Raw genomic sequence first — 57671 nt, forward strand, 5'->3', positions numbered from 1 at the left:
TAATAGCCTGTAACGCTGCGATGCCGATCAGCGAATCACCCAGCGTCACGCCCATGCCGTTAATAATACAGAGCCGCTGGATTTGACTAAAGTCGAGAGAAAAGGGCTGCAGGGCGTAGTTATAAATCCCCGGCTGATGCAGCGCCTTAAGCCGCAGAACGCTTCTCTGCGCCGGCGACAGGGACTCAAGATCGTAAGAGGCGACGAGCGTTTTATCATCCTGAAGCAGGCTACCAACAAAAGTTTGAAGCGTTGAGTTCATGGTTTTCCTGAAGCCGCGTAGGCGGTGGCGGGCCTGACTACCCGGCGACGATGACATTGACGTTTTTGGGGAACGTCAGTTGCTTTAGCTTGTGGTCTGGGTCGGTGGTAATGAGCCATGCGATCTCTTTCCAGTCGGCAACAACCGCAGTGGCACGGTTATTCACCTTGTGACCATCTGCCAAAACAACGGCCTTGTGACTGTGTTTAATCATCTGCCGGGCAATGGCGGCTTCGTCCAGGTTTTGATCCATAACGCCCGCGTCGGGGCTTACCGCACCCGCGCCGATAAAGGCGTAGTCAGCATAAAAAGCGCTTATGGATTGCAGAGCAATGGCCCCGACGCATTCCATTCTGGAGGCGCCAAACTGGCCACCGATCAAAATAAGTTCGATGGAGCCGTTGTCATGAAACAGGTTGGCGATAACCGGCGAGTTGGTTATCACCGTGAGGTCATTGATTTCGCTAAGCTTGCGGGCAAGCTCCATGGTCGTGGTGCCAAAATCAATAAACAGCGAATCGCCGGGTTTGACGAGTTCTGCCGCACGGGCCGCGATAGATTTTTTCTCATCTTCCGCAAGCCTGGCTCGCGCGTTAAATTCAAGCTCAAAGCCGAACTGTGCGCTGACGGCGCCACCGTGAACTTTCTTAATAAACCTCAGTTCTTCGAGTTTATTAAAATCACGACGAATGGTTTCCTGAGAAACATTAAAGTATTCAGCAAGATCGTTAACAAAAACCTGGCCCGTTTCCCTCAGTTTTTCAAGGATAACGTTCCTTCTTTCAGCGCCGTTAGAGTGGTCCATATTACGTTCCGGTTGCCATAGCATTGAACGCTATAGTACGCATTCGCCAAAAACCGGACAAGGGATATCCACATCGCGATTTAAACCGTGAGCAAGCGCACTTTAGTCGGTAAATTGATTTTATCTTCATGAAATAATTAACTTAACCACGAACCTCTGTTAACCCTCTTCGATCTGTTTTTATGGACGGCCCTCCTAAAACAACACCAAACCCACACAGACATAACAACAAAGTATGAGATACATCACGTTTACACGCTATGATGTGTCATTGGTGTTGCTTTTGTGTGTTTATTTAATGCCAAATAAACAAAAGACACCAATTAACAACATAAAAGTAACAACAGCATCGAGGGTCATATGCTAAACCAACGCTATGCAGCTATTGATCAGGGAACGACTGGAACACGTGTGGTGGTGTTCAGCGAGGATGGAAAACACTTTTCACCTGCGGCTGTTGCCCACAAGCAACTTACGCCCAATCCGGGCTGGGTTGAGCACGACGCAATGGAGATTTTGCGTAATATCCGTAATTGTCTGAACCACTGCGGCGTGGTTGATGCTATCGGCCTGGCACACCAGGGGGAAAGCATTGTTGCCTGGGATGCGCAAACGGGCCTGCCGCTGTGCAATGCCATTATCTGGCAGGATCAGCGTACCGAATCGGTGATTCAACAACTGCGAGCGGAGGGCGTAGAGGAGTTTGTCAGGGCCAGGGCAGGCTTGCCATTAGACACCTATTTCTCGGCCAGCAAGATGGGTTGGGTGATGAATAACGTGGCGGGCGCACGTGAGCTGTTGCGCAGGGGCTCATTGCGCCTCGGTACCATGGATGCATTTTTCATGTTCCATCTGTGTGGCATTCACGCGACAGATTTTAACTCTGCATCCCGGACTTCATTATTCAACATTCACACGCTGCAGTGGGATGAGGAGCTGTGTCGAATTTTTGGTGTGCCCATTGAAGCGCTTCCGGAAGTGCGTCACAACACCGGTCACTTCGGGGATGTGCGCTCGGAAGGCAATACCACCACAACCCCGCTCACGGCCTGTATTGTCGATCAGTTTGCCGGAACCTATGGCCACGGTTGCATTGAGCCAGGGCAGATGAAAATCACCTTCGGTACCGGCGCATTTTTACAGTCCATTGCCGGAACGGATGTCCCGGAGGCGCACGGCTCCGGGCTGCTGCCCACGCTTTGCTGGAAGCTTCCCGGTGAAAAACCGGTTTATGGTCTTGATGGCGGAGTATACAACGCGGCCTCGGCGGTCAACTGGGCCGGAAAAATTGGTTTGTTTACCGAGCTGGAAGAGTTTTCTGACTTTCCGCATGAACCCGCTATTGCCCGCGGACTGGCTTTTGTGCCGGCACTTTCCGGCCTGGGTTGCCCGCACTGGGATCGCTCTGCGGCAGGGCTCTGGGCTGGCTTATCGCTCGAAACGGAGCGTAAAGACATGCTGCAGTCGATCCTCGAAGGGATTGCGGTGCGTTCGGCCGAAGTGATCAATGCCATGGACAAGGTTCGCCCTATAGGCGACACCATTTCAGTGGACGGCGGCCTTTCATCTAACCGCTACTTCACGCAGTTCCTGTCCACGCTTATCCAAAAGCAAATTGTCTCGCCTTCCAATCGTGAAATCACCGCTCAGGGCGTAGCCATGCTGGCCCGTAAGGGATTGGGCAACGAGCATCCGCTAAAGGTGAGAAATCAGCACTCGGTGACTGAGCCAGAAAACCGTGACTTTTCGTCTTATTTCGAGCGGTACCGGGAGATCATTTCCCGTTCACGCAACCTGCGCTGTGAAAAATAATAAGAGGCCGTTATGTCTGAGATTGGCAATATCATCATCTATATCATCATGGCGGGCACGCTGCTTGGTGCCATGGCGTCCGTCGTCAAGCCGGAAAGCGGCCTTGGCAAAGAGTTTGTAAACGGTATTCACGCGATCGGGCCGGTATTCCTTGCCCAGGCCGGCATCATGGCGGCGATCCCAATAATTTCATACGCCATTACGCACACCATAGGACCGCTGTTTGAGTCGATGGGATCTGACGTGTCGATTGCCGCGCTGTCGGTGATTGCCGTGGATATGGGCGGGTACCAGCTGGCAGATGTGATTGCTGCGAATCGTGACCAGTGGATAACCGCCATGCTCATTGGGTATACCTCCGGCGCGAGTATTGTTTATCTCATTCCCGTCGGCCTGGTCATGCTGCAAAAGAAAGACCACAAGTATCTGGCGCTTGGGGCAATGGCCGGGCTTATCAGCATTCCTTTCGGCGTACTGATATCGCTGATGTTGATTACGCTGAACAACATTCCGGTGCGCGAGATAATTTCTACCTCATCGGCGGCGAATCACTATCTGACCATCGACTTCGCCAACGCGTTGCATCTGCTGTCGCCGCTGTTTGCATTTTGTTTTCTGCTCGCGCTTGGGCTGAAGTATCGAACGGATTGGATGGTGAATGCTTTCCTGCTGTTTGGGAAAGTTATGGATGCGTTTATCAAGCTGGTGCTGGCGGCCTGCATTATTCAACACTTCACCGGGCTGTTTACCACATTGTTTGGGCACTGGATCTTTGACCCGCTGTTTGCCGATGAAAAAGAACTTTACCGCGCTATCGAGATTGCCGGGTATATCGGCATTATGCTGGCCGGTACGTTTCCGATTTGCTACCTGTTCCAGAAGTATTGCCAGCGCCCGATGAAGTTTATTGGCCGTCGATTAAAGCTGAGCGATACGGGCGCCTTAGGCATGGTGATGGTACTGGCGAATATTATTGCCGTATTCCATCTGTTTGCCTCGATGCGCGCCCGCGACAAGGTGCTGTGCGTGGCGTTTGGTATTTGCGCGCAGGCAACGCTTGGCGACCATCTTGCCTTTACCGCCAATTTCCAGCCAACGCTTGTCCTGCCAATCATGGCAGGGAAGTTTCTCGCGGGCGCGATTGCGGTCGCTATTGCCATCTTTATCTCCGTGCCGGAAGCCCAACGAATGGAGCAAAAAGACGCACAAAATGCGGGCGACGCCACTCCTGAAAGCGGCATGACGCCCCAACGAACCCAGTAATTCTTCCCCCGGCGCGGCGCAATTTGTCGCGCTTTTTTATGACCTGGAGGTCACCATGCGTAAAATTTTTCTCGCCTGTCCCTATAGCCATCCCGATGAAAGCGTGGTTCAACAGCGCTATCTGGCCTGCAATACCGTTGCCGCAAAAATTGTTGAGTCAGGGCAGGCTGTTTTTAGCCAGGTCACTATGTCGCACCCGATAAATCAAATGCTGAAAAAGACCGAGAAAGCCAATATTGGGAAAATGTGGGCCCCGGTAGACGCCGTGTTTCTGGATATGATGGAAGAGCTGATTATTCTTGATCTTGAGGGGTGGGATAAAAGTGCGGGAATCAAACGTGAAATTGAATTCTACCGGGACAGAGGCCAGCGGGTAAGTCTCTGGTCGGAGATTGAACAGGAGTTTGAATAACAAACAAAGGCGCGTAAAGCGCCTTTTTACGTAAACCAACGAGACAAAAAAGGGGCCGGAGCCCCTGGGTTTTACGTATTGCGACGTTTAGCTCGCTTTTACCGTCAGACGGCTGGACGGGCTCAGACCTGAAACCTCAATATTCTTCAGCAAGATCCTGCGTTCAGGCAGGCAGCGATGTTTTTTACGATAAAGCTCACGTTGGCCGTCGCTGACCACAATATCCCCGGTATGCGCGGTATTGACGCGAACGTTTAGCGTCACACGGCCGGTATTGCCGCTGCTGCAGGTAATGATATTAGGTGCTGCAATATGGAAGGTATCGTCCAACAGAACGGGAACGCTGAAGCTTTGTGGCGTTTCTACCTGCAGCGAACGTGCAACGGAATGGCCCACGAGCTGGCCTTCCTGATAGCACAGGTCGCCCATATCCGCCGGATGAGTCATGTTTCCGACCGCGTAAAAACATGGATCGGAGCAGCGGCCAAACTGATCGAATATCGGGCGTCCGCTTTCCGGCTGGTGGGCGAGATGGCTGCTGCGGATCAGTGTATATTCGCCGGTAAAACGCCCGGTAAAAATAATGCTATCGCAGGCCAGGCTGTGTGGCTGACCCTTAGCGTCGGTGAACGCTATTCCTTCAACGCGCTCACTGCCGTTGATGTTGGTGATATGGGCGCCCAGATGCAGCTTAACGCCTAGTAAATAAGCGAAGAGTACGCTGGGCCTGAAGGCCAGAGGACGTCTGTTCTCGTCAAGCAGCGCCAGGGCTTTGATTCCCGCGTTGCGCAGCGTCCAGATAGCAGAAAAGCTAACCAGCTCCGAACCGACAATCACCGGGCGATGGCCGGGCTTCAGCTTACGCAGGTAGATAAACTGCTGCAGGGCACCTGCCGTGAGAATACCTTGTGGCCTTAAGCCGCTGACGAGACGAGGATGACGAGGCGTTTCCCTCACGCCTGTAGCAATGATAACGCGGCTGGCGCGCAGCGTTTCAAGGCCACGGTCTGAGGTGACGATAACTTCGCCGCCGGGCTTTATGCTGACAACGGTGGTGCTGGTGCGAATTTCGTATTTACCGGCAATCATCCGGTGAATTTTCTCCGCCCAGCGGTGGCCACTCATCGGGCGGTGGAAAGTCTGCAGGCCGAAAGTAGGGTGCCGACAATGTCTGGGCACACCTCCGGCCTCATGCTCTCTTTCGAGCAGTAAGACATTTTTGATCCCTTTCTCTAATAAAGCGCGAGCGGCACCCAACCCGGAAGGACCGGCCCCAATAATAATGACATCATAAGGCGTACTCATTTGACCTTCCCGACGACCAAAGAATTGTTCAGACGTTCGCCGACGATTTCAGCGACATGATTACTGCAGAAGAAGCCATTGCAGCGCCCCATCATGACTCGGGTACGACGGCGTAATCCCCCGATGCACTCCGGCGGTACCGCCGAATCAAAGGCGGCTTCAAGTTCTCGTCGGGTAACCAGTTCACAATGGCAGACAATGCCGCCGTTACCGGCACAGCTGTAATCCCGTGACTCATACTCAGAAAGCATCGGCATGGTGGGCCATCTTAATTCTGCCGTGGGGATCAACGGGAACAGGGCAGGAAAATGTTCCCGGTACAACCTTTCAACCCATGATGCGATACCCAGCGCGGCGGTCAGGCCGGTGGAGCGGATCCCGCCCACGGTTATCCAGCGATGTTCCGGATAGTGAAGAATGCGGTACTCTTTTTTCTCTGTTGCGGGGCGTAAGCCTGCATAGGTCGCCGTCACGGAGTAATTTGTTAGCTCAGGCAGCATCTGGCGGCCTTTTTCTATCAAACCTTTCATTACGGCTTCATCGACCTCGGCCCGGTTTCGATCCTGTTGTTCTTCTGCGGTTGGGCCAAGGATCATGTTGCCAAATATAGTCCGGCACAGCAGTACGCCTTTTGTGGTTGCCGTTGGCACCGGCAGAATGATGGCATTAATGCGCGGTGCGGCGGCTTTATCGAACACCAAAAATTGCCCTTTGCGCGGATGGATCTCAAATTCTGGGGTGCGCCACAGGCCGTCAATCAGATCGCCGTGATTTCCTGCACAATTAATCACCAACTGGCTTCTCACTCGCCCTTTGCTGGTGTCCAGCAGCCAGCCTTCATGCGCCTGAACAACGTTTTGTACTTCACAATCAAAATGGTATTTACCACCGTGCATCACGGCCTGGGTGACGTAGGCGAGCGGGGCGCTCCAGGGATCGATGACGTACTCCCCGGGAACATAAACGCCGCCAAGTGCACCGGAGGCCAGATTCGGCTCGCGGCGGTAAATCTCCCTGGCGGAAATTTGCTCTACGTCTTTGACGCCGTTTTGATGAGCCTTCTGCACAATGCCAGGTAATGCCTCAAGCTGTTCCTGTGTCCAGGCCACCACGATCGCCGTCGTTTTCAGCAGAGGAAGATTCATTTTTTTATGAATCTCCAGGTATTCCGCGTAGCCATCCTGCATGCACTTTAGCTCCACGCTTTCACCGGGAGCATCAAAGCCCGTGTGTAAGATTGCGCTATTAGCCTTGCTGGCGCCGGAGAGAATATCTTCCCCTTTTTCGAGCAAAAGCGTGCGGGCGCCCATTAACGTGAAGCGGCGGAAGACGGCACAGCCGACGACCCCCCCGCCGATGACAACCACATCAACATCTTCAAGTAACTCTGTCATTTATAGGTTCCTGTTTTCAGGTTATGACAACATATAATCACAAAAACCACATCATAACAACGTCACCTTCACTCGTTTATCACATCGAAAAATCACAAAGGGATCATTTAATCATGCATAAATATCTTTATATAATATTAAGATATTAATCATTGGTCGATTTCATAAGTCGCTTTTTACGCCATGCTGCTTATGTGGCTTTTGATGTGGTTATGTCACTAAAGAACGGAGAAACGCCAAACATGAGTGGCGTCACGCTTTGGTTAATAAATGTTAATTTTGTGTTTTGTTTTGTGGTTTTTAGATCAAATATCATCAATAAACCCACATATGATGAGAGGCAGAGAAGTATGCGCAGTTACGCAATTATTGAAGCACCGTCCGTCCTCGGACATATCCCTACGCATCTCGGCGTCGCAAAAATGCCGGATTCATTCCGGCAAAATGGTTTTACGGATTTGATCGGCGCGAAGAAGGTCACGCGCGTAGAGAGCCCGCGCTGGCGTGCGGAACGAGATGCTGAAACCCAAATGATGAACCCTACGGAAATTAACCAGTACTCAGTCCAGCTAGCCGATGCCGTCGGCCTGGCTATCGATGCGGGAGATTTTCCCGTAGTGATAGGCGGTGATTGTTCCATTATTCTTGGCAATTTACTGGCACTCCGCCGCCGCGGTCGTTACGGGATTTTTTACGTTGACGGGCATACCGATTTTTATCGCCCGGACCTTAATCCTATTCTTGGTGCAGCATCCGCCAGCGATCTCTACTTTATTACCGGGCGCGGGCCGGACATCGTGTCCAATATAGAAGGGCTGAGACCCCTGGTTCGGGATGAGGACGTTGCGGTCTTTGGCTATCGCGATGGCGCAACACAGGTGCATAACCGTTGCGAAGTTCTGCCTGAAAGTATGCTGGCGCTGAACCGCAATCAGGTGAGGATATTGGGAACAGAAACTGCCGCAGAAGATGCCGTGACCTTTTTAACCCGAGAGGATGGACCCGAAGGATACTGGATCCACATCGATGCCGATTGCCTCGACCAGAGCATTATGTGGGCGTGCGATGCTCCACAGCCGGATGGTTTTATGTGGGATGACCTTGCCACCATTCTTCGGGTAGCGATGAGTTCCCCTAAAGCGATTGGGCTACAGCTGACCATTTATAATCCAGAGATGGATCCGGATGGGCTGGCAGGCCGTGGGTTTGCCAGAACGGTAGGCAAAGCACTTGCCGCAGCCAGGGCGAGCAGAGATTAACCACCTGGTAGTTGATGAAACAGGCCAATAAGCGTCTATTCCCGGTGGTTAGTGCGTCCAGGCTAAGCACCGGGAAGGGCATTACCAGGGAATCAATCCCATTTCATGTAATGCGCCGAGAATCAGGGCGATAGACATGCAGGCATCAAATGGATTAGGCATCGTGTTTCACCTTTACGCGTGGTATTGCTGACTAAATTATAGTCTATTTTGTTCGGGGCAGCTCAAATCTCACATTCGTTAGCTCAGCAACCCGGCGCCCACGTTAACGGATAATCCCAGGATCGCCAGGTTGAAGAGAAACGAGATAACCGACTGCAAAAGCGTAATTTTTCGCATCCCGGTGGTTCCCGTCGCCACGTCGGCAGTCTGTGACGCAACGGCGATGGTGAAAGAAAAATAAAGAAAATCCCAATATCCCGGATCCTTTGGTTTTTCAGGGAAGATCATCGGTGTTACGTCTTTGCTGCGGTGCAAATAGTGGTGATGGGCGTAATGCATGGCGAACGAACTGGGCAGCAAGGTCCAGGACGCCAGCAGCGTCATGGCGGTCAGAACAATGTGCAACCCAAGTGGAGTGCCAGAAAGTGAACGTAGCGACGGCAGTTCGCTCAGGATAGCCACAATACTGGCCATACAGGCAAAGATAACCATGCTTAAAACCAGCGCTGCGCTTTGGTCCTGTATTCTGGCAATGCGCTGGATCTCGTTCACATCAGTGCGCAGCATGCGAAACCAGATAAACGTCAGATAGAGCCAGGCCAGGACATTCCAGCTAATTAACAGCCGCTGAAGTGTACCGAACTGAGCCGGCAGAACGTAATAACAAACGATCCCGGCAGCAACCGAAATTAATAACCGCAGGCGGGCGAACAGGTGGGTTTTTAGCGAAAAGCTCATGGCATGTTTCATTTAACGGTAGGCGGATAAGTTAACTGTAGACGAGGGGAAAGCGATGGGCTTGCTTCACGCAGATAATCCATTCGCCATGCGGGTAAGCACGTTAATCCGCGTATTATTATTTTGATAATTCGTAATTATTACTTTGAGAAATTCCACCGCATAAGGCTTAAAAGTCATTCTCTTTCCTCCTCAAAACAACCGCTCTCGCTCCCTGAGCGTTTTTTTTCGTACGTCTAATCACAGAAATTCACATCGACCATCACCTCATTGATTTTTGGCACAAATCTTGGATTTGTTAGCGCGATGAGTTTCTCCCGTGAGTGACTTACTGATTTGATAATAAGGGGAACGTTATGTGTGCTTTGCGTTCAGCGTCGCCAGGACGCGTGGATGGATTGGCAAAGGTCAAAGGAACGGCCATCTACGGCGATGATATTACTTTGCCGGGTATGTTATACGGCGTTTGTCGTTATGCTGATATTCCGGCAGGGAAAATAGATCAGCTCGACTTAAGCGAAGCGCTGGCGGTTGAGGGCGTGGTCAAAATTGCCACCTGGCAGGACATCCCCGGCACGCCGGTTGTTGGCGTTATCGTCAAAGATTACCTGCCAATTATTAAGGATGAGGTGGTTTTTCACGGCGACGTCATTGCCGTGGTTGCCGCCACAACTTATGAAGCAGCCTGCGCAGCGGCCGACAAAATCCACGTACGCTATACGCCATACGCACCATTGACCGATGTTGAAGCTGCGCTTGCGCCAGACGCACGCTGCATTCACCCGGAGCGCAGCGACAATATTGCCGCGCATCACCACACCCTCAAAGGAGACGTTGAAAAAGGCTTCGCGCAGTCGCGTCATATACTCGAACGCGAATATGAAGTGGGCTTTCAGGAACACGCTTATATTGAGCCCGAAGTGGTGCTGACCTGGCTTGATCCGACCGACGGCTGCCTGATTATTTCGGGTTCGGTGCAGAACCCGCACCGCGTTCGCGGTTTTGTCGCTAAGTTTATGGGCTGCCCGCAAAGCCTGATCAACGTAAAACGTGCCGTTATGGGAGGCTCGTTCGGCGGCAAAGATGATGTTATTGATCATCTGGCTTGCCGTTCAGCCCTGCTGACGCATCTGACCGGGAAACCGGTGAAATTTGCCTACACGCGCGAGCAGTCAATTATCGAAAGCTGCAAACGCCACCCGTATAAAATGAAATATAAGGTCGGGCTGGACGACAGCGGCCGTATCCACGCCATCAAGATTGATATCCTGGCAGATAGCGGCGGCTATGCCGCGTCGTCGCCGTTTGTCACCTGGCGTTCCTCGGTGCAGGCCGCTGGGCCATACGCCATCCCGAACGTGCATATTGACGTCACGGCGGTGTACACCAACAACAGCTACACCTCCGCGATGCGCGGCTTCGGTTCTCCACAGGTGGTTTACGCTCACGAATCATTAATGGATGAAATTGCCGAGTATCTGAAGATGTCGCCCGTCACGGTGCGCGAAGTTAACGCTTTACGCCAGGGTGATGCGTCGATTACCGGGCAGGTGTTTGACCAACATACGGTTTCCGCGCATGAAGTGCTGGAAAAGGCCACCGCATCGTCTGAGTTTATGGCGAAGCGAAAACATTATCAGGCGTTAAACGAAAAGGGCGGCGTCTATCGTTACGGTATTGGCCTGGCGTTGAGCTATCGCGGTTGCTCGATTGGTGCAGAAGGGGTCGATACCTCAACGGCGCTGATTCAGGTCAACGAGGACGGCAGCGTCAACCTTTCGACGTCGGTGTCGGAAAACGGGCAAGGCCTGCAAACCACGATGACGTTGATCGCTGCCGAAGCGTTTGGCATTGAGATGAGCGAGTTTCATTTTATGGAGCCACCAACCTCGGTCATCGGCGACGGTGGCTCCACGGCGGCGACGCGCGGAACAATGGTCGGCGGCGGAGCGATTATTGATGCTGCGCAGAAAATAAAACAACGCATTCTCAGCGTTGTCGGTGAGAGCATCGGTGCAACTCATCTTGAGGATACGCTGTGGCAGGGCGGATTTATTATCAACAAACGTGATGACAGCCAGCGTATCGACTTCAAATCGGCGGTCAATAAAACGAAATGGGCCAGCGTGAGCCTGACAGAATATGGCTGGTTTGTGCCGCCGCCCATTCACTGGGATGAAGAAAAAGGCTGCGGTAGCCCTTACTTTACCTGGGTTTACGGCTGTCAGGTGGCGGAGGTGCGCGTGAACATCAGCACCGGTAAAACTGATTTGCTGCATGTTACTGCCGCGCACGATGTCGGCCAGGTTCTTAATCCGGTTGGGTTTGAGGGGCAGGTCTGTGGCGGCGTGGCACAGGGCTTTGGCTATGCGCTGTTAGAGGATTTTAACATTGAGCACGGGCAGGTGAAGTCCGAGAACTTTGACAGCTACCTGCTGCCGACTATCAAAGATATTCCCCCGATTACCGTTATTGGCGTCGAGAATCCTGACAAAGCCGGCCCTCTGGGTGCGAAAGGCATTGGCGAGCCTGCCACGGAGTTAGTCGCGGCGGCCATCAACAACGCGGTGAGCTTTGCGTTGGGGACTCGTTTCAACAAGCTGCCGTTAACCCTGGAGCAGGTGATTCTGGGTTACAACCTGAAAAAACCGGCTCGTCAGAGTGAATTGATGATCGAGCCTGAGAATAAAAAACAGGTTTTACGCCTGACGGATATCACCGTGACGCGGCCTAAAACGCTCATTGAGGCGCTGGAACTGTTAAAAAGTGACGGTGTCACGGCTATTGCCGGCGGCACGGACGTGATTGTGCAAGGACGGATGCAAACCCGAGCGATGAAGCTGGTGGATATTTCTCGCCTCAGCGAGCTGACGCAGGTGACCGAAGATGCACAAACGCACGCGATTTCAATTGGTGCGGCAGTAACGTTCAACCGCATTACAGAAAATCCCCTGCTTCGTGAACGCTATCCGTTGTTGGTTCAGGCTTGCCACACGGTGGGATCGCATCAGATTCGTAACCGGGCGACTATTGGCGGCAATATCGTCAACGCCGCGCCATGTGGTGACTCAATACCTCCAGCCATTCTTTACGACGCGAGCATTGAGCTGCAGTCTCATCGCGGCGTGCGCCGTATGTCTCTGGGCGAGTTTCTTATCTCGGGTTACAAAACTCAACGTGAAGCGGATGAATTATTAACCCGAGTTATCCTCCCACCACCGGCAAAACCGGGCGCTAAAGGCTTTTACCATCAACTGGGCCGTCGAAACGCGCTGAACATCACTCGTCAAAGCCTGACTGCGCTGCTGGAGTTTGCCGACGACGGCACGGTTAGCTACTGCCGGCTGGTTGATGGTGCACTATTCAGCAAGCCCCAGCGTTTGCTGGATGTTGAACGTTGTTTGCTGGGCCAGCGGCTGAACCAGGCCTCTATCGACAGCGCCTGTGAGGTACTCGACAAGCTGATTTATGCCGCTATCGGCAAACGCTGGTCTGCGGCCTATAAGCAGCCGGTATTTATCAGCATGTTCCGCGACATGATGGCGCAAGCGTCAGAAAAATAACCAGAAGGACGGGGCGCGAACGTGCCCTGCATAGGATAGAGCGATGAGCACAATCAAAGTAAAGGTCAACGGCAAACTGGTAGAAGCCAAAGTGGAAGGCAATATGCGCCTGCTGGATCTGGTGCGTAACACTTTGCGCCTGAGTGCCACAAAAGAGGGGTGTTCCATTGGGGAATGCGGAGCTTGCACAGTCATCATGGATGGTAATGCGGTCTGCTCTTGCCTGGTGCTGGCAGAGCAGTGCGATGAGGCGGAAATCACCACCCTTGAAGGACTGAACGATAATCCTGTTACGCAAAAATTACAGGCTGCATTCATTGAAAAAGGCGGTGTGCAGTGCGGTTTTTGCACGCCAGGTGTGCTGGTCAGTACGACCGCGCTGTTGGAAAAAGATCCGCAGCCGAGCGACGAACAGCTTAAAGATGTGCTGGAAGGAAATATCTGTCGCTGTACCGGCTATCAGCCTATTCTTGACTCCATTCACCACGCGTTAAAATCCTGAACTGAATAAAAAAGCCGGGCGTTTTCACATCGCCCGGCCCATTCAAACGCTACAAGAAACTCCTTGAAACTTAACCCATCGCACTTTCCCGCAGCTTTGCCTTCAATTTGCGATACTCATCCACCACGTACTGCTCGGCGGCCTGTTGGTCAGCAATCGGCTCAACGCGAACCGCGCAATACTTATATTCCGGCGTTTTCGTTATCGGGCTAAGGTTCTCGGTTACCAGCTCATTACAGGCGCCAATCCACCATTGGTATGTCATGTAAATTGCACCTTTATTGGGCCGTTCACTGACCTTCGCACGAGTGATAATTCGCCCCTTACGAGAGTTCACCCACACTAGCGCTTCATCAACAATACCCAGCCGTGCGGCATCAACGGTGTTGATTTGCGCATAGCCTGGCTCGTCGGCCAGGGTCGACAGTGCAGAACAGTTGCCGGTCATCGAACGGCAAGAGTAGTGGCCAACTTCACGCACCGTTGAAAGCACCATCGGAAACTCGTCGCTGAGTTTATCGATGGGCGCAACCCAGTCACAGGTAAAGAATTGCGCCAGGCCGTTCGGCGTTGAGAATGTCTCTTTAAACAGATATGACGTGCCTTGATCCTCATCCGATACATCACGGCATGGCCACTGCAGGTAGCCAAGTTCGCCCATTTTCTCGTAGGTTGCACCGTAGAAATCCGGGCATAGATGCCGCAACTCGTCCCAGATTTCCTGGGTATTGTTGTACTGCATCGGGTAGCCCATCCGGGTAGCAATTTCACTGATAATCTGCCAGTCGGTTTTGAGATCCCACTGTGGCTCCACTGCTTTGAAGAAGCGTTGAAAGCCTCTGTCCGCTGCAGTGTAGACACCTTCATGCTCGCCCCAGGAGGTGGAGGGCAGGATAACATCGGCCGCCGCTGCCGTTTTGGTCATGAAAATATCCTGCACGATGACCAGCTCAAGCGTCTCAAACGCCTTACGAACCGCCGAAAGTTCGGCGTCGGTTTGCAGCGGATCTTCCCCCATAATGTAAGCCGCGCGTACTTCGCCGTGTTCAGCACGGTGCGGCAGCTCACTGATGCGATAGCCCGTATGGGCAGGTAAACTCTCGACTCCCCATGCCCGGGCAAACTTTTCTCTGTTTTCCGAAATCTTAACAAACTGATAGCCAGGAAAAGTATCTGGTAACGCGCCCATATCGCAGGCACCCTGAACGTTATTCTGTCCACGTACGGGGTTAACGCCCACGCTCGGTTTACCGAGATTGCCGGTTAAAATAGCCAAACTTGTTAACGATCTTACTGTTTCAACACCCTGATAAAACTGGGTCACCCCCATTCCCCATAAAATGGTGGCGGACTTAGCCGTGGCGTATAGTCGAGCGCAGGTGCGAATATCTTGCGCGCTGACTCCGGTAATAGCCTCAACAGATTCCGGCGTATAGCCCGCCACGATTTTACGATATTCATCAAAACCTTCAGAACGCTGGGCAACAAACGCGTTGTCGTAGAGACCCTCGGTAATAATGACGTGGCCAAGCGCATTAAGCAGCGCAATGTTCGAGCCGTTTTTCAGCGCCAGGTGCATGTCAGCAATACGGGCAGTTTCAATTCGCCGTGGATCGAATAATCTTAGCGCCGTTGCGTTTAGCATTCAGGACGTGATTTGCCACGATAGGGTGTGAATCTGCCGGGTTATAGCCGAAGATAAACACTAAATCGCTATTATCAATCTCAGTGATGGCATTGCTCATTGCGCCGTTACCGACCGACTGGTGCAGACCTGCAACCGAAGGGCCGTGTCAGACGCGCGCGCAGCAATCAACGTTATTGGTGCCAATCACCGCCCGGGCGAACTTTTGCATCACGTAATTGGTTTCATTGCCCGTACCGCGAGAAGAACCGGTGGTCTGGATAGCATCCGGACCATATTTTTCTTTAATCTCGGTGAGGCGAGTAGCAACATAATTAAGCGCTTCATCCCAGGATACGGACTCAAGCTTGCCGCCACGGCGGCGGCGGATCATTGGGGTTTGCAGGCGCGGCGTCAAAATGCGGGTATCGTGGACAAAATCCCAGCCGTAATAGCCTTTCAGGCACAGCGTACCCTGATTATTTTTGCCCATCGCCGCCTCAGCGCGCACGATCCTCCCATCCTCTACCAGCAGCCGTAGCTTGCAGCCGGCGGCACAGTATGGGCAAACGGTGGTCACTTTTTTCATCATGGCCCTCCAGTTAACGATGAATCTAAAACAGCAGTCCAAAGCTAAAACGGCTGCTGACACCAAAGGCGATAGCCTGCTGAACGGCGGGGATTGTCATCAATGCCAGCGTCAGCAGGGCGAGTAAAATTTTGTCTTCCATTATTTCCCCGCGCTTTGCTGCAGCTGTTGCTCCTTCTGCACCTTACGCAGCAGCAACCACATGCGCACGGTACGTACGGCCATATTGCGCGCTGCGGCGCTTGGCGGTACCGGGTCTGGCTCCAGAGCATCATGAGAAACTCGAAGAGGCACGCTGCCGTTGAGCGTCAGGTTGGCAACAATGGCGGTCAAGGTGCCGATAGTTATCCCGCTGTGTAAAAACAGCTGCATCATGGGGGGGAACTGGGTAAACAGGTTAGGCACCAGCACTGGCATCATGCCGAGGCCAAGCGTTAATGCCACCACCATCCCGTTGTTGTTATTTCGATAGTTGACCTGACCGAGGGTACGAATGCCGGATACTGCGACCATGCCAAACATCACGATCCCTGCGCCCCCAAGCACTGGCTTCGGGATCAGCACCACCAGCGCGGCCAGTTTGGAAAATACACCCATTAAGATGAGAATCGCTCCCGAGACCGACACTACAAAGCGACTGCGTACGCCGGTTAAGCCGATGAGCCCGACGTTCTGGGCAAAAGCTGCGTAAGGAAAGAGATTGAAGAAACCGCAGATCGTGGTGGCTAAGCCACAGGTATTAAGGCCGTTTCGCAGCATGCCGGAGTCCACTTTTTTACCGACGATATCGCCGGTTGCCATAATGGAAGACATGGTTTCAACCATGACCACCACCATAACCATCGACAGCAGGGCAACCGGCACAATATGGAATTCCGGGCGCGCGAACTGCATCAGCTGTGGAAAGTGAATCCACGGGGTGGCGTTAACCAGGTGGAAGTCGAGCGGCTTAAAGAAGCTCCACAAGATGGTGCCGATGACCAGCCCAACGAGCACTGCGGTATTTTTTACAACGCCGGTTGCGAAGGTATAGAGGTTAAGAATGATGACCAATGTAATAGCGGCCATCAGCAGTGAAAACAGATCGCCAAACCCGTCCATTTCACTGCTGCCGCCGCCAATCCAGCCGCCCGCCACGGGCATTATCGACAGGCCAATCAGGGTAACAATGCCGCCCATGACGACTTTGGGGAAGAAGCGTATAAGACGGCTTATCCACGGGGCGCAAAATAAAATAAAGATCCCGGAGACAATAACCGAGCCTGAAATAGTGCCGATACCGTACTCTTTGCCGATCAACACCATCGGGATTAACGCGGCAAAGGTGCAGCCCTGGATTAACGGCAACCGGCAGCCCAGCCAGGGACGAATCCCCAGAGATTGCACAATAGTAGCCGCACCGCAGATAAACAGATCCGCGCTTATCAGCAAGATAATATGTTCAGCGGGTAAACCGACGGCGTTACCGACCACTAACGGCACAGCTACGGCACCAGCGTACATCACCAACACGTGCTGCAGGCCGTAGAGAATCATTTGCGTAATAGGCAGAACCTCATCGACCGGCGCGGTTGATGCCGTAGCGTTTGAGGCAGGAATGGCAGAGTCTTTCATGAAGTAATTATCTCCTGTACGACTTCAACTCTCGTTCGTAGGGTCGGAGCGGAAGTTACGATTCGAAGGCAGATGCCTCCCTGAGCTGATGTCGCCACCAGCAAGTTGCGCACACGGCGTTATCTATGCGTAAGCTGTGCCAAAAATGCATGGTTTGGCCGCAGATGAATATATTTGTGAATTAAATCACGGCTGATGAGCTATGAAAGCTGTGCGGGTGATAAGGAGTAAATAGAGGCGCTGCGCGAGGTATCACATTGAGATAATTTATCTCTCATATTGGTAGCAAGCGAATATCGTGGCGATAATCTAAAGAGGCTATGCCGATCTCAATATACTGATTTCAATGTTGTTAAGCATTTTCTTGACGTATATCCCAAAAATAAATCTGTTCATCTTAAAAACAACAAATGCGTCTGATAATTGCATCGCATCCCTTGAAGCATTGATTGAATAATAAAAGGGAAGCAAATGAACAGATTTATTGTTGCCGATGCCACGAGCTGTATTGGCTGCCATGCCTGCGAGGTTGCCTGCGTTACTGCTCATCACCAGGACAGCTGGCCGCTGAAGCGGACGGATTTTCAGCCGCGGATCCACGTTGTTTTCCACCGTAAAGAGAGTAATGCGGCGACCTGCCACCACTGTAACGATGCGCCATGTGTCGCATCCTGCCCAACCGATGCGCTTTATTTTGCTAATAACAGCATTCAATTAAAGCAAGAGAAATGCATTGGCTGTAAGAGTTGCGCGATCGCCTGTCCCTTTGGCGCCATCGAGATGGTGTCTGCCGATGACAGCGCCCCACAGTTAGCGCAAAAATGCGACCTGTGCAGCGAGCATCCTACAGGAAAACCTGCCTGCGTCAGCGTTTGCCCAACACAAGCGCTGCGCCTGATGGACGATGCCGGATTAGAAAACCTACGCAGTCAGCGGCAAATCCGAAGCGTACAAGGGCAGACGGTGCAAACTCGCCATCCCAGCCGCCGGGAAGCATTTCTCAGCAAACCACCTCGCGTGGGGGCAAAAAAGGTAGAAGCCGACATCCGCAAAACGCATTTCGAAGAGATCTATTACGGGCTTGGCAGTCGTGATGCTGAGTATGAAAGCGAGCGCTGCCTGCACTGCGCACAAAAAGCCTGGTGTAACTGGACATGCCCGCTGCATAACCATATTCCCGATTTCATCCGCCTTGTGAATGAAGGGAAGATTATCGAAGCCGCTGAATTGTGCCATCAAAGCAGCTCGTTACCGGAAATCTGTGGTCGAGTTTGCCCGCAGGATCGCCTGTGCGAAGGCGCTTGTACGCTAAAAAATGAGGGTGGCTCGGTGGCTATTGGCAACCTGGAACGCTATATCACCGACACCGCGCTGGCGTCGGGATGGCGACCGCAGACAGGCGATATTGTGCCACGTAAAGAACGTGTTGCGATTGTTGGTGCGGGTCCGGCCGGGCTGGGATGTGCTGATATTTTAGCTCGAGCAGGGGTTCAGGTTGATGTCTTTGATAAGCATCCGGAAATTGGTGGATTGCTCACATTCGGTATTCCTCCGTTCAAACTGAATAAAAGTATCCTGAGCGCCAGGCGAAGCATTTTCAGTGAAATGGGCATCCGTTTTCACCTTAATCATGAAGTGGGGAGAGATGTACAGTTTAACGACCTGATGGCGAACTATGACGCGGTATTCCTGGGCGTAGGGACCTACGGCCTTATGGCGGCGGGACTGGAAGGTGAAGACGCTCCCGGCGTAATCCAGGCGCTGCCATTCCTCATTGCCAGCACTCGCGAAGTGATGGGGCTGGAGCAGAGCGCGGAATACCCGATGATCGACATTAAAGATAAACACGTTGTGGTACTTGGCGGCGGTGATACGGCAATGGACTGCCTGCGTACCGCAATACGGCGCGGGGCCGCGAGCGTTACCTGTGCCTACCGTCGCGATGAGCTGAGCATGCCGGGCTCGAAAAAAGAGGTGGTTAACGCCAGGGAAGAAGGCGTCGAGTTCCAGTTTAACGTGCAGCCACAGTACATCCAGCGCGATCGTAAAGGCAAGGTAACGGCGATCGGCCTGATCCGTACCGAGATGGGCGAGCCGGGACCTGATGGCCGCCGTCGTCCACGACCTGTGGCGGGCTCTGACTTTACGCTGCCGGTTGACGTTCTCATTATGGCATTCGGTTTTCAGGCGCATGATATGCCGTGGCTGCGAGGTTACGGCGTGCAGCTCGACCGTTGGGGGCAAATTTGCACCGGTGGGCAAGGGCGAGGCACAACGCAAACCAGCAATGACAAAATCTATGCTGGTGGCGACGCGGTTCACGGGGCGGATCTGGTGGTCACGGCGATGGTTGCCGGCAGGCAGGCGGCCAGTGAAATGCTGGAGATGTTTAAGTGTAAGGAGGGAGCATGACCAGCTTTATTCTGGCAGATTCAGCATCCTGCATTGGCTGCCGTACTTGTGAGATCGCCTGCGCTATGGAGCACGTTACCGAGGACGCGACGTTTCGGCCGCGGCTGAAAGTGCTGCGGCTTGACACCCTGAGTGTGCCGGTGATGTGCCATCAATGTGAAAATGCGCCCTGTGTAAGCGCCTGCCCGGTGATGGCGTTAACGATGGGAAGTGAACGCGTCGAGGCCGACGATTCGCGATGTATTGGCTGCCAAAGCTGTGTTGTGGCGTGTCCGTTCGGGGTAATCAGCGTGGACGTTAATCCCGAGCAAAAGACGACAGCTATACTCAAGTGCGATTTGTGTAACGGCCGCGAGCGTGGTCCGGCATGCATTGATGTTTGCCCGACGGCGGCATTAAGTAAGATAAGTGAGCAACAACTGAGGGAAATGCAAAAGCAGCGTGAGCGTGCTACGGCGAGTCTGTTTCTTCGGTAGTGAGCTATGCCCGGAACAATATCCGTTCCGGGCGTATGACCCGGTGCCTTAGGCACCGGGTAAATAACGCTTAATCAAGGCAGGGAGTCCATCCGCTGCCACATTTTCGCCGCCACTTTTTGTGCTTCAGCAAAAACAGGTGCGCAGTCAAACATGAACTGTCGGTCTTCATACACCATCTCACCGTTAATCATCACGCTGTGGACATGGTTTGAGCCCATGCCAAAGGCAATATGCCCGGCGATGTTTTCTGCGATGAGCGGCGTTGGTGGCAGGTAATCGATAATCGTCAGATCTGCCTTGTAGCCGGCCTCAATGCGGCCAAATTTTGCGTTAAAGTTGCGGCTGAGCAGGGCGTTACCGTTGCTGAGGGCGCGGGCAAAGCTGTCTGGCCAAAGAGGGCCGCCGGCATCACGGTGTTTGAAGAAGGCAAATTTCATCTCCTCAAACATATCTGAACCAATACCATCCGTACCCAATGCCAGATTGCGGAAGGCGTTGAGTTTATGGTTATAGCCCACATGATTGTTCATGTTAGAACGGGCGTTATGCACCAGGAATCCATCATAGTCATTGAGTAGCGTGATATCGGCATCGGAAAGATAGAGGCCATGCGCGACCAGCGTTTTGCTGTTAAGCAGGCTATATTCGGCCAAACGCACCAGCAAATCTTTGCCGTAATGATGGTGGCTGTGGGAAACGTCATAGCGGTCTTCCGCCGCATGGATGTGAAGCCCACGGCCTGTTGCTTTTATTGCTTCACCCAGCATAGACAGTCCGTCATTACCGAGGGTGAACGGCGCATGTGCGCCGATATGCGCTTCGACCAAATAGGGCTCACGCCCTGATTCACGCGCCTTATCAATCTCGCGTGCAAAACGGATATTCTCTTCCACGCCTGCCCGCAGCTCTTGCGAGCCTCCGTTACGGTCAGTGGTTTCAAAGCAGGTCATGCCGCGCAAACCAACCTTCATAAAGGCATTGCGCAATTGGCTGAGCGACCCGGCAATATAGCCAGGCGATGCATGGTGATCTATCACCGCCGTGCAGCCGCTGCGAATTGCTTCCAGAGAGCAAATCAGCCCACTGTAATACAACGATTCTTCATCTAAGGCGCGATCCAGCCGCCACCACAGGTTTTTTAGCGTCGAGATAAAGTCCGGGCTGGGGGCAATATTCGCCTGAATACCCCGTGACAATCCTGAATAAAAGTGGTTGTGGGAACAGACCATCCCGGGCATGACTAAGCGGCCCTGCATGTCTTTAATATTGGCCAGTGGAAATGTACTCCTGAGATTGCTCCCTACAGCGATAATCTCAGCATTTTCAATGGCGATGTCGACATTTTCACGCACCATTGCCGGGTAAATCTGCGCGGCCGTGGCGTTTTTCAGAATTAAGATACTCATGCTTCAACAACTCCCAGCAGGTAATGATGGTGACGGTGGATATGACTGACGATGCGGCACATATCCTGCAGCTCCGGCGGTATCTGGCTAAACTGCCCCCGTTCATCAAGCGTTAACAGCCAGGTCCGCTCTTCCAGGCGAATGTGCACGCGATTGCCTTCAACAAGCAACCCCGGATTGCTGCTGTTGCTGAAGTCCTGAAGCAGGCTAAAGACGGTGATTTTGTCTTTGTATGGCTTGCCTTGCCATGGGCAGAACTGGGCGCAGTTGCCACATTCGTTGCAATAAGCATCGAGGTGCAGGGTCTGATATCGGTTCTGGAAGCCGGGTACGGCTATAGAAACGTTGGCGCGGTTCGGGCAAACGTCGACGCATTTGCTGCATACATAGTTACACTCCAGGCAGCGTGAAGCCTCCTGTGCGACAAAGGCATCGCGGTCGTCTTTATCCACCTGCGTGACGACAATCGTGCCTTTGCGGCGGTAAACTTCTGAAGGATCAACGTTATTCCAGCGTTTTTCATCGTGATGGCTGCGAATATTTTCCCGAGCCAGGATGGTGTCGGTAGCACGACGAGCATTGCCGATAGCGGAAACGATGGAGGAAGGGCCCCGCTGAACGTCGCCAATCAGGAATATGCCGGAATGACGCGTTTCACCGTCGGCGTTAACTTCTGGCCAGCCTTGTTCATCCAGCGGAATGCCCATCGCCGCCAGCGCTTCACAGTCCTGCTGTTCGCCGATGGCGGTAATCAGCGTGTCAACCTGCAGGGTACAGGTTTCTTCGGTTTCTATCGGACGACGACGACCTTTATCGTCGATTTCCCCCAAGACCATTACACGCACGGTCAGCGTGCCGTTGGCGTCGAACTGTTCAGGGTTATTAAGGAACCGGAACTCTACGCCATCATCTACCGCTTCTTCGTACTCTTCGCGCCACGCGGGCATCTCTTGCTGAGAGCGGCGGTAAATCACGGTCGCTTTTTCTACGCCAGGTACGCGCAGCGCAGCGCGAGCACAGTCCATCGCGGTATTCCCGGCACCCACGACAGCAACATGTTTGCCGAGCTGCAGGTTATCTCCGCGGTTAAATTCGCGCAGGAACTGAAGTGATTTATGCACGTTCTGGTTATCGCCGCGCAGCTTCACGCCGCTGTTTTTATCGGTTCCGGTGCCAATCAGCACGTAACGGAACCCCTGCTGTTGAAGCTTTTCGACGGTCAGATGTGGATCGCATCCGTAAACGATATTAACGCCGTGGTTCACAACAAAATCGATATCCTGCTGAATAAGTTCGCCGGGAATACGAAATTGCGGAATGATATTACTCACCACGCCCCCGGCATTGGCTTCTCGCTCAAATAACGTGACACTGTAACCTGAGCGGGCGAGGAAATACCCCGCAGCCAGCCCGGCCGGGCCTGCACCAATCACCGCCACCGGGTGCCGCGCCCCTGAGCCAGCAGGTTTATGCCAGCGCTGTCGGTATTCATCCCAACCTTTTTCGAGGGCGATTTTTTTCAGTTCACGGATGTTCAGCGCGCTGTCGTAATCCAGGCGGGTACAGTTGTACTGACACTGGTGATCGCAAATATGGCCGGTGATCGCCGGCAGCGCGTTACGTTGGTAGATAAGCTCGAGGGCATCGGCATAGCGCTGTTCACCCATCAGCCGAATGTATTCCGGAATGTCCTGTTTGATGGCGCAGGCCGTAACGCAGGGGGCGACATAACAGTCGGTCATCGGCAGTTTTTCACCGACGTCTATGCGGTCTTCAGGTTTCCACTGCTTCTGGGTATAGGCCATGCTAACGGCTTTCTCCGCCAGTGTATTCAGTCGAGCAACATCAACCTGAGTCATCGTCCAGCCATCGGATTGCTCCAGCTCGCGCATACACTCACTCAGGCGTAGATAGCCACCCGGTTTAAGCAGATCCGTTGCCATGGTGATCGGGCGAATACCTGTCTCGAAAATTTCGCGGATATTAAGCTGGCTCGCCCCGCCGGAATAGGAAATAGGCAGTTTGCCGTCAAATTCGCGGGACAGCAGGGCGGCGACGTTGATTGATAGCGGGAACAGCGCGCGACCGGACATATACATTTCATCGCCGGGCAATGCGCCTTTATTGTTAACCGTGCCCAGCGTGTTGGTTAGCTTCACACCGAAGCCAAGGTTCTTCGTTTTCGCCAGCTGCATCAGGCGCTGCAGCATCTCAAGCGCCTGACCAATTTTCAGGTCATGTTCAAATGATTCTTCATTAAGGCCAATGTAATCAAAGCCACAGGTATCGAGAATTTCACGCACGCGAGGATAGCCCAGCAGCGTTGGGTTGAGCTTCACAAAGGTATTAAGTCGTTTTTCTTCCAGCATATAGCGGCAAATCGCTTCGATTTCGTCCGGCGGGCAACCGTGCATTGTCGATAGCGTAACGCCGTGAACCATATCGGCCGGGATACACTGGCTTAACGTCTCCAGTTCAGAATTTGGGTAGCGGGCGAGGAAGCTGGCATCGTGCAGCCAGCGGTTAAGCGTTTCACGGTATTGCTCAAATTTTGGATGGCCGGCGGCATTCATCATGTTATCGATAAACTGCTGCATCGGAGGCTGTTTAATTCCGTCCAGGTTGTAGCCGACGCTCATATTGAAAATAAACGATTTACCATCTTTCACCGGCGTTAGCGGCAGCACTTTCTCCAGCAGATGAAGGACAAACCAGGCTTTCAGATATTCATCCCACGCCTTCAGCAGCGTGAATTCCGTCGACCATTCGGTGTTAAAGCATTCATCTTCCGCATCGATACAGGGCTTTTCCAGTTCCAGCCGGTCGAGGATTTGCACCGTTTTCAGCTCAATAAACCGCCCACCGGTCAGCCAGGCGGTAATGATGTTTTGCGCCAGCTGAGTGTGCGGTCCGGCAGCAGGGCCTACGGGCGTTACGCACGGCTCGCCAAAAACGTTCAGGTGCCGCTGGGCGACAGGGGAGTAAAACTGCTGCTCTGGAATACCGAAGATAGACCGGTGATTGTGGTATTCATCAAAAATGCGCGTCAATAATTCCTCAAACGGAACGGGTCGCATGATATCGCCCATAATCCTCTCCTTAGACTAACCTGTTAAATCGAATGAGCCGGAGAACCGGCGGTTAGAGAGGAATAGCAACAATCGCACCAGGTGTTTTTAATAGGGCCGGGACGGCGAAATATTGTGAGTAAGGTCTAAAGTTACCCCTGGTTTGTGAGCCATGACAGGATATCCAAATGCGAATTGAAATCACTCAGTGATAGCGATTTTCTTTATTTCTCAAAAACAGTCGTAATGTATCAATATGAGAATATCACTGAGTCATCATTCTATTTTGATAATTCTGCAGGCGTTTGAAATCTTCTGGCGTATCGACATCAAAAATAATTTCAGGGTAATCCAGCGCAATAATTTTATGCTTAAAGGCAAGCAGCGAGCGACGAACTGACTGCCCGCGCGGGTGTTGTAAGCATTGCTGTAAAACGTCGCGCTTCGCCAGAATAGGGTGGCCCGGCGTTTCCTGGTAGTGAGGTAGCAATGCGCCATTAATCCGTTGTATCCACAGTGATTCGAACACATCCTGATGCAGGCAGGGCAAATCTCCGTGGCTGATAAAACAATAATCTGCCGCGGCCGCATTTACGCCCACAGATACCGATGATAATAGCCCTTGTTGATAGTCTGGATTATGAATAAGGGTAATACCGGGCTCTCGAAAATATCGAGCATTGAGTTCTTCATAGCGATGGCCAGTCACCAGAATGATATGCGAGCAAAATTGCTGAGCATTTTTAATGCTTGCGTCAAGTATTGTGCCATTGCGCCAGGGTAACATCATTTTCCATTGACCCATACGCGATGAAAGACCTGCGGCGGGAATAATGCAGTCGACTTGTTTCATATAACCTTCAACATTATGGAGTCGTCAAAACATAATGGAAAATATACCTCAGCTGGACACACTGTTTTGTGATTTAAACGTCACCGCAAACCCGTTGCTAATTTCTGCCGTTGGGGCTGGAGGGAAAACCAGCACTTTATTATGGCTGGCGAGGGCATTTCAGCAGGCCGGGCGGCGGGTTCTGCTGACTACCACCACGCATATGTACCTGCCGCAGCACCTGCCTGTTACCTTCTGTCGCGATCCTTTAGCTTTACCCTCTGAGGTATGGCAAAGCCCTCTACAGGCTTGTTTCTCGGCCTGGTTGCCCGAGGTAGGTAAGGCCAAAGGCTTCACTCCCGCACAGCTTGATGACCTGCTGACCGCAAGAAATGTCGATGTTGTGCTGGTAGAAGCTGACGGCGCTCACGGTTTTGCCATAAAAGCGCCAACCAAGCACGAACCTTGCATCCCTTTATCCTGTTGTTGCGTAGTTGCTGTAACGGGCGCTGACATGCTCGGAAAAGCCCTTGGGCCAGCGACAGTCCATCGCTGGCCACTTTTTTCTCGCATAACCGGTGCCGACACGGGTGACAAGCTCAATTGGTCCATGCTGCACCGCCTGATTCAGCATTCAGAAGGGGCGTTTAAAGGAACACCGCCGGGATGTCGACGGATCTGGCTGCTTAACCAGCTTTCTCAAAATGAGAATTTACAGCAAGGTGAGCTGTTGATAAGTGAAGCGGTAGACGCTATCTGGGCCGGTTCGGTACAGGATAGCCCGGCAATTACGCGCAGACGAGTGAGGAAGTGACTCCATACCGGGGTAATGAAAGGATATCCATTTGAGGTTGTTATGAATATTTTCTCAGAAGCTGCAAGACTGGAAGAACAAAACCGCCCCTTTGCTTTGGCTCAGATTGTCGACAGCAGAGGGTCCACGCCACGGCATTCAGCCCAAATGTTGATCCGCGATGATGGCAGCATCCTGGGAACTATTGGTGGCGGCATGGTAGAGCGCCGGGTCATTGATGAGGCGTTGGAAGCATTAAATGAAAAAGCCTCGAGAATGTTTCATGGCCGCATGGCGCGTAGCGGCAACGACGCGGTAGGCTCTGACTGCGGCGGTGCAATGTCAGTATATATCAGCGTTCACGGCCTTCGCCCGCGATTAGTACTGATTGGCGCAGGGCACGTGAACCGTGCAGTCGCCCATAGTGCCGCGCTTCTGGGATTTGAAATCTCGGTGGCAGATATCTATCCGGAAAGTCTTAACCCCGCATTTTTTCCACCTTTAACGCAGCTACTGCATGCGGGTACCTTCAGTGTTGCGGTAGAGAAACTTGCGATTCGGCAGGATAATTTTGTGCTGATTGCTACCAATAATAAAGACCGTGAAGCATTAGATCGGTTGATTGAACTGCCAGCCGCCTGGCTGGGGCTGTTGGCCAGCCGTCGTAAAGTGCAGGTTTTTCTACGCCAGCTGCGAGATAACGGCGTGGAGGAAGAAAAGATTGCCCGCTTACATGCCCCGGTGGGCTATGACATTGGCGCAGAAACGCCGAATGAGATTGCTATTAGCGTGATGGCCGAGATCCTACAGGTTAAAAATCAGGCTCCCGGCGGGTTGATGATGGGCACGGACACGCCGTCACGGCCGCTGAGAGTGGTGATTCGTGGAGCGGGAGATATCGCCACCGGCGTGGCGCTGCGGCTATGGCACGCGGGCTTTAAGGTCATCATGCTGGAAGTTGAAAAACCTACGGTTATCCGCCGTACCGTGGCGTTTGCTCAGGCGGTATTTGACGGTGAAACGACGGTTGAAGGGGTAAGTGCGAAACGTGTCGCTACGGTGCAGGAAGCGCTGCGTATTGCTGAGAATGGTGCGATTCCGGTTCTGATCGACCCGCTGTGCGAATGTCTTCATGAGCTGCAGCCGGGCTGTGTGGTAGATGCCATTCTGGCGAAAGAAAATTTGGGTACGCACCCGGGGCTAGCTCCGGCAGTTATTGCGCTTGGCCCTGGATTTAACGCCGGGCAGGACTGCCACGCGGTGATTGAAACCAACCGTGGTCATTGGCTTGGGCAGGTCATTTATGAGGGCCGGGCGCAGGAAAATACCGGCGTTCCGGGCAATATCATGGGCCACACCTCACGGCGGGTAATTCGCGCGCCGGGCGCTGGCGTAATGCGTAACCGGGTGCGGCTGGGTGATGTTGTCAGTGAAGGTGATGTGATTGCGCTCGTCGGCGAGGTAGAGATCCGCGCTCCCCTGAGCGGTATGGTTCGCGGACTATTGAACGATGGGCTGGTGGTGGATACCGGCTTCAAGATTGGTGATATCGACCCACGTGGTGAGAAGGCGGATTACACCAGCGTGTCGGATAAAGCCCGAGCGATTGGCGGCGGTGTACTTGAGGCGTTAATGACCTTAATGAATCAGAGCGTGAAGGAGAAAAAAATGCTGCTGACGGTTGCCTGATGTGGCTTTGCTTATCCGGTCAACGCGATGATACGTAACGCGTTGACCAGATAAGTTAACTTATCCCTGAATGACGGTTCCGGTTTTACCTTCAATTCCTTCTTTTGCTTTGCTCAATACGGTAATCAACGCCTTACGACCGGGACGTGAACGGGCAAACGATGCTGCGGCCTCCACCTTCGGCAGCATTGAACCTTTCGCGAAATGCCCTTCGGCAATAAACTGTTCGGCATCGCTCAGCGACAGATTATCCAGCCACTGTTCGTTCGGCTTGCCAAAATTGATAGCCACTTTTTCCACCGCTGTAAGAATAATCAGCATATCGGCATCAATCATTGCCGCCAGCCTGGCACTGGCCCAGTCTTTATCGATAACCGCACTTGCTCCTCGCAGATGGTTACCTTCGCGGATAACCGGGATCCCACCGCCGCCGGCGGTAATCACTACGTGGCAGGCATCCATCATGGCTTTAACCGTTTCTTTTTCAATGATATCAATCGGTTTTGGAGAGGCGACCACTCGACGATAGCCGCGACCGGCATCTTCTTTCAGCACATAACCCTTTAGGGCAAGCTGGTCGGCCTCTTCCTTGTTGAAAAACGAACCGATAGGTTTGGTTGGGTTGCTGAACGCCGGATCGTTGGCATCCACTTCAACCTGGGTAATCAGCGTTGCCACGGGAATATGCATATTGCGCGACAGCAGTTCTTCACGCAGCGCATTTTGGAGATCGTAGCCAATGTAGCCCTGACTTAGAGCCACGCAGACCGACATTGGCAGCATCGGCGTATGTGCATCCGTTTTGGCGGCAGCTTCGAAGGCCAGGTTGATCATTCCTACCTGCGGCCCATTCCCGTGCGTGACGACCACCTGGTGCCCTTGAGCAATCAGATCGACGATGGCCTGGGATGTTTGTTTCACGGCCTGCATTTGCCCGGCCAGATCCTCGCCTAAGGCATTGCCGCCGAGGGCGAGCACAATTCTTTTACTCATGGATTCCTCACTTTAGGATGCATTGCTGCGCATTGATAAATGCGCGGCAGAAAAGGGGGCCCGGCGCAGGAAACGCCCCTGACCTGCGATGCCGGTGAAACTGCCGTTGTTGAAAATTACCCGGCCGTGAGACAAGGTCTGACGAATGTAGCCCTGGCAGACAAAGCCTTCCCACGGTGAATAGTCCGCGTTGTCATGCAACATTTCATGGCGGATAGTCGTGCTCCGACGTGGATCGATAATCACCACATCGCCATCTGCCCCAGGCGCCAGACGCCCTTTTTGTGGCCACAGGCCAAAAAGTTTTGCAGGGTTGGCGCTGGTGAGCGCGACAAAATGCTCCGGCGTTATTCGCCCGGTCATTACGCCGTGCGAGAACAGCAGCAACAGGCGGTTTTCTACACCCGGCAGGCCGTTCGGACAGCGGCTAAAATCACCGCCGGAAAGATGCAGCCGCTGCGCCATAGAAAACGCACAGTGGTCGGTAGCCAGCACGTCAATTTGCCCCCCGGCAATACCGCACCACAGCGCGTCGTTATTGCTGGCATTACGCAAAGGTGGGCTGAGCAGATACTTCAGCGCATCCTCACGTTCATAGCAACGGTCATCCAGCAGAAGGTACTGCGGGCAGGTTTCTACCCACACCGGCTGGTGGCGCGAACGGGCAAGACGCAAGTATTCCAACCCCAGGCCATTAGAGAGATGCACGATATACAGCGGCGCATTACCCGCTAGCTGGGCGAGATTGATCATGCGAGCGATGGCTTCCGCTTCACATTCTAACGGGCGGCTAAGCGCGTGATAGCGGGGGGCGGTGTTACCGGCTGCCAAAAATTCGGCGCGTTTGCGGGCTATCGCAGCGTCATTTTCAGGGTGAACGGTGGCCAGTGCCCCGGCGCGATGCAGATGACGCAGCGCCTGAAGCACTTCATCATCGTTGAGTTTGTATTGATAGGTGAGATAGAGCTTGAAGCTGCTGATTCCTGCTTCAACCATCATTGGAATTTCATCGAGGATGGCGTGGTTAATATGCTGAATCACGCCGTGAAAGCTGTAATCGATAACCGCTTTGTAGGCGGCGTAGCCATGGTAGGTTTCAAGCTGATGGCGCAACCGGCAGCCCACCGGACCAAAGCCCATATGATCAACAATAGTGGTTGTGCCGCCGCAGGCCGCCGCGCGAGTGCCGGTAAAAAAGTCGTCGCAGCTGCGGGCCAGCCCGGTATCAATATTAAAGTGAGTGTGAACATCCACGCCGCCAGGCATCACATAACATCCGCTGGCATCGATAATTTCGCAGGGCTGCTCCACGGTGATTTCGTCGATATTATCGGCAAGCTGGCTAACCAGGCCATTCTCAATGAGTAAGTCCTGTTTTGCCTGGCCGTCAGCGTTGACCACAATGCCGTTTTTAATCAATACGCGCATAAAGAACTCCAGACTCCCGCCGCGAACGACGGGAGGAATAACGAGGCAGAATTACTCGGTTGCCAGCCAGCTCAGTGGAATGGAGGCATACATCGCAGCACAGGTCACCAGATGTGATTTCCAGGTTTTTTCATTAGGCGCGTGGGCTTCTGGCTCTTTGCCAGGGCCAAAGCCAATGACCGGAATGCCGTGGCGACCCATGATAGACACACCGTTGGTAGAAAACGTCCACTTATCGACTACCGGCGCTTTGCCGAACAGCCCCTCGTAGGCATTGCTTAACGCCCGGACGGTAAAGTGGTTTTCTTCGACTTTCCAGGTTGGGAAGTAGCATTCGGTTGGGTATACCAGGCCAGTCCATGATGGGCGATCGTAGTGATACATTGACACGGCTGCGCCCGAGTTTTGTACTGCCGGCAGGGCACGTATTTCTTCCAGCGCACCCTCCCATGTTTCACCCCAAGTCAGACGACGGTCGATAGACACCGCACAGCTGTCAGCAACCGCGCAGCGGCTAGGGGAGGTGAAGAAAATTTCAGAAACGGTCAGCGTGCCTTTGCCGAGGAACTCATCATTACCCAGATTGTGTGAAAGCAGCTGTAATTCATTAAGGATTGGACCCATTTTGAAAATGGCATTATCACCGCGCTCTGGCGCAGAGCCGTGGCAGCTGACGCCTTGCACATCGACACGAATCTCCATACGCCCACGATGGCCGCGATAAATTTGGCAGTCGGTTGGCTCGGTACTGACGACAAATTCAGGGCGGATGCCGGACTGTTCAATGATGTACTGCCAGCACAGGCCATCGCAGTCTTCTTCCTGCACAGTGCCGGTAACCAGCAGGGTATATTCGTCTTCCAGACCGAGATCTTTGATGATTTTCCCGGCATAAACCATCGATGCCATACCGCCTTCCTGGTCGGACGCGCCGCGACCGCCAATCAGCTCATCGGTTTCCATCCCCTGATACGGATCAAAGCTCCAGTTTTTGACGTTGCCGATACCCACGGTATCAATATGCGCATCCATTGCCACCAGGCGCGGACCGTGGCCGATATAGCCCAGCACGTTGCCCATTGGGTCAATTTCTACCTTGTCGAAGCCGACTTTCTCCATCTCTTCTTTTATGCGGTGAACGACGCGTTTTTCGTCGCTGCTTTCGCTCGGGATGGCAATCATATCGCGCAGGAAACGAGTCATGTCCTGCTGGTAGTGGTTTGCTTTTTCAAGAATCAATTTAAACGGAATATGCTTAGCCATGCCTATGTTCTCCAGTTCTGAATTTGTTGTGCATTACAGTGCGGCCGGGTGCTTACCCGCCCAGACGACTTCCCGATAGTGCTTCACGTCGGTGTCGCCTTCGGTGCTGATAACCAGCACGATGGAGTCGCTGTCCAGTTGCAGCTTGTTCATTAGCGCTTCGCGCTGAGGGTGGTAGTGAATGGCGGCCAGTGCACCCAGGCCGACAGCACCGGATTCACCGGAAATAACGCGCGGGTCGTGGCCGAGCGGGTTACCCAGGACGCGCATTCCAAGCGCGGCGACAGCGTCCTGGCAGGAGATAAACTGCGTAGAACAATTGCGCAGCAGCTCCCAGCCGAGCGGATTTGGTTCACCGCAGGCCAGACCGGCCATAATGGTGGCCATATCACCGCCGACGTTAACTATCTGACCTTTAACGCCCGAGCGATAAATACAGTCAGCCAGTTCCGGCTCGACAATGACTGAATGCAGGTTGTGGGCGCCGTAGACATCAGCCAGATAACCCAGCACACCGCCGGCCATGGCACCTACACCTGCCTGTAAGAACACGTGAGTAGGGCGGGCAATGCCCATCGACGCCATTTGTTCGACGGCCTCATCGGCTAGCGTGGCGTAGCCTTGCATAATCCAGGTTGGAATTTTGGTGTAACCATCCCAGGCGGTGTCCTGCACGACTTCCCAGCCGTTCTTCTGTGCGGTTTGCATCGTGAAGCGCACGGTATCGTCGTAGTTCATGTCGGTGACGATGCACTCGGCACCCAGACGCAGAATTGCGTCAACGCGCTCTTGTGCCGAGCCTTTAGGCATGTACACCACCGCGTTTTGCCCAAGCTGCCTGGCCGCCCATGCGACGCCACGTCCGTGGTTGCCGTCGGTGGTAGTGGCAAAGGTCATCTTTTCGGTGATGCGTGTTTTCAGATCTTCTAGCGACAGGTCATCGATATTCAGCTGATACTTTTCGCACAGCAGCTGGGCGATAGCATAGGAGCCTCCAAGCATCTTGAAAGCGTTCAGGCCAAAGCGCTGTGACTCATCTTTAACCAGAATTTTTCGCACGCCAAACAGCGTGGCCAGCTCGTTCAGGGCATACAGCGGCGTTGGTTTATAACCTGCTATTTTTTGATGAAAATGCCGCGCCTGTTGCGCCTGTTTGCGGGAAAACAAAGACGAGGTTTCACCCGTAAAAAAGCGGTTATCGGCGATATCCATTTTCAGTGAGAAGGCAGACATACTCTGTCCTTATTCGTCATGATGAAGCTGTAGAGCTGGCCCGCAGGCCAGCCAGAGAGTTTATTTAATGCGCTTTTGCGCTTCGCTGAGCAGCTCTTCGAGCAGTTGTCCCGGTTGGGCATATTTACGGCAGAGGATCATGGCGGCGATGATGTACGGCTTCCAGCTCGCTTCTTTGTAGGTCGCGATACGGTATTTTTCGAATACGGTATCGGCCACTTCACCTTCTTCACAGGAAACGCCGGTGATATCGGCAGGCAAGCAGTGCATATACAGCGCTTCGCCGTCGCGCGTTTTCGCCATCATCTCTTCGGTGCAGTGCCAGTTTTTGTGCTGGGCGTTTTGCGCCAGACAGGCTTTCTCCAGCGCTTTAAGGCCTTCATGATCGTTGGCACGCAGCAGTTCGGTACGCTGTTCCATCACCTGATAAGGCGCCCAGGACTTCGGGTAGACGATATCCGCATCGTTAAAGGCTTCGGCCATATCGGTCACCTGACGGAAACTGCCGCCGGAAGCTTTAGCATTGTTTTTCGCCACTTCAATCACGTCCGGGATCAGGTCATAGCCTTCCGGATGCGCCAAAGTGACGTCCATGCCAAACCGTGTCATCAGGCCGATAATGCCCTGTGGTACAGAGAGCGGCTTGCCGTAGCTTGGCGAATACGCCCAGGTCATGGCTATTTTTTTGCCCTTGAGATTTTCCAGAGAACCGAAATGTTCACGTAGCCAGGCAAGGTCGGCCATGGATTGCGTAGGGTGGTCGATATCACACTGCAGGTTAATTAGCGCAGGGCGCTGAGGAAGTACTCCCTGTTTGTGGCCGTCGTCCAACGCTTCACCCACTTCACGCATATAGGCGTTACCGGCCCCGAGGAACATATCATCACGAATCCCAATGGCGTCGGCGCAGAAGGAAATCATATTGGCGGTTTCACGCACCGTTTCACCGTGTGCAATCTGTGACTTTCCTTCGTCTAAATCCTGCTGTGCCAGCCCCAGGAGGTTTAGCGCGGAAGCATAAGAGAAGCGGGTGCGGGTTGAGTTATCGCGGAACACCGAGATACCCAGGCCGCTGTTAAACACTTTGGTGGCAATATTTTCGGCTCGCAGGGTCTTTAAAGCATCGGCCACGTCCAATACCTGTTTCAGTTCGTCAGGAGATTGCTCCCACGTAAGCAGGAAGTCTTTCTCATGCAGGCTGGAATTAAGCTTATTGATATCCTTAATCAGTTCGTTAACAGTTTTCATTTTTCAATCCTGGTAGTGAATGGCAGCTTATTAATTGCTGGTGGCAGTGCGCGGAGGCCAGCGTTGCAATTCAACTAACAATAAGCATGCCAACTCCAAATTAAAGTGGGATCGAACGTCTAAATGGCAGGGTTATGGGAGGGTGGTCACGAAATCAGGCTAACTGGATGGAATTTTCAGACATAAATTAAAGAGAGAAACTCGTTGTGCATGTATTTATACACCGATATTAAGGGGCGGAAGTTAAGTATCTGATGAGAAATTCTTCAAATTGATAAAATAGCACTCTCAATTATCATATTGATATGAAAGTGTGATGTTAATTCCAACTTTTCTTTAAGAACAGGAAAAGAGAATGTGCCTGCATCAATTATTGTCTGGCGCTGGGGTAGTATCATCAACAAACCCTCAATACGGTTGTTCACCCGGCATTGCTTTCAGTGAGTGAGAATATGACACCTTCGAATACGCCTTCTGTCTTGATGCAAATTCAGCCTACAATTCAACGTTTTGCCCGCATGCTTTCGAGCGTGCTTCAGCTAGAGGTTGAAATTGTCGACAATTCGCTGTGCCGCGTTGCCGGTACGGGAGCTTACGGAAAGTTTCTTGGGCGAAAATTAAATACAGATTCGAGACTTCTTCGTTACATTATTGAAACAAAGAAGGAAAAAGTGGTCACGCATTCACGCTTTGATCCGCTGTGCAAAGGCTGCGAGAGTAAAGAAACCTGTAAAGAAAAAGCCTTCCTTGGTACCCCCGTTATTTATCAAGAACAGTGCGTAGGCGTGATCAGTCTGATCGCGTTGACGTGTGACCAACAAGAAAGAATAAACGATAATATCACCGAGTTTTCCGACTATGTACGTCATGTTTCCTCTATATTTGTGTCTCGCTTACTGGAAGATCAAAGCGGTGGCGATAATATCCAAAAAATATTTCTAACAATGCTTGATAACATGGATCAGGGCGTTCTTGTCGTCAGTCAGGAACAAAAAATTAAGTTCATCAATCAGGCTGCCTTAAAAATTCTTGGAGTAAGCCAGGGCAATATTGTCGGGAAAAACATTAACTTTCGGCCTTTGACTTTTGCTCAAAACTTTATTCGTGGTCATATGCAGCACGTTATTTCTATTGATGATAAGAAAGAGCTGATTATTGGCCAGCTGCATGCCGTCCAGGATCAATGGCTATTTCTTATGGCGTTTCATCAGTCACACACTTCCGCCGATATTTCGACGCAGCAGGACGGGCCGCAGATTGAGCAGATGGTCGGAGAATGTCGCCCTATGCGGCAGCTAAAAAAGTTAATTAGCCGCATAGCACCTAGCCCTTCCAGCGTGATGATTGCCGGGGAAAGCGGTACCGGAAAAGAAGTTGTTGCCAGGGCGATACACAAGCTAAGCGACCGTAAAGATAAACCGTTTATCGCTATTAACTGTGCGGCCATCCCAGAGCAGCTGCTGGAAAGTGAGCTTTTTGGTTATGTAAAAGGGGCGTTTACCGGAGCATCTGTTAACGGTAAAACCGGGTTGATTCAGGCGGCAAATAACGGTACCTTATTTCTAGATGAAATTGGCGATATGCCATTAACGCTCCAGGCGAAGCTGCTGCGCGCGATTGAATCTCGTGAAATTCAACCGGTGGGTGCCAGCCACCCCGTACCGGTGGATATTCGTATTATTTCGGCGACCAACCAAAACCTTGACCAGTTCATCACAGAGGGTAAGTTTCGTGAGGACCTCTACTACCGACTGAATGTTATCCCGCTTCGGTTGCCGCCGCTACGCGAGCGTCAGGAAGATATTGAGCTGCTGATTCACTATTTTCTTCATCTACATACCCGTCGGCTTGAGCTGGTGTATCCCGGCGTGGCGCCTGAAGTGATAACGCTGTTAAAGCACTATCGCTGGCCGGGCAATATCCGAGAGTTAAGTAACCTAATGGAGTATTTGGTGAATGTCGTGCCGTCTGGGGAGGTGATTGACGTTTCCTTACTGCCGCCAAATCTGATCAACAGCGGGAAACTGAGCGATCGCATCGAACCGGCAATGCCTGCTTCACGCGTTATGGCCGCAAAAGAAGAAGAGGGCGTTACCGGGCTGGAGGAGATGGAACGGCAGATGATTCGTGATGCTTTAACCCGCTACAGTAATAAAAAACAGGCGGCAGACGAGCTAGGCATTGGGATTGCTACGCTGTATCGCAAGATAAAAAAATACGATCTAAGCCTCACGTAGATTGTGCGCTCTTCAGAAGCAGTTTATAGGCCATGAATCTGTATCTCTTACGTGAATTCTGACGCGTTATGGTGCTGTCAAAACCCCAGAATTCGCATAGCGCACGAATAATTAACTAATTCATTTGTAATTTTCTCACACAAAAAGCCAGGCATCCAGTACTGGCATCACCCAGGCGGTATATCTCGCACTCAGAATGCCTGGGTTACCGAGTTGAAAACCGTCGTGACCTTCTGATTTTCTGAATAATAAAAACCTCTGATTCCTCGATAGCGATTAAAGAATTACGGTTCGAGGAATAGAAGCTATAGCAAACGGTAAGGCCATAATGCCAGGAAGGCGATATGCAGAGGATATGGGTAGGATTAGTTCACATTCGATTTAACATAATATACATTATGCGCACCAGTGTGGCAATGGCTCTATTTAGAGGTTTAATTGTGGCTGATTATTCTGGCTGTACTTCTCTAGTCTGGCCGTTCGGTCAACGACTTGCTTTTCATGATGCTGAGTTTTCTATGGCTATACACTGCGTCAAAAATTCACCATGAGAAATCAATCCTAAATCTCCAGTGCAGCCACGCCCCCTCGGTCACGGTTTTCGACAACCTGGGCCTGAACGTCCACAGCATCGAATATCATCGCCACCCGGATACCCCAACAACGAACTCATCACCTGGCATACCTTTGACCCCCGCGGCTTCTTGACCCGCCGTGCCGATCCGCGTATCGACAAGGACGGACTGACAAATTCCACGAATATCACTGACCTAGTGTGCTTTGCTCGCCGGCCGTGGACAACGGCATTTCTAAGCCAGATGATGAATAAATCTGAGGACTTGTCAGTTACTCATGACCTGTTACTGCTTATAGATACCATCAGACTTTACCGAGCAAATAACCATGTCGATGATCAACAGTGATAAATCATTCATCGGCTTTAGTCCCAATTTCACCATTAATCTATTTCTTATACCAGATACGGTTTTGATGGAACAACCATCCTCCCTGGCGATTAAATGCTGTGTCTTGCCAGCAACCAGTTTTTTAATAATGAGCATTTGTCTGAATGTGATGTTATTTTCCACTTTTGCTCTACCCAGCGCGGTATCAATAAAAAAACGATTAATGTTTTCTATGCTATCCCGTTTAGATAGGCAGCGGGCATGAGAGTAAAGCATCTCTGCTGGAATATCATACACCATGATTATTTTTAAATTGTGCTCAGCCATTTTTCTGACGAGCTGATGGCTCACAGTCAACGAGTGTAAGGATATAATGTATAGTGAATATGTTCTACTGCTAAGCTCTTTCATGCATCTATTTATATCGAAAAAAAATATGGTGTCGACGCCATTTGATGTCATCTCTTCAACCCCTACGAGATAGAAGAAATCATCAGATATTATACAAGCTCTTTGCATGAAAACGCTCTTATTCTATTGATTGTTTAATTATGCTATGTTCATTAGCGAAATAAATGACATTATTTATCATCTTATGCCATTCAGCTGAGTGATAAATGATTACCCTAACATTTAAGTTGGCGTGCTTACTTAATGCTGTAATTCGTTGCTGATGTTTACTCGCTTTTCTTCTTGCCTGGGAATTATCTTACGAGGGCGTGGTGGCTATTTCCACTCTGGTGTGTCAGACTTTATGTTTATTTAGAGTTGTTAAAATATGTGTATTTTTAATCATATAAGTTAATGGTTAATCTAATGATACCTATGAAATATTAATTCATCTTATGTTTTTGATTTACATGCTGGCAACATGTTCTTAAACGTAAATGAACCTAAATGAGATTGGATTTGCTGGAGGATATGGAATGTCTGAGGTTATTTTAGTTAATCATCAGGTTAAATTTGAACCAAATCGCAATACCCTTTCATCGATGAGTTTACCGGAACGAAAAATCACTCTGCCCTCTTCTTCATCACGCTGTTTGAAGGTGTTGCTATCGAAACAGGGTGATGTTGTCACCATAAAGCAATTTCATAAACTTGTTTGGGAGAAGAACAAAACGATAGTTTCCGACAACACCATTTATCAGAATATCTCTATTATCAGAAAAGCATTGACTGCCGTAGGAGCAGATAAAAATATTGTTGAGACGCATACCCGACGTGGATGGTGTGTCCCTGAGTCGGTTCACGTGAGCATTGAAATAAAACAGGGCGGACTCGCTCAAATCAACGATGTTGTAGAAGAAAATAGCGAGCCCAGAACATTGAATTCTGACGTGGTGACGCAAGATGCTGCTAACCCGGATGATGTTAAACATAAAAGCATGCTGTATCCCTTATGTTTTTTATGGGCAGTACTGATATTGGTGCTGGTTTTATATGTTTACGTTCTGTGATCTTCAGGCTTCTCTCAAGCGGCCCGAGTAACGCGTTTTCGCCTGGATGATTTCGTGGTTGATAGCTTGTCTGCAGATCTTGAGTATTCCTACATTCTGCATTGACAGTTTCTTGATGCCCTTCTGACATGCTGAGTTATGAAATAGTCATGTCTGGAAGGGTATGTATGTGTAGAAAATTGATGTATTGGTTATTCTTGCTATGTTCGATGGTTGCGTTGAGCGGCTGCGTTTCGCTTTTTTAAACATCAGAGAAGCTCATGAAACCATTAATTATCCTGGTCGTATATTCATCCGTTTTTGCACTGACGGGGTGCCTGTCTGTGGGCACGCATCTGTTTACGCGATAGATGTCACGCTGCTGATGCAGTTATCTGAATAGGATCCCGAACATCGGGATCCCAACATAGCGTTTACCACCCTTTTACGGCATCGCCGTGATAAATTTCATCTGCGGCGGCGGCCACTTCATCGGTCTGGTATGCCTTCACAAGGTTTTTCACATTTTCGCTGTCCTTATTATCTTCTCGGGCAACAATAATGTTCACGTACGGCGAGTTTTTATCCTCAACAAACAGGCCGTTTTTGGCGGGAGTCAGCCCGATCTGACTGGAATAATTGGTGTTGATGATCGCGAGGTCGATTTTGTCATCATCAATGGCGCGAGTCAGCTGTGCGGCCTCCACCTCAACAATTTTCAACTGCTTAGGATTCTCTACAATATCCAGAGAGGTTGGCAGCAACCCTACATTATCCTTCAGTTTTATCAAACCTTGCGTTTGCAGCAGCAGCAGTGAACGCCCCAGATTCGTAGGATCATTAGGTACGGCCACCTGCGCCCCATCCTTCAGCTCAGACACGGATTTAATTTTGCGGGAATAACCGGCGATAGGATAAACAAAAGTATTGCCCACAGCGGCTAACTTATAGCCACGTTCTTTTATTTGCTTCTCCAGATAAGGACCGTGCTGGAAGGAGTTTGCATCAATATCGCCGCTGCTCAATGCGGAGTTGGGTAAGACATAGTCAGTGAAAGTCACCACTTCTACGTCAAGATTGTATTTTTCTTTTGCGACCTTTTTGACGGTATCCCAAAGCGGCTGATCGATACCGGCGCTGATACCCACTTTAATATGGTTCGCATCCTGTTTAGGACCACAGCCGGTAAGCAGCATGGCTCCAGCCAGTGAAGCAGCCAGTAGAGAGATTTTTACAGTATGTTTTATCGCCGAATGCATAAATAACGTCTTCCTTAAACCAATAAAAACAGCAAATTTGAAATTACCCACCATTCAGGTGCGGCCAGGAGAGTTTTTCAAACTGTGCTGATACTGGCAAATAAGAAAAAGACATAACCTATGTGTAAAAAAATCTGATGCTGTTTATCTCGTCAAATTCGCCCGTGATTTTCTTCAACGGGGGATTCAGGCGACAATATCGCACATTCTTTATCCAGCAATGCTTCCACCGAGGCCCGATTATTGCGGTCCCAGCCTCGTTTAGTGGTGAGTAAAATAAACCCTTTTTGCTCGCCGTAGGTGGTGGGAATGACGGCCACGCCCCACTCCGCCAGCTGTTCAGGCGTTAAATGGAAATGACTCGCGACGCTGTTAATCGGGTAAATACCCATCACGGTCGGCTGCATTACCCGCCGCGCGTACCAGGTGTAACGCAGGAGCTTATCGGGCAAGGGCCGCCATTCTTCCGTTATATAGGGACGTTCTGCCAGCATCTGACGCCTGACGTCCTCTCTCAGGCAGGTCAGGTGAATATGCAACTGATTTTGACTGCGCCCATAAGCCGAGTTAATCGCCAGACCGAGAGCATCGTCAGGCACCGGGGCGCCATACTGCCAGGCTAAAAGGCGACGCATGAGCCAGGCATAGCCGAAATAGTCCGTGCGCCCTTCTGCCGCCAGCTCCGGGCTTTCAATGCCGGTTAGCTCCGCCGTGGGAACCAGAATAAAATGATAGGGATAGCGCGGGTTCTGGATAACGCTAAAGCCGTGAGCCTTTCCTTCCGGCATATATATTTGCTGGCACGGTGCGGGACTGCTCGTTTGCTGATAGTTGGTCATGCACACCTTATCGACCACGCCCCACAGCGCATCGGAGCGGGCACAGCCCACCAGCATGAATAGCCCTGTCAGGAGCAGGCCTCGTTTGAGGCAGGAGAAAATCAGGACTGTCATTCCATGAGTTTGCATTCTTTCAGCGCCACCGGATTCACTTTGCCACGCGTTATTCTGACTTATCAAGATCATAGCGTTTTATCGGCGTAAAAACAGCGCGCTGAATGAATATCTCCGCGTTTAAACTTGCGCCACAACCCGCTGATGCTGAAAGCCCAGCTTTTCAATATGTATGCGTATCTGGTCTCCTGGCTGCAGCCATATAGGCTCCGGCTTCATGCCAAGGCCTACGCCTGCAGGCGTGCCGGTGGCGATCAGATCCCCTGGCAACAGCGTCATATAGTGGCTGACGTAAGACACAATTTCGGCGACCGAGAAAATCATTTGTGAAGTGTGACTCTCCTGCCGTCTGTCCCCGTTCACCTCGAGCCAGATAGCCAGCGACTGAGGATCGCCCACTTCGTCCTTCGTCACGATGTAGGGCCCGGTTGGGCCGAAGGTATCGCAGCTTTTGGCCTTATCCCACTGCGAGGACTGAAACTGAAACCCCCGATCTGACACGTCATTGATAATACAGTAGCCGGCAACATGTTCGAGAGCCCTGTCGGGACTAACCTGCCGGGCTGGTTGGCCTATCACAATACCAAGCTCGGCCTCCCAGTCGAGTTTTGTTGAATGAGACGGCTGGACAACAGGATCGTTCGGTCCGCTGATACAGCTCGGCGCCTTAAAAAACACGACCGGCTCGGTGGGAACCGGCAAACTAGCCTCCCTTGCGTGATCGAGATAGTTCAGGCCGATAGCCACAAACTTCGAGGTGCTGGCGAGTGGCGCCCCCAGTCGTGGCTCGCCGTCAACCAGCGGAAAGCGAATAATATCGTCTTCATTTTGCAGCGCGAGCAGCACCACCGGAAGCGTTTCCGGCGTGATGTCGGCAACAAGACTGGATAAATCTCGCAGCCTAAAGTGATTATCAAACACGCCGGGCTTTTCCTGGCCAGCCTCGCCATAACGACATATTTTCATTTCGTCCTCTCGGTAGTTATTGAATGGAGTGCCAGAGTGAAAATAAAAAAGACGGCAGGAGGATATCGTTCCTGCCGTTAAATAAGTGCTACGTATTTTTGATAAAGCATAATCGGACACACGCCAGAGTAAATCTGTTTTATTTTTACAAAACCGTATTTGGGCTTTTTCCGGTTTAAATATCCCGACACCGTGCGGCTTTGCGATATTGATGAACGACAGTCATAAGCGTTATGACTGCCGGGTTATCGGCAAATGGTTTGGGGAAATATAGCATCAGCAGGCGTATCATCTTTCTTTCGTGGAGGTCCTAAAATGGCAAGGATTTTTATTACCGGCTCTGCCGATGGTCTTGGGCAAATGGCCGCTAAGCTTCTGGTGGCCGATGGGCACCAGGTCGTACTGCATGCGCGAAACAAAACGCGCGCAGCTTACGCTATGTCGATGGTACCGGGTGCAGAGTCTGCGTTTGCGGCCGACCTTTCCAGCATTGCCGAGACAAAAATGTTGGCCGATGAGGTGAATGCTTTTGGCTACTTTGACGCCATTATTCACAATGCCGCCGTGGGGTATCAGGAAAGAGAGCGCCAACTGACCGTCGACGGTTTACCGCAGGTGTTTGCCGTTAACGCTTTGGCACCGTATATCCTGACCGCGTTAATTCATCGGCCTAAGCGCCTGGTCTACCTTAGTTCTTCCTTGCATAGGGACGGGGATCCTTCGCTTGACGATCTTGCATGGGAGAAGCGTCGCTGGAACGGCGGTCAGGCCTATTCGGATTCCAAGCTGCAGATTACCCTGCTGACATTTGCCATTGCCAGACTGTGGCCTGAAGTGAGGTCTAACTGCGTCGACCCCGGCTGGGTGGCAACGAAAATGGGAGGTGCTGGCGCGTCTGATGCGCTGGATCTTGGCCCGAGCACACAGGTCTGGCTTGCCGCCGATCCAACGTTGTCATCAGCGCCAACCGGGGGCTATTTTTATCACCAGAAGCCCGACAACGCGGTTAAAGCAGCCTCCGATCCTGTTCTCCAGCAGCGTTTTTTAGCCGCCTGCGCGGAGTATTCAGGCGTCGAAATTATTTAGCCATGCCTGACTCTTCCACCGGCGGAAAACGTTGAAAATAGTCCACCAGAAAATCGATACAGACTTTTAGCTTTGCCGAACCGCTGGTGCGGTTGGAATATACCGCCCAGATATTCGCGGCCTGGTACCACTCCGGCAAAATCTGCACCAGCTCGCCGCGGGCAATATAGCGCTGCACCTCCCACTGCGAGCGCAGAATAATCCCGTGCCCTTTTAACGCCCAGTTCAGGACTACGCTGCCGTTATTGGATGAGAGCTGGCTACTGACGTGGGTCTGCTGCGTTTCCGTGCCATTGGTTAACGGCCATACGCCGAACTGCGAGCTGCGTTCCTGAATCACGAGGCATTTATGGTGCCGGAGATCGGCTATCTGCCGCGGCGTGCCGTGCTGTGTGAGGTAGTCCGGGGCGGCGCACAGTACGCGGTTGTTCGTTGAAAGCTGTCGGGTGATATAAAGGTCTTTAATGTCATCGCCAATGCGAATTTCTATATCGACGCCCTCCTCTATCAAATCAACAACTCTGTCCGTCAGCGTTAGCTTGATATTTAGCGCCGGATAGCGTTCCGCCAGCGCCGAAAGCGCATCAGGCATATACGTTGAGCCAAAACCAAACGAGCAGCTCATCTGAATATTGCCTTCAAGTGTGTCCCGCCAGGCGGCAAGCCCCGAAACAAAATCCCCCATGCTTTCCAGCACTGAAAGCGCTCCGCTTAGCGCCTTATGGCCATCGGCCGTTAAATGAATCGCGCGGGCGCTGCGGTGGAACAGCCGCATTCCCAGGCTTTTCTCCAACAGCGAAATGCGTTTACTGACATAAGACGGAGAAAGCCCCAGCTCCGCCGCCGCGTTGGCAAAACTTTCTTTACGCACCACGGTGACAAAGACATTCAAATCTTCAATAAGCGGCCAGGCGGCGCGTGGGGTTTCGTTGGTGCTCATCGGTCTGCCATCTTCTGAGTCAGGTTAAGAAAGGCATAATAGCGCTCAGCAGCACATCAGGACACTCCTCTTGCGGACTGTGCCCGCAGGGCATGGCTCGCCCACGAACGTCCAACGCTTTTTCCTGCCAGGTAGCGGGCACATTATAAAGCTGGCCCACGGTGCCTTTCTCCCCCCACAGCACCAGCAAAGGGCTGCTAATGCGCAGATGCTTGTCGGCTTCATCATCTTCAAGGTCGATGGTCGCTGAGGCGCGGTAATCTTCGCAGATGGCCCGTAGTGTATCCGGATGCTGGTAACAACGCAGGTACTCGGCAAACACCTCGGGTTCCGTCGCGCCAGGGGTTTTAAGCTGGCCATCGATATGTTTACGCAGGAAAAATGCCGGATCTGCGGCGATCATTTTTTCCGGCATCGGCGAAGGCTGGATCAGGAAGAACCACCAGAAATAGCGGGTGGCAAAGGTTTTGTCCGTCAGCGCATACATGGTTGCCGTCGGGGCGATATCAATAAAGATGCTGCGCTTAACCTGCGCCGGGTAATCCAGCGCCAGGCGATGCCCGACGCGTGCCCCGCGATCGTGCCCCACAAAAGCAAAACCGTCCTGGAAACCGAGCCGTGCCACCAGCAGGACAATATCTTTCGCCATTTCACGCTTGGAATAGCTGCGGTGATCGTCGTCGCTGGCGGGTTTGGCGCTGTCTCCGTAACCGCGGATGTCCGGCATGATGACGGTGAAATGCTGTGCCAGAACCGGGGCGATTTTACGCCAGGTAACGTGGTTCTGCGGGTGGCCATGCAACAAAACTAGCGGTTCACCTTGCCCACCTACGGCGGCACGGAGGGTAATCCCGTTTTCCAGCGCCACGTCTATAAGCCGGAAACCAGGGATAAAAGGCGTCTCGCCCCTGTCGCGAATAAAGTCAGCGTTCTCTTTCATCATTGAAAATTAATCCTGAGTCAGTAGCCACGGATGGGCGGCAAAATGGCGCTGTTCAAACTCGCGAATCTCCTGCTGATACTGCAGCGTGTAGCTGATGGCATCGTGGCCTTCCAGCAGCATGTGCTTTTTCAGCTCATCGACCGTAAAGGCAATATCTTTGCCCTCCACGCCTATCTGCTGCCGGGCGAGATCGACGGTAATGCGGTTAGCTACTGGATTGTTTGCCGCCTGCGCCAGCCGCTCGATATCCTCCGCTGGCAGCGTCAGGGTCAGCACGCCGTTACGCTGGCAGTTGTCGTTGAAGATCCCGGCGAAGCTGGTACCGATCAACGCGCGGATACCAAGCTGACGTAACCCCCACACCGCGTGTTCACGGCTGGAGCCGCAGCCAAAGTTAGGTCCGACGATAAGAAACTGTGCGCCCTGCCATGCAGGCTGATTAAGGACAAACTCTGGGTTCAGCGAGCCGTCGGTCAGAAAACGTTGGTCAAAGAAAACGCCTCGGTCCAGATTGTTACGATCGATACCTTTCAAAAACTGCTTCGGCATGATCACATCCGTATCTATGTTAGCTGCCATCATCGGCGCGGCCACGCCGGTCACACGGTTAAAGGGTTCCATTTACGCTTCCCCCTGCTGTAAATACGACCGGACATCGGTGAGATGGCCGGCGACTGCGGCGGCGGCAACCATCGCCGGGCTCATTAAGTGTGTTCTTGCTCCGGCACCCTGGCGGCCCGCGAAGTTACGGTTGGTGCTGGAGGCGCAGCGGTCGCCCGGCTGCAGCACATCTTCGTTCATTGCGAGGCACATGGAGCAGCCCGACTGCCGCCATTCGAACCCGGCGTCGATAAAGATTTGGGCCAGCCCTTCCTGCTCGGCACGGACACGAACCTGCGTAGAGCCCGGCACAATAATCCCTCTAACGCCCGGGGCAATTTTCCTGTCTCTCAACACCTGGGCAACTGCCCTGAGGTCTTCAATACGCCCGTTGGTGCAGGAGCCAATAAACGCGTGGGTGATTGGAATCTGGCTAAGCGGCGTGCCTGGCGTAAGGCCCATATAGCTCAGCGCATTTTCGATGTCACGACGTTTGGCCGCATTGGACTCACTGGCAGGATCGGGCACATATTCAGTGATGCTGCCGCCCTGATCCGGGCTGGTGCCCCACGTCACGCGAGGCGTTAAGTTTGCGCAGTCGAGCACAACTTCTTTATCAAACACCGCGTCAGCATCGCTGTAGAGCGTGCGCCAGTATTTCAGCGCCTGTTCCCACAGCTCGCCTTTAGGTACTCGCGGCGCCGGTTTGATGTAGGCATAAACCTTTTCATCGGGCGGCATAAAAGCGCCCCGGGCCCCGGCTTCGACCGCCATATTACAAATGGTCATACGCCCTTCCACGCTAAGCGCATCAATGGCACTGCCGCAGAACTCGATGGCAAAACCGGTCGCGCCGTCGGCGCCAATTTCGGCGATCAGCAGCATGACGATATCTTTTGCCGTCGCGGCAAACGGCAGCTCACCGTTCACCATCACGCGCAGCGTTTTTAGCTTTTTATAAGCTAAGGTCTGCGTCGCCAGCATATGCTCAATTTCAGAGGTGCCGATGCCGAAACCAAACGCCCCAAACGCGCCGTAGGTGGTGGTATGGCTATCGCCTGCGGCAATCACCATGCCCGGCAGCACGATTCCCTGTTCATGGGCGACGACGTGTTCAATGCCCTGGCGGGGATCCATCACGTCGAACAGCTCAAGGCCAAAATCACGGCTGTTGGACTCAAAATAGCGAACCTGCAGCTCGCCGCCCGGGTCGGTCATTTCTGGCGTACGCTTTGGCCGCGTCGGGTTAACGTGGTCCACGTTGAGCAGGATGCTGTTTGGCTGCCAGACCTTGCGGTTAGCGTCACGCAGGCCGCTAAAAGCCTGCGGGCTGGTGTATTCGTTGAGGATGGAACGGTCGATATACAGCAGGACATTGCCCTGATCGTCCAGAGGGCGGATGACGTGGCTATCGATAATTTTATCGTACAGCGTTTTAGGCTTCATGACGGGTCACCTTGTTGCTCTCACAGCATAAAATAACGGCGTGCTGGCACGCAGATAAAAAATGAACAATTTCTAAAGGGATAGTAGCAACCGGGTGATTAGGCTGTCAGTAAAGGCATGATGCACAAGCGTAATAGGATAAAACACGAAATGTGTTTCATTTATTGTGATGATAAATAAGGATTTTGATCGTAAGCAAGGTTAGTCGGCATCTGCTTTACTTAACGGCGTTAGAGATTGACTTGATGTCGAATAGTATGAAAATGCTTGTTGTCCACCGACTGGCAAAATCTGGAGCACATCATCGCCACTTCAAGCCGCTTCTTCTCTGCCGCCAGGGTCAAAAAACCTGGCGCGATACTTGCCGCCGCGCTATTTCTGGCGAGCTGCGCCTCTAAACCGCCGGTTTCCCTCGTCACGCCCTTGCCGGGCACTAAGCCGAATGTGACGACACCTTCGCAGCATGATCAGCCGATGCGTGGCGTCTGGCTGGCCACGGTTTCCCGGCTGGACTGGCCGCCGGTTTCTTCCGTTAACGGCAGCAGCGCCGGCGTGCGCATTAGCCAGCAGCAGCAGGCGTTGAAGGACAAGCTGGACAAACTGAAGTCGCTGGGCATCAACACGGTATTTTTCCAGGTGAAACCCGACGGCACGGCCCTGTGGCCTTCGAAGATTTTGCCGTGGTCAGATATGCTGACGGGAAAAATTGGCGAAGATCCGGGTTACGATCCGCTGCAGTTTATGCTCGATGAAGCACACAAACGAGGAATGAAGGTACACGCCTGGTTTAACCCATACAGGGTTTCTACTAACACCACCCCTGGCACTGTTTCCGCGCTGAACCGCACGCTTTCTCTGCAGCCCGCCAGCGTTTTTGTGCTGCACCGTGACTGGATTAGAACCTCCGGCGACCGCTTCGTGCTTGACCCCGGTATTCCTGAAGTCCGTGACTGGATAACAAGCATCGTCGCCGAAGTTGTCTCGCACTATGCCATCGACGGTGTGCAGTTTGATGATTACTTCTATACCGAATCACCGGGCTCGACCCTCAACGACAACCAGACTTACAGAACCTACGGCCAGGGCTACGCGTCTAAAGCCGACTGGCGGCGCCACAATACTGAGCAACTTATCGAGCAAGTTTCACGCACCATCAAACAGCTTAAGCCCGGGGTTGAGTTTGGCGTGAGTCCGGCGGGCGTGTGGCGTAATATCTCCCACGATCCGGCCGGGTCAGAAACGCGCGGTGCCGCAGCCTACGATGAGTCTTATGCCGATACGCGCCTTTGGGTGCAAAAAGGCCTGCTGGACTATATTGCCCCACAGATCTACTGGCCCTTTTCCCGCAGTGCCGCCCGCTACGACGTGCTGGCAAAATGGTGGGCTAACGTCGTGAAACCCACTAATACGCGTCTTTATATTGGGATTGCGTTGTACAAAGTCGGGGAGCCTTCAAAGAACGAGCCTGACTGGACGGTGAGCGGTGGCGTGCCTGAGCTGAAAAAACAGCTCGATTTGAACGACGCCGTGCCGCAAATTCACGGCACCATATTGTTCCGGGAAAATTACCTCAACCAGCCCCAGACCCAGCAGGCGGTGAATTACATCAAGGAACGTTGGGGGGAATGATTGGCTAAAAAAACCGGATCGCCCTTCCCTGGGCAGATCCGGGGGCTGTCTTACTGACCAGCCAGGTCGTCATACACATTGCGCAGTCGGGTGCGCAGATACAGAACAGCTTTGTGTTTGCGGGAGAGCAGCGCCTGCACGGTATCACCGCTCTCGCCCGCCAGTTCCTTCACGCTATAGTCTTGTAGCTCAGTTTTGATAAACACCTCACGCTGTGGGGCTGGCAGCTCCGACAGGGCTGTCTCCAGCTCCTCCCATAGCAGTTGCTTCAGGTATTCGTCCTCGGGCGTTTGCGGGGTACCGAACAGCGTTTCGGCCAGCTCATCTTCCGGGTAATCATCCTCTTCATCACCGCCAAACCAGCTTGCTAAAGGCAGTTCGCGTTTTTTTCTTGCCCGGTCTGTCATCTCGTTCCGGGCGGCGCGGAACAGCCAGGCGGCGACGTTTTCCACCGGCTGTTCGACCTTCATCAACTGGTAGCTGACTTCCTGCAGGATATCGTCGGCGTCTTCACGCCCGGCGGTTCTCCCGCGAATAAACGCTTTCAGTCGGGTACGGCAGCCGTTTAACGCTGCCATCAGCAGAGATTCCCCCACTATTCCGGCTTTCATCGTTGTCACTCAGCGTCCGGTTTTTTTGCGCTGTTTTCATCTGGCTGTGGCTGTGGCTGCGGTTGAGGGCGTGGATCCATCCTCTCATCCCAGCGCGAGTGCCAGCCGCAGCGGTCGCGGTGACCAAAGCCAAATTTCTCGCGGCGATGCTGCATAAACTCTTCGCGCTGCTCAGGCGTCATTTGCATCCAGCGTTCGTGCATGCGGCGGCGGGCTTTACCAAACATGCCGGGGCGGAAGCCCAGGCCACCGAACAGAATGCGGCACAGGGCCAGCAGGCCTAAAGACTGCCAGAAGCCGATGTCCTTCACGCCGAGCAGACCCGGCAGCACCGCGTTCCACAGCGTCATAACAATCAGGCCGAGCGCGACAAACAACACCACGCAGAGCAAAACAGGTTTACCCATACGGTGCGCACAGAATCCACGGCGGTGGTGCTCATGTCGGTGCATATCAAAATCTCTCATTTTGTTTACCTCACTAAAGCCACTGATAATCACTTGTGATGAGGTAGACGAATCAGCGCGAGAAATATTGCTAAAAAAATGAAAAAAACTTCAAAGTTTATTTTCACGCCACCGGGTCAGCGCCTGCGCATAAGCTTCCGCCTTCATTTTCAGGCCCGCAGCGTCAAGCTTATCGGCAGTGTAGACCACAAAAGGCGCACACCAGGCAAGGCCGCAGCGGTTCGCCGTGGCCCGGAGAGGCGCCAGCAGCGATTCAATGGTAAAGAGGTTACGTCCCCCAGGGCGATAAGCCTCCTCCACGTTGCCGGCGGTGACCGCCACGTACAGCGGCGTCCCTTCCAGCTTTTGCCCCTCCTCCTGATAATTAAGGTAGAACATCCGGGTCAGCACCGCGTCCTGCCACTGGCGCATAATGGCCGGCATGGAATACCAGTGAATCGGGAACTGCAGCACAATGCGGTCGGCGGCAAGCAGCCGGGCCGCTTCACGCTCGCCGTCACGGTAAATGTCGATGCCGTCAGGATACAGCGCCTGGACATCGACCACCTCAACGTTTGCCAGTTTTGCAGCTTCTTGCGCCAGCGCGGCGTTGGCGCTGGAACGGGATAAATTCGGATGGAAAAGTAAAATCAGGGTTTTGCTCATCGGGCGTCTCCTCGGGTTGATGAGACGATAATGGCGAGGCAGCAAAAATTACTCCAACAGATAATCAAGATAATCTATTATCGATATCATGAATTTAAGAACGCTCGATCTCAACCTTCTGGTGGTGCTGGACGCCCTGCTCGACGAGGCGCACGTCACCCGGGCCGCAGACAGACTGTGCCTCTCGCAATCTGCCACTTCCGCAGCGCTTGCCCGCTGTCGCGATCTTTTTAACGATGAACTGCTGGAGCGTGGCAGAGGCACCATGCGGCTGACGCCCCTTGCTCAGTCTCTTCGTGCGCCGCTGAAATCCGTGCTGGGCGGCATTACCGAACTCATTGATCCACCGGTAATGCCGCTGCATCAAATTCAACAGAAACTGAGGATCACCATGGCGGATTTTCCGGCTCTGTTCGTGCTGGTCCCGCTGATGCAAAAACTTCAGCAGTCGGCACCGGGGATTGACCCCATCGTTCAGGGCTGGACTGGCGCGGATCAGGCAGAAACCGCATTACTTAACGGCACCACGGATATTGCTATTTCGGTCTTTCCTCAGCCTGCCGCAGACATTCACAGCGAGTTATTGATGGACGAGCACTACGTCGTGGCGATGCGGGAAGGCCATCCGGCCGCGGGCGGGTTCAGTCTTGAACGCTGGCTTGCCTGGCCGCACATCATCACCTCCGGCAAAGGGGAAAGCGTCACCCCGGTGGATGCGGAACTCTTAAGGTTGGGATTACGCCGCCGCGTTGGACTGGTTCTGCCTAATTTCCAGATGGTGCCGCAGCTGCTGGCGGCGTCGGATTTGCTGGCGCTGCTGCCTTCCCGGGTCATCCCCTTTACAGAAGGCCTGGTCGCCTTTCCTGCCCCGATCTCTTTACCGGGTTTTTCGCTCCACCTGGCCTGGCACAAACGCCGAAGTCAGGATGTGGCCCTGCAACACGTCGCCGCAATTTTGATGGCGTTGTTAAAGTAAAACCGTTTTTACAGCCCCGCTTCTCGCACCAGCGTTTGCAGTAATTCAGCCGCCGGCATTTCGCGGATAAGATTCACGCCCTGCCCGGCCCAATGCGCGCTATAGCCGTGATGACCGTGGCTTTTTGCAAGGCTTGCGAGCGCTTTACCAATATCGTAGGCCACCGGGTAAGCCGGTACGGTATGCTGGCCGGTGCTGCGGCCATGGCGGCAATAATCGTTCTCCAGGCTTCTCGCGGCCCTGCCAGAGATGGCGTGGGTCATCTCCGTCTGGTGCGATCGGCTCGATTTAAGCCGCTGCCGGTAGCCTTCATCGGCGGCGGACTCAGGGCAAAGCAGAAATGCAGTGCCCAACTGAACGGCATCCGCCCCCACGCTTAGCATGGCGTGAATACCGGCCCCGTCCATCATCCCCCCGGCGGCAACCACCGGCAGGTCTACCTGTTTTTTTAGAAGCTGCACCAGCGCAAAGGTGCTGAGCTGGCTATCGTGAGCTTTATCGTCGAACATCCCGCGATGCCCGCCTGCTTCAAAGCCCTGCGCCACAATGACATCCACGCCGTTCGCCTGAATCTGCAAAGCTTCTTCAGGCCGGGTGACGGTCGCAAGCGTGACAATGCCTTTGTTGCGAAAGGCCTGTACAACATCACGTTCAGGCACACCAAAATGGAAGCTCACCGTGGCCGGAGTCGTCTCCAGCAGCATCTCCAGCATCGCGTCATGGCCGATAAAACTTTGGTAAATTTCGCTGAGCGCTTCCGGCGGAATGCCGCCAAACTTAGCAAAGTGCGGGCGCAGGCTCTCAATCCATGCTCGTTCGAGCGCCTCATCCCGTTTTGCGGGGCGGTGGCAAAAAAGATTCACGTTGAACGGGCGTGGGGTGAGCGCCTGCGTTTTCAGGATGGCGGCCCTGGCCTGCCCGACCCTGCTCGCGCCCACGCCCAGCGAGCCAAGGCCGCCGGCATTGCTGACCGCCGCCGCCAGCTCCGGGGTGGAGACGCCCGCCATAGGGGCCTGTATGATGGGATAGTCAATCGCGAGCAGTTGGGTAAGGCTACGAAACATCACGGCACCTCAGGAAATGAGAGATTGAGTGCTTAACATCTTATTTGGAGATGTTAAGATCAAGATCATTGTCATATTGAGAACTAAAAATATGAACCACACCACACTGCAGATGTTCAAGATCGTCGCCGAAGAACAAAGCGTGACGAAAGCGGCCCAAAGGCTTGGCCGCGTACAGTCGAACATCACCACCCGCATTCAGCAACTGGAAGAAGATCTTGGCGTTGCCTTATTCGTACGCGACAGCAAGAAAATGATCCTTTCGCCGGAGGGCGAGAGCTTTCTCTCCTACACCAATAAAATACTCAGCCTGGCGGAAGAGGCGCGGCAGGCGCTGCATCCGGGTAAGCCTGCAGGTTCACTGCATATGGGCTCAATGGAAGCCACCGCCGTCAGCCGCCTGATGCCGGTGTTCCAGCAGTTCCACCGCCGGTACCCTGATGTCGCTCTGACCTTAGCCACTCAGCCCACGCAACAGCTTCTGGAGCAGGTTCGCCATGCGTCGCTGGACTGCGCGCTGGTGAGTCTGTTGCCGGATGCCGGGGGGCATATTCAGTGCCCTGAAGATCTTGAGTATGTGGACGTATTTACTGAACGCCTGATGTTGCTCATTCCCGAAACCGCCAACAGTCATAATCCTCGCCTTGCTGCTTTTCCACGAGGATGTTCGTACCGGGCTCGCGGTGAAGCCTTGCTCAACGCACAACCCCTGGTAGAGGTACAGGATGTCAGTTCTTATCACTCGATGATGGCTTCTGTTGCCTCAGGACGGTGCAGCGGCGTGCTGCCGGAAAGCGTAGCGGCGACGCTGACTCTGCCGGAGGGAACACAGCAACAGTTTGTGGCCGAAGCCCTCACCCAGCTAGTCTGGCGCAAGGGCTACCATTCCACAGCGCTTGAGGCAATGAAGCAGATCCTGGCCTCAGCCAGCAACCTGTGAACGTCCCGCCAGCACCAGGCCACCGGCCAGCAGCAATGCTCCGGTGGCCGCGGCTAACGACCCGCTAAAACTGCCCGTCATACCGTAAAGCTCCCCGGCAACCAGCGGCCCAATAATCTGCCCGGCGCCGTAGATGGCGGTCATCGCTGCGATCATATTGAAGCGCACCAAATGCGCCAGCCTTTTGGCTTCCGGTAAGGCTATCGTCACCGTGCCGGTGAAGGTAAAGCCCACCAGCAATGCACTTAACAGACAAAAAAGCAGCGAGTGGCTAAAAGCCGGAAGCACCACGCCCGCGGCCTGCACCAGAAGATTGGCGGCAAAAGCGCGGCGATAACCATACTTCAAGACAATTTTATGCCAGACAAAACAGGACGGCACCGCGGCCAGGCCAAAGATAGCCCAAAGCTGCACCGGATCCAGCGCACTGAGCGACCCGGAGAGAAAAAGCGGCAAATAGGTGGCGGTAATGATATACCCGAACCCCGCCAGGCCGTAGATAACCAGCAGTTTCCACGCCTCTTTAGCATCCCCTGCTTCTGGCTCGACGTGAATGGCCGTCTGCGTGTGATAGTCCATCAGGTAATCCGGCGGGCTCATCAGCAGTTTGAAAATCAGCGCAAACAGTAGCAGCGCAGTAGCCCCGCACAGCAACCAGATTTGCTGGCTGGAATAGCCATAAGCTTTGCCGAGCGCGATAAACTCGGCGGATAAAAAAATCCCCAGCCCCACACCGGCATACAGCACCGGCGCGCCGTTATGGTGTTTCATGTGCTGCAGCAGCCACAATGAGGCGGCAATCAACGACACCGCGCTTAAAAGTCCGGCCAAACCACGAATGGCCACCACCGCCCACGGGGAGGTTATCCAGGCCAGCAGGAGCAGGCCGCAAATCGTTAGCCCGACGGAGACCATGTTCAATCGCCGGGCGTCGGCAGGTTTAGCTCTGGCCAGCAGCAGCGCGCCAATAAGATAGCCCGCATAATTCGCCGATGCGGCCAGATTCCCCTGATGCAGCGACAGTCGCCCTTCTTTTAGCATCACCGGCAAGATGCCGGTATAGGAAAAACGCCCGTAGCCCATGCCGATCGCCAGCACCACCGCGCCCGCAAGCGCCAGCAGCAGCGCACGAATTTCTGGCCTGAAATGCATTGTCATAACCTCACCTTTTAATCTCTAAATATGAATATTATTTTTATAAGAATCTTATTTTGAGATTAATGTCGACAAAGACAACAAGCAAGCGGCTTTTCTGCCCCTTGGCATTTCATCGGAAGATCAAAGCTGACGCAGATCGGTTTCTATGCGTTGCATCCAGCCTTTGGCCGTCTGAGTTTGCGCCAGTAACAGCGCGGCCTGCAGCGCCAGGCTGTATTCCAGGGCATGTTGTGGTTTATCCGCATAGCGAATTTGCGCCTGAACCCGCATCAGTTCGGGCAGGTTCCAGAGCGACTGGTTAACGCCAAGGGGAGACAGGCGATCGGCGATCAGCGCCTCGGCTGCCTCAGGCTGACCTTTTTGCGCCAGCGCGACGGCGAAATCAGAAAGAAACAGGGAATAAGCAGGATCGAAACCATTGGCCTGCAGCCGGGCAAGCATGGCGTGAATTTGCTGGGGAAGCACCGTCTCGGGCTGCTGACGCAGTCTGCCCCAGAAGGTAAAGGCGGCCGCATAGAGCCGCCAGAAGCCCAGGCCGTGTTCAAGGGCGATAGCGTCAATCTGCGCGGCAACTTGTAGCACCCCAGCGATATCTCCGGTTAAGGCCGCCAGCGTGCAGGTCCCTTCCGCGAGAGCTGCACACAGCGAACAGGCGTGATCCAGAGCCCTGGCTTCTTCCACCGCCAGCTGCGCTGCTCTTCTGGCTTTGGCTACATCGCCCGTGACCCACAGCGCCCGAACCAGGAAAGCCCAGCCCGCCACGCGCTGATCCAGCCCAAAGCGGAAAGGCGCTCTCTGGCTGTCATCATCCACTATGCGGTCCAGCAAAGCCTGAATTTCGCTGAGCGCGGCCTGCTGCTCACCGGAAAAATGCAGCGCGGTGCCGACCAGGCGGCGGGCGGTTAATAGCGCGCCGTAGTCACCGGCTTGGGTCGCCAGGTCAGCCATTTTTTTACCGTTCTCTGCGGCCTGAACATATTTCCCGCTGCGCAGGTGATACAGCCACAGCCCGTACTCGGCCTGTAATTGCATTTCTCCGTCGCCCAGCGCGTCGGCAAGCTCCCCGGCTCGCCGCCAGGCCTGGCCATTGTCTTCAATGGGCCCCTGCGCCCAGCCAAGCGCCGATCCTAACGCCGCCTGCATTAGCATCTCTTCGTGCGGCGTGGCCTGCCCGTTGTACCGGTCGTTAATCGCGGCCGTAATCCGCTGGCGGCACTCGCCGTGCAGTGAAAGCTGGATCCAGAACGGCGTGGCGTTAGCGAGAATACTTCGCCCCAACGGAGCGTTTTGACCCGCGCCAAAACACCAGTCTGCCGCCGCCCTCAGGTCATCAATCAAATACCCATACTGACGGCGCCATTGGGGGCTGGACTCTTCGGCCCAGGCCTCTCTGGCCCGCACCATGCTATCGGCCACAAGCTGCGCGTGGCGAAGAAAGAGCCGGGCACTCTCTTCACCCAGCCCTCGGCGAGCATAAGTGCGCACAATGTTAAGATAGCGATACCTTGCCGGACGCGTGCCCGCCTGTAATACCAGCAGCGATTTCGCCACCATGCTGGCCACCACGTCGCTGACCTCTTCCTGGTTTAACAAACCTTTGGCGGCGTAAAGATCAAATTCGCCGGGAAATACGGCCAAAGCATGAAATACCCGCTGCTCATTTGCCGTTAGCAGTCGGTAACTCCAGTCCAGCGCGTCGGTAAGCGTTCTGTGCCGCGAAGCTGTACGGCCCGGAGTATCCGGCAGCGTCTCCCGCCCGCTCAGGTCGGCCAGCACGGCATCCGGGCCCAGGCTGGCAACGCGAGCGGCCACAATCTCCAGCGCCAGCGGTACGGCATCGAGCAGCCGACAAAGCCCCAGAATCGGCTCAACATTCTCTTCGCCCAGGCGAAACTCATAATCCACCGCCTGAATGCGCTGTACCAGAAACTCCACCGCGCTAAAACGTTGCGCCTCGCTGGCGATCGGCTGAGCGGGAGGCAACGTTAGCGGCCCGACGCGGTACACCTGCTCCCCTTCAAGCCCCAACGGAGACTGGCTGGTCAGCAAAATGCTCAGTAATTCGTTTCTCTGTAGCTGATGCTCTATTTCCTGGGCGCAGGCGGCAGACAGATGCTCACAGTTATCAATCACCAGCAGCGCGGGGCGAGGCTGCAACGGCCCCGCCCCGCGAATACCGGCCAGTGCCGCCCGCAAAACCGGGGCTGGATCTGACCCGGCATTCAGGCTGGACAAATCAGCAAAAAAGACGCCATCGGGATAAAGGCTGGCAGATTCACGCGCCACTTCCAGCAACAGCCTGGTTTTGCCGATGCCCGCCGGGCCAGCCAGCGTACAAATAGTATGTTCGATCAGCCGTTTCCTGATTTCACCCAGTTCCCTTTCTCGCCCTATCAGCGGTGAACGGGGGCGCGGTAATGCCGCTGAAGGCGTAGCTACGGGCAATGATGACGTGGCCGCCTGAAGCTTATTCACCGTGGCGGTAAAACAGTACCCCCGGCCAAACACGGTGGTGATCAGATTGCGGTCGGGGCCAAAAATTTTGCGTAAGGCGGAGATTTGCGCCTGCAGGTTATTCTCTTCGACGATCTCTTTTGGCCAGACGGTGGCCAGCAGCGTCTCTTTGGTCACCACCTGCCCGGCCTCGCTGACCAGCAGCCTGAGCACCGCCATTGCCCGCTCGCCTGGCTCCAGTCGGACGCCATCCCTTAACAGCAGCCCTAAGTCGGGAAACAGCTGATAGCGGCCAAAGACCACCATATCGTCATCTCTTTCTGAACGGGGTTGAGTCTCGTCGGCAGGCATAGGAACGGTCACTTTTCAGGTGATTTCAGAAGTCTGAAATTCTAGGGCAAAGATTGTGGGCGGACAATCGTTCAGCATCAGAGCTCGTCCTCCCCAGAGAGAAAAATCATGTCGGATAATCCCCTGAACATCACCCTGAATCGCCCGCCCGAGGCGGAAAAAAACTCGCCTTTAACCTCGACTCTGCTGCTGATAATGGCGCTGGCCTGCGGGGTGTTTGTCGCCAATGTCTACTACAACCAGCCGCTGCTGGAATTGCTTCAGCAGGCGTTTCCTGGGCAGCTTGCGCTCGTCAGCCTTGCACCGACGGCAACGCAGCTTGGGTTTGCTTTTGGGCTGTTCTTACTTGTGCCGCTGGGCGACAAGATTAATCGCCGCACGCTGATCCTTTGCCAGTCTGCGGGGCTGGCGGTAGCGCTGGCGTGCCTCGCCTTAGCGCCCAATGTTGTCACGA

Annotated in this window: 44 protein-coding genes and 2 pseudogenes (1 of these 46 running past the window's edge); 17 read left to right on the forward strand and 29 right to left on the reverse strand. The window is 53.2% G+C overall.

From position 1 onward, the window contains the following. Together CNE01S_RS10255 and CNE01S_RS10260 are read right to left on the reverse strand one after the other, a co-directional pair. Positions 1 to 262, reverse strand: a pseudogene (locus CNE01S_RS10255) (glycosyltransferase family 9 protein); the annotation flags it as partial. 37 nt (positions 263 to 299) lie between these two features. Further along, on the reverse strand, positions 300 to 1067 hold the full coding sequence (locus CNE01S_RS10260; RefSeq protein ID WP_061275699.1) for a DeoR/GlpR family DNA-binding transcription regulator: 768 nt from the start codon (positions 1065 to 1067) through the stop codon (positions 300 to 302). A gap of 360 nt (positions 1068 to 1427) precedes the next feature. Here CNE01S_RS10260 and CNE01S_RS10265 point away from each other — a divergent pair, with 360 nt between their 5' ends. From CNE01S_RS10265 to CNE01S_RS10275, 3 genes are read left to right on the forward strand one after another with little or no spacing between them, the layout of a single operon-like run. Beyond that, a complete protein-coding gene (locus tag CNE01S_RS10265; RefSeq protein ID WP_061275701.1) occupies positions 1428 to 2879 on the forward strand; it encodes a glycerol kinase in 1452 nt (483 codons plus the stop codon). 12 nt (positions 2880 to 2891) lie between these two features. Beyond that, positions 2892 to 4142 carry an ethanolamine utilization protein EutH gene (gene eutH, locus CNE01S_RS10270; protein WP_061275703.1) on the forward strand — a complete coding sequence of 417 codons (1251 nt, stop codon included), beginning with the start codon at positions 2892 to 2894 and terminating at the stop codon, positions 4140 to 4142. Positions 4143 to 4197: 55 nt separating this feature from the next. Beyond that, on the forward strand, positions 4198 to 4554 hold the full coding sequence (locus CNE01S_RS10275; RefSeq protein ID WP_061275705.1) for a DUF1937 family protein: 357 nt from the start codon (positions 4198 to 4200) through the stop codon (positions 4552 to 4554). 87 nt (positions 4555 to 4641) lie between these two features. Here CNE01S_RS10275 and CNE01S_RS10280 read toward each other — a convergent pair whose 3' ends face one another. After that, positions 4642 to 5859, reverse strand: a complete 1218-nt coding sequence (locus CNE01S_RS10280; protein WP_061275707.1) for an NAD(P)/FAD-dependent oxidoreductase — start codon at positions 5857 to 5859, stop codon at positions 4642 to 4644. Then, positions 5856 to 7253 carry an NAD(P)/FAD-dependent oxidoreductase gene (locus CNE01S_RS10285; RefSeq protein WP_061275709.1) on the reverse strand — a complete coding sequence of 466 codons (1398 nt, stop codon included), beginning with the start codon at positions 7251 to 7253 and terminating at the stop codon, positions 5856 to 5858. Before CNE01S_RS10285 ends, CNE01S_RS10280 begins: the two co-directional genes overlap by 4 nt. Positions 7254 to 7603: 350 nt before the next feature. On the opposite strand from CNE01S_RS10285, the gene CNE01S_RS10290 reads away from it, so the two are divergent. Continuing rightward, positions 7604 to 8512 (forward strand): arginase family protein, encoded by a 909-nt coding sequence (locus CNE01S_RS10290; RefSeq protein ID WP_061275711.1) that lies wholly within the window; start codon positions 7604 to 7606, stop codon positions 8510 to 8512. A gap of 240 nt (positions 8513 to 8752) precedes the next feature. Here CNE01S_RS10290 and CNE01S_RS10295 read toward each other — a convergent pair whose 3' ends face one another. Continuing rightward, complete coding sequence (locus CNE01S_RS10295) at positions 8753 to 9412, reverse strand: DUF1345 domain-containing protein (protein ID WP_061275713.1); 660 nt, start codon at positions 9410 to 9412, stop codon at positions 8753 to 8755. A gap of 356 nt (positions 9413 to 9768) precedes the next feature. On the opposite strand from CNE01S_RS10295, the gene CNE01S_RS10300 reads away from it, so the two are divergent. Next, positions 9769 to 12975, forward strand: a complete 3207-nt coding sequence (locus tag CNE01S_RS10300; RefSeq protein WP_061275715.1) for a molybdopterin cofactor-binding domain-containing protein — start codon at positions 9769 to 9771, stop codon at positions 12973 to 12975. A 43-nt stretch (positions 12976 to 13018) separates the two neighbouring features. Beyond that, positions 13019 to 13477 (forward strand): (2Fe-2S)-binding protein, encoded by a 459-nt coding sequence (locus CNE01S_RS10305; protein WP_061275717.1) that lies wholly within the window; start codon positions 13019 to 13021, stop codon positions 13475 to 13477. A gap of 70 nt (positions 13478 to 13547) precedes the next feature. Here the strand turns inward: CNE01S_RS10305 and fdhF are convergent. After that, positions 13548 to 15690 (reverse strand): annotated as a pseudogene (fdhF, locus tag CNE01S_RS10310) (formate dehydrogenase subunit alpha). Positions 15691 to 15831: 141 nt separating this feature from the next. Next, positions 15832 to 17304, reverse strand: a complete 1473-nt coding sequence (locus tag CNE01S_RS10320) for a nucleobase:cation symporter-2 family protein (RefSeq protein WP_061275721.1) — start codon at positions 17302 to 17304, stop codon at positions 15832 to 15834. A gap of 471 nt (positions 17305 to 17775) precedes the next feature. On the opposite strand from CNE01S_RS10320, the gene ygfT reads away from it, so the two are divergent. Together ygfT and CNE01S_RS10330 are read left to right on the forward strand one after the other, a co-directional pair. Beyond that, entirely contained in the window at positions 17776 to 19716 is a 1941-nt protein-coding gene (ygfT, locus tag CNE01S_RS10325) for a formate-dependent uric acid utilization protein YgfT (RefSeq protein ID WP_061275723.1), read from the forward strand. Then, positions 19713 to 20192: a 4Fe-4S dicluster domain-containing protein gene (locus tag CNE01S_RS10330; RefSeq protein ID WP_061275725.1), complete on the forward strand. Its 480-nt coding sequence runs from the start codon at positions 19713 to 19715 to the stop codon at positions 20190 to 20192. Before ygfT ends, CNE01S_RS10330 begins: the two co-directional genes overlap by 4 nt. 74 nt (positions 20193 to 20266) lie before the next feature. On the opposite strand, the gene ssnA is transcribed toward CNE01S_RS10330, so the two are convergent. From ssnA to CNE01S_RS10345, 3 genes are all read right to left on the reverse strand, one after another. Next, positions 20267 to 21601, reverse strand: a complete 1335-nt coding sequence (gene ssnA / locus CNE01S_RS10335) for a putative aminohydrolase SsnA (RefSeq protein ID WP_061275727.1) — start codon at positions 21599 to 21601, stop codon at positions 20267 to 20269. Then, on the reverse strand, positions 21598 to 24690 hold the full coding sequence (ygfK, locus tag CNE01S_RS10340; RefSeq protein ID WP_061275729.1) for a putative selenate reductase subunit YgfK: 3093 nt from the start codon (positions 24688 to 24690) through the stop codon (positions 21598 to 21600). The genes ssnA and ygfK overlap by 4 nt, the downstream gene beginning before the upstream one ends. A gap of 244 nt (positions 24691 to 24934) precedes the next feature. Continuing rightward, positions 24935 to 25522 carry an NTP transferase domain-containing protein gene (locus CNE01S_RS10345; RefSeq protein WP_061275731.1) on the reverse strand — a complete coding sequence of 196 codons (588 nt, stop codon included), beginning with the start codon at positions 25520 to 25522 and terminating at the stop codon, positions 24935 to 24937. A 34-nt stretch (positions 25523 to 25556) separates the two neighbouring features. Here CNE01S_RS10345 and yqeC point away from each other — a divergent pair, with 34 nt between their 5' ends. Beyond that, a complete protein-coding gene (yqeC, locus tag CNE01S_RS10350; protein WP_061275733.1) occupies positions 25557 to 26315 on the forward strand; it encodes a selenium cofactor biosynthesis protein YqeC in 759 nt (252 codons plus the stop codon). Between the two features lie 42 nt (positions 26316 to 26357). Next, complete coding sequence (yqeB, locus tag CNE01S_RS10355; protein WP_061275886.1) at positions 26358 to 27983, forward strand: selenium-dependent molybdenum cofactor biosynthesis protein YqeB; 1626 nt, start codon at positions 26358 to 26360, stop codon at positions 27981 to 27983. Between the two features lie 60 nt (positions 27984 to 28043). Here yqeB and arcC read toward each other — a convergent pair whose 3' ends face one another. The 5 genes from arcC to ygeW are packed head-to-tail and all read right to left on the reverse strand — an operon-like array spanning position 28044 to position 34148. Beyond that, positions 28044 to 28976 (reverse strand): carbamate kinase, encoded by a 933-nt coding sequence (gene arcC / locus CNE01S_RS10360; protein WP_061275735.1) that lies wholly within the window; start codon positions 28974 to 28976, stop codon positions 28044 to 28046. Between the two features lie 12 nt (positions 28977 to 28988). Then, the gene (hydA, locus tag CNE01S_RS10365) at positions 28989 to 30404 is read right to left on the reverse strand and encodes a dihydropyrimidinase (protein ID WP_061275737.1); all 1416 of its coding nucleotides are present in this window, start codon (positions 30402 to 30404) and stop codon (positions 28989 to 28991) included. Between the two features lie 51 nt (positions 30405 to 30455). Then, positions 30456 to 31667 carry a YgeY family selenium metabolism-linked hydrolase gene (locus tag CNE01S_RS10370; protein WP_061275739.1) on the reverse strand — a complete coding sequence of 404 codons (1212 nt, stop codon included), beginning with the start codon at positions 31665 to 31667 and terminating at the stop codon, positions 30456 to 30458. Between the two features lie 33 nt (positions 31668 to 31700). Beyond that, positions 31701 to 32900 (reverse strand): diaminopropionate ammonia-lyase, encoded by a 1200-nt coding sequence (gene dpaL, locus CNE01S_RS10375; RefSeq protein WP_061275741.1) that lies wholly within the window; start codon positions 32898 to 32900, stop codon positions 31701 to 31703. Positions 32901 to 32960: 60 nt separating this feature from the next. After that, positions 32961 to 34148: a knotted carbamoyltransferase YgeW gene (gene ygeW, locus CNE01S_RS10380; protein ID WP_061275743.1), complete on the reverse strand. Its 1188-nt coding sequence runs from the start codon at positions 34146 to 34148 to the stop codon at positions 32961 to 32963. Between the two features lie 452 nt (positions 34149 to 34600). On the opposite strand from ygeW, the gene CNE01S_RS10385 reads away from it, so the two are divergent. Next, on the forward strand, positions 34601 to 36385 hold the full coding sequence (locus CNE01S_RS10385; RefSeq protein WP_061275745.1) for a sigma-54 interaction domain-containing protein: 1785 nt from the start codon (positions 34601 to 34603) through the stop codon (positions 36383 to 36385). Positions 36386 to 37245: 860 nt separating this feature from the next. Here the strand turns inward: CNE01S_RS10385 and CNE01S_RS10390 are convergent. After that, the gene (locus CNE01S_RS10390; protein WP_169799406.1) at positions 37246 to 37617 is read right to left on the reverse strand and encodes a LuxR C-terminal-related transcriptional regulator; all 372 of its coding nucleotides are present in this window, start codon (positions 37615 to 37617) and stop codon (positions 37246 to 37248) included. A 599-nt stretch (positions 37618 to 38216) separates the two neighbouring features. Between CNE01S_RS10390 and CNE01S_RS10395 the strand changes: the two genes are divergently transcribed. After that, on the forward strand, positions 38217 to 38750 hold the full coding sequence (locus tag CNE01S_RS10395; protein ID WP_061275749.1) for a winged helix-turn-helix domain-containing protein: 534 nt from the start codon (positions 38217 to 38219) through the stop codon (positions 38748 to 38750). Between the two features lie 413 nt (positions 38751 to 39163). Here the strand turns inward: CNE01S_RS10395 and metQ are convergent, their stop codons facing one another. The 3 genes from metQ to CNE01S_RS10410 all read right to left on the reverse strand — a co-directional run bounded on the left by metQ (position 39164) and on the right by CNE01S_RS10410 (position 41907). After that, on the reverse strand, positions 39164 to 39988 hold the full coding sequence (metQ, locus tag CNE01S_RS10400; RefSeq protein ID WP_061275751.1) for a methionine ABC transporter substrate-binding lipoprotein MetQ: 825 nt from the start codon (positions 39986 to 39988) through the stop codon (positions 39164 to 39166). Positions 39989 to 40140: 152 nt separating this feature from the next. Next, a complete protein-coding gene (locus tag CNE01S_RS10405; protein WP_061275753.1) occupies positions 40141 to 40941 on the reverse strand; it encodes a CDP-diacylglycerol pyrophosphatase in 801 nt (266 codons plus the stop codon). Between the two features lie 120 nt (positions 40942 to 41061). Then, positions 41062 to 41907 carry a fumarylacetoacetate hydrolase family protein gene (locus CNE01S_RS10410; RefSeq protein ID WP_061275755.1) on the reverse strand — a complete coding sequence of 282 codons (846 nt, stop codon included), beginning with the start codon at positions 41905 to 41907 and terminating at the stop codon, positions 41062 to 41064. 315 nt (positions 41908 to 42222) lie between these two features. Here CNE01S_RS10410 and CNE01S_RS10415 point away from each other — a divergent pair, with 315 nt between their 5' ends. Beyond that, positions 42223 to 42993, forward strand: coding sequence for an SDR family NAD(P)-dependent oxidoreductase (locus CNE01S_RS10415; RefSeq protein ID WP_061275757.1), 771 nt, complete (start codon positions 42223 to 42225; stop codon positions 42991 to 42993). Here the strand turns inward: CNE01S_RS10415 and CNE01S_RS10420 are convergent. The 4 genes from CNE01S_RS10420 to leuC are packed head-to-tail and all read right to left on the reverse strand — an operon-like array spanning position 42986 to position 46922. Then, on the reverse strand, positions 42986 to 43933 hold the full coding sequence (locus tag CNE01S_RS10420; protein ID WP_061275759.1) for a LysR substrate-binding domain-containing protein: 948 nt from the start codon (positions 43931 to 43933) through the stop codon (positions 42986 to 42988). The two genes, CNE01S_RS10415 and CNE01S_RS10420, sit on opposite strands and share 8 nt — an antisense overlap. Positions 43934 to 43952: 19 nt before the next feature. Then, a complete protein-coding gene (locus CNE01S_RS10425; RefSeq protein WP_061275761.1) occupies positions 43953 to 44876 on the reverse strand; it encodes an alpha/beta fold hydrolase in 924 nt (307 codons plus the stop codon). Positions 44877 to 44882: 6 nt separating this feature from the next. After that, positions 44883 to 45497 (reverse strand): 3-isopropylmalate dehydratase small subunit, encoded by a 615-nt coding sequence (gene leuD / locus CNE01S_RS10430; RefSeq protein ID WP_061275763.1) that lies wholly within the window; start codon positions 45495 to 45497, stop codon positions 44883 to 44885. After that, positions 45498 to 46922, reverse strand: a complete 1425-nt coding sequence (gene leuC, locus CNE01S_RS10435) for a 3-isopropylmalate dehydratase large subunit (RefSeq protein ID WP_061275765.1) — start codon at positions 46920 to 46922, stop codon at positions 45498 to 45500. Positions 46923 to 47225: 303 nt separating this feature from the next. Between leuC and CNE01S_RS10440 the strand changes: the two genes are divergently transcribed. Further along, positions 47226 to 48551, forward strand: a complete 1326-nt coding sequence (locus tag CNE01S_RS10440; RefSeq protein WP_061275888.1) for a glycoside hydrolase family 10-like protein — start codon at positions 47226 to 47228, stop codon at positions 48549 to 48551. Between the two features lie 50 nt (positions 48552 to 48601). Here the strand turns inward: CNE01S_RS10440 and CNE01S_RS10445 are convergent, their stop codons facing one another. The 3 genes from CNE01S_RS10445 to CNE01S_RS10455 all read right to left on the reverse strand — a co-directional run bounded on the left by CNE01S_RS10445 (position 48602) and on the right by CNE01S_RS10455 (position 50274). Then, the gene (locus CNE01S_RS10445; protein ID WP_061275767.1) at positions 48602 to 49162 is read right to left on the reverse strand and encodes an RNA polymerase sigma factor; all 561 of its coding nucleotides are present in this window, start codon (positions 49160 to 49162) and stop codon (positions 48602 to 48604) included. 5 nt (positions 49163 to 49167) lie between these two features. Then, positions 49168 to 49629: a hypothetical protein gene (locus CNE01S_RS10450; protein WP_061275769.1), complete on the reverse strand. Its 462-nt coding sequence runs from the start codon at positions 49627 to 49629 to the stop codon at positions 49168 to 49170. A gap of 90 nt (positions 49630 to 49719) precedes the next feature. Further along, entirely contained in the window at positions 49720 to 50274 is a 555-nt protein-coding gene (locus CNE01S_RS10455; protein ID WP_061275771.1) for an NAD(P)H-dependent oxidoreductase, read from the reverse strand. Positions 50275 to 50362: 88 nt separating this feature from the next. On the opposite strand from CNE01S_RS10455, the gene CNE01S_RS10460 reads away from it, so the two are divergent. Beyond that, positions 50363 to 51250 (forward strand): LysR family transcriptional regulator, encoded by an 888-nt coding sequence (locus tag CNE01S_RS10460; RefSeq protein ID WP_061275773.1) that lies wholly within the window; start codon positions 50363 to 50365, stop codon positions 51248 to 51250. An 8-nt stretch (positions 51251 to 51258) separates the two neighbouring features. Here CNE01S_RS10460 and CNE01S_RS10465 read toward each other — a convergent pair whose 3' ends face one another. Next, positions 51259 to 52314: an NAD(P)H-dependent flavin oxidoreductase gene (locus tag CNE01S_RS10465; RefSeq protein ID WP_061275775.1), complete on the reverse strand. Its 1056-nt coding sequence runs from the start codon at positions 52312 to 52314 to the stop codon at positions 51259 to 51261. Positions 52315 to 52405: 91 nt separating this feature from the next. On the opposite strand from CNE01S_RS10465, the gene CNE01S_RS10470 reads away from it, so the two are divergent. After that, positions 52406 to 53254, forward strand: a complete 849-nt coding sequence (locus tag CNE01S_RS10470) for a LysR family transcriptional regulator (protein WP_061275777.1) — start codon at positions 52406 to 52408, stop codon at positions 53252 to 53254. Here the strand turns inward: CNE01S_RS10470 and CNE01S_RS10475 are convergent. Further along, the gene (locus CNE01S_RS10475) at positions 53237 to 54412 is read right to left on the reverse strand and encodes a YbfB/YjiJ family MFS transporter (protein WP_096754087.1); all 1176 of its coding nucleotides are present in this window, start codon (positions 54410 to 54412) and stop codon (positions 53237 to 53239) included. The two genes, CNE01S_RS10470 and CNE01S_RS10475, sit on opposite strands and share 18 nt — an antisense overlap. 120 nt (positions 54413 to 54532) lie before the next feature. Further along, positions 54533 to 57217, reverse strand: a complete 2685-nt coding sequence (locus CNE01S_RS10480) for an ATP-binding protein (protein ID WP_082763205.1) — start codon at positions 57215 to 57217, stop codon at positions 54533 to 54535. 108 nt (positions 57218 to 57325) lie between these two features. Between CNE01S_RS10480 and CNE01S_RS10485 the strand changes: the two genes are divergently transcribed. Further along, on the forward strand, positions 57326 to 57671 hold the 5' portion of the coding sequence (locus CNE01S_RS10485; protein ID WP_061275781.1) for an MFS transporter. Its footprint extends 866 nt past the window's final position; only the first 346 of its 1212 coding nucleotides appear in the window; the start codon lies at positions 57326 to 57328; its stop codon lies off the right edge, out of view.

Source organism: Cedecea neteri NBRC 105707 = ATCC 33855, assembly GCF_001571265.1.
In the GTDB taxonomy this organism is placed as follows: domain Bacteria; phylum Pseudomonadota; class Gammaproteobacteria; order Enterobacterales; family Enterobacteriaceae; genus Cedecea; species Cedecea neteri.

Coding starts and splice junctions, on each gene's coding strand:
- CNE01S_RS10260 (WP_061275699.1), bottom strand. CDS start 1,067: ATGGACCACTCTAACGGCGCTGAAAGAAGGAACGTTATCCTTGAAAAA.
- CNE01S_RS10265 (WP_061275701.1), top strand. CDS start 1,428: ATGCTAAACCAACGCTATGCAGCTATTGATCAGGGAACGACTGGAACA.
- eutH (WP_061275703.1), top strand. CDS start 2,892: ATGTCTGAGATTGGCAATATCATCATCTATATCATCATGGCGGGCACG.
- CNE01S_RS10275 (WP_061275705.1), top strand. CDS start 4,198: ATGCGTAAAATTTTTCTCGCCTGTCCCTATAGCCATCCCGATGAAAGC.
- CNE01S_RS10280 (WP_061275707.1), bottom strand. CDS start 5,859: ATGAGTACGCCTTATGATGTCATTATTATTGGGGCCGGTCCTTCCGGG.
- CNE01S_RS10285 (WP_061275709.1), bottom strand. CDS start 7,253: ATGACAGAGTTACTTGAAGATGTTGATGTGGTTGTCATCGGCGGGGGG.
- CNE01S_RS10290 (WP_061275711.1), top strand. CDS start 7,604: ATGCGCAGTTACGCAATTATTGAAGCACCGTCCGTCCTCGGACATATC.
- CNE01S_RS10295 (WP_061275713.1), bottom strand. CDS start 9,412: ATGAGCTTTTCGCTAAAAACCCACCTGTTCGCCCGCCTGCGGTTATTA.
- CNE01S_RS10300 (WP_061275715.1), top strand. CDS start 9,769: ATGTGTGCTTTGCGTTCAGCGTCGCCAGGACGCGTGGATGGATTGGCA.
- CNE01S_RS10305 (WP_061275717.1), top strand. CDS start 13,019: ATGAGCACAATCAAAGTAAAGGTCAACGGCAAACTGGTAGAAGCCAAA.
- CNE01S_RS10320 (WP_061275721.1), bottom strand. CDS start 17,304: ATGAAAGACTCTGCCATTCCTGCCTCAAACGCTACGGCATCAACCGCG.
- ygfT (WP_061275723.1), top strand. CDS start 17,776: ATGAACAGATTTATTGTTGCCGATGCCACGAGCTGTATTGGCTGCCAT.
- CNE01S_RS10330 (WP_061275725.1), top strand. CDS start 19,713: ATGACCAGCTTTATTCTGGCAGATTCAGCATCCTGCATTGGCTGCCGT.
- ssnA (WP_061275727.1), bottom strand. CDS start 21,601: ATGAGTATCTTAATTCTGAAAAACGCCACGGCCGCGCAGATTTACCCG.
- ygfK (WP_061275729.1), bottom strand. CDS start 24,690: ATGGGCGATATCATGCGACCCGTTCCGTTTGAGGAATTATTGACGCGC.
- CNE01S_RS10345 (WP_061275731.1), bottom strand. CDS start 25,522: ATGAAACAAGTCGACTGCATTATTCCCGCCGCAGGTCTTTCATCGCGT.
- yqeC (WP_061275733.1), top strand. CDS start 25,557: ATGGAAAATATACCTCAGCTGGACACACTGTTTTGTGATTTAAACGTC.
- yqeB (WP_061275886.1), top strand. CDS start 26,358: ATGAATATTTTCTCAGAAGCTGCAAGACTGGAAGAACAAAACCGCCCC.
- arcC (WP_061275735.1), bottom strand. CDS start 28,976: ATGAGTAAAAGAATTGTGCTCGCCCTCGGCGGCAATGCCTTAGGCGAG.
- hydA (WP_061275737.1), bottom strand. CDS start 30,404: ATGCGCGTATTGATTAAAAACGGCATTGTGGTCAACGCTGACGGCCAG.
- CNE01S_RS10370 (WP_061275739.1), bottom strand. CDS start 31,667: ATGGCTAAGCATATTCCGTTTAAATTGATTCTTGAAAAAGCAAACCAC.
- dpaL (WP_061275741.1), bottom strand. CDS start 32,900: ATGTCTGCCTTCTCACTGAAAATGGATATCGCCGATAACCGCTTTTTT.
- ygeW (WP_061275743.1), bottom strand. CDS start 34,148: ATGAAAACTGTTAACGAACTGATTAAGGATATCAATAAGCTTAATTCC.
- CNE01S_RS10385 (WP_061275745.1), top strand. CDS start 34,601: ATGACACCTTCGAATACGCCTTCTGTCTTGATGCAAATTCAGCCTACA.
- CNE01S_RS10390 (WP_169799406.1), bottom strand. CDS start 37,617: ATGGCTGAGCACAATTTAAAAATAATCATGGTGTATGATATTCCAGCA.
- CNE01S_RS10395 (WP_061275749.1), top strand. CDS start 38,217: ATGTCTGAGGTTATTTTAGTTAATCATCAGGTTAAATTTGAACCAAAT.
- metQ (WP_061275751.1), bottom strand. CDS start 39,988: ATGCATTCGGCGATAAAACATACTGTAAAAATCTCTCTACTGGCTGCT.
- CNE01S_RS10405 (WP_061275753.1), bottom strand. CDS start 40,941: ATGACAGTCCTGATTTTCTCCTGCCTCAAACGAGGCCTGCTCCTGACA.
- CNE01S_RS10410 (WP_061275755.1), bottom strand. CDS start 41,907: ATGAAAATATGTCGTTATGGCGAGGCTGGCCAGGAAAAGCCCGGCGTG.
- CNE01S_RS10415 (WP_061275757.1), top strand. CDS start 42,223: ATGGCAAGGATTTTTATTACCGGCTCTGCCGATGGTCTTGGGCAAATG.
- CNE01S_RS10420 (WP_061275759.1), bottom strand. CDS start 43,933: ATGAGCACCAACGAAACCCCACGCGCCGCCTGGCCGCTTATTGAAGAT.
- CNE01S_RS10425 (WP_061275761.1), bottom strand. CDS start 44,876: ATGATGAAAGAGAACGCTGACTTTATTCGCGACAGGGGCGAGACGCCT.
- leuD (WP_061275763.1), bottom strand. CDS start 45,497: ATGGAACCCTTTAACCGTGTGACCGGCGTGGCCGCGCCGATGATGGCA.
- leuC (WP_061275765.1), bottom strand. CDS start 46,922: ATGAAGCCTAAAACGCTGTACGATAAAATTATCGATAGCCACGTCATC.
- CNE01S_RS10445 (WP_061275767.1), bottom strand. CDS start 49,162: ATGAAAGCCGGAATAGTGGGGGAATCTCTGCTGATGGCAGCGTTAAAC.
- CNE01S_RS10450 (WP_061275769.1), bottom strand. CDS start 49,629: ATGAGAGATTTTGATATGCACCGACATGAGCACCACCGCCGTGGATTC.
- CNE01S_RS10455 (WP_061275771.1), bottom strand. CDS start 50,274: ATGAGCAAAACCCTGATTTTACTTTTCCATCCGAATTTATCCCGTTCC.
- CNE01S_RS10460 (WP_061275773.1), top strand. CDS start 50,363: ATGAATTTAAGAACGCTCGATCTCAACCTTCTGGTGGTGCTGGACGCC.
- CNE01S_RS10465 (WP_061275775.1), bottom strand. CDS start 52,314: ATGTTTCGTAGCCTTACCCAACTGCTCGCGATTGACTATCCCATCATA.
- CNE01S_RS10470 (WP_061275777.1), top strand. CDS start 52,406: ATGAACCACACCACACTGCAGATGTTCAAGATCGTCGCCGAAGAACAA.
- CNE01S_RS10475 (WP_096754087.1), bottom strand. CDS start 54,412: ATGACAATGCATTTCAGGCCAGAAATTCGTGCGCTGCTGCTGGCGCTT.
- CNE01S_RS10480 (WP_082763205.1), bottom strand. CDS start 57,217: ATGCCTGCCGACGAGACTCAACCCCGTTCAGAAAGAGATGACGATATG.